The organism is Phenylobacterium sp. (assembly GCF_030651185.1).
Lineage (GTDB): Bacteria > Pseudomonadota > Alphaproteobacteria > Caulobacterales > Caulobacteraceae > Phenylobacterium.
In genome coordinates, this window is the sequence record NZ_JAUSCJ010000011.1 from 51,738 (window position 1) to 105,798 (window position 54,061).

60 protein-coding genes (2 of these 60 only partly in view) are annotated in these 54,061 nt (G+C 69.1%); 28 read left to right on the top strand and 32 right to left on the bottom strand.

Translation table 11 applies throughout. The features are described from left to right. On the bottom strand, nt 1–924 hold the 5' portion of the coding sequence (locus Q7J39_RS03210; protein ID WP_304820352.1) for a GTP-binding protein. The gene continues 150 nt to the left of window position 1, outside the view; only the first 924 of its 1,074 coding nucleotides appear in the window; the start codon lies at nt 922–924; its stop codon lies off the left edge, out of view. Between the two features lie 119 nt (nt 925–1,043). On the opposite strand from Q7J39_RS03210, the gene dmeF reads away from it, so the two are divergent. From dmeF to proB, 8 genes are all read left to right on the top strand, one after another. Beyond that, on the top strand, nt 1,044–1,967 hold the full coding sequence (gene dmeF, locus Q7J39_RS03215; RefSeq protein WP_304820354.1) for a CDF family Co(II)/Ni(II) efflux transporter DmeF: 924 nt from the start codon (nt 1,044–1,046) through the stop codon (nt 1,965–1,967). Nucleotides 1,968–2,045: 78 nt separating this feature from the next. Continuing rightward, nucleotides 2,046–3,335 carry a serine hydrolase gene (locus Q7J39_RS03220; protein ID WP_304820356.1) on the top strand — a complete coding sequence of 430 codons (1,290 nt, stop codon included), beginning with the start codon at nt 2,046–2,048 and terminating at the stop codon, nt 3,333–3,335. A gap of 115 nt (nt 3,336–3,450) precedes the next feature. Further along, complete coding sequence (gene rplU, locus Q7J39_RS03225; protein WP_304820358.1) at nt 3,451–4,008, top strand: 50S ribosomal protein L21; 558 nt, start codon at nt 3,451–3,453, stop codon at nt 4,006–4,008. Between the two features lie 32 nt (nt 4,009–4,040). After that, nucleotides 4,041–4,310, top strand: a complete 270-nt coding sequence (gene rpmA / locus Q7J39_RS03230; RefSeq protein WP_304820360.1) for a 50S ribosomal protein L27 — start codon at nt 4,041–4,043, stop codon at nt 4,308–4,310. Nucleotides 4,311–4,449: 139 nt separating this feature from the next. Next, a complete protein-coding gene (locus tag Q7J39_RS03235; RefSeq protein ID WP_304820362.1) occupies nt 4,450–4,980 on the top strand; it encodes a GNAT family N-acetyltransferase in 531 nt (176 codons plus the stop codon). A gap of 53 nt (nt 4,981–5,033) precedes the next feature. Further along, on the top strand, nt 5,034–5,603 hold the full coding sequence (locus Q7J39_RS03240; protein ID WP_304820364.1) for a biotin transporter BioY: 570 nt from the start codon (nt 5,034–5,036) through the stop codon (nt 5,601–5,603). Further along, nucleotides 5,600–6,646 carry a GTPase ObgE gene (gene obgE / locus Q7J39_RS03245; RefSeq protein ID WP_304820365.1) on the top strand — a complete coding sequence of 349 codons (1,047 nt, stop codon included), beginning with the start codon at nt 5,600–5,602 and terminating at the stop codon, nt 6,644–6,646. The genes Q7J39_RS03240 and obgE overlap by 4 nt, the downstream gene beginning before the upstream one ends. Then, nucleotides 6,643–7,782, top strand: coding sequence for a glutamate 5-kinase (gene proB / locus Q7J39_RS03250; protein WP_304820368.1), 1,140 nt, complete (start codon nt 6,643–6,645; stop codon nt 7,780–7,782). Before obgE ends, proB begins: the two co-directional genes overlap by 4 nt. On the opposite strand, the gene Q7J39_RS03255 is transcribed toward proB, so the two are convergent. Beyond that, nucleotides 7,779–10,205 (bottom strand): ATP-binding protein, encoded by a 2,427-nt coding sequence (locus Q7J39_RS03255; RefSeq protein ID WP_304820370.1) that lies wholly within the window; start codon nt 10,203–10,205, stop codon nt 7,779–7,781. The genes proB and Q7J39_RS03255 overlap by 4 nt on opposite strands. Before the next feature lie 140 nt (nt 10,206–10,345). Between Q7J39_RS03255 and Q7J39_RS03260 the strand changes: the two genes are divergently transcribed. From Q7J39_RS03260 to Q7J39_RS03300, 9 genes are all read left to right on the top strand, one after another. Next, nucleotides 10,346–11,926, top strand: a complete 1,581-nt coding sequence (locus Q7J39_RS03260; protein WP_304820372.1) for an aldehyde dehydrogenase family protein — start codon at nt 10,346–10,348, stop codon at nt 11,924–11,926. A 15-nt stretch (nt 11,927–11,941) separates the two neighbouring features. Then, nucleotides 11,942–12,601 carry a nicotinate-nucleotide adenylyltransferase gene (locus Q7J39_RS03265; protein ID WP_304820374.1) on the top strand — a complete coding sequence of 220 codons (660 nt, stop codon included), beginning with the start codon at nt 11,942–11,944 and terminating at the stop codon, nt 12,599–12,601. Nucleotides 12,602–12,675: 74 nt separating this feature from the next. Further along, a complete protein-coding gene (gene rsfS, locus Q7J39_RS03270; RefSeq protein WP_304820686.1) occupies nt 12,676–13,089 on the top strand; it encodes a ribosome silencing factor in 414 nt (137 codons plus the stop codon). Beyond that, entirely contained in the window at nt 13,086–13,550 is a 465-nt protein-coding gene (gene rlmH / locus Q7J39_RS03275) for a 23S rRNA (pseudouridine(1915)-N(3))-methyltransferase RlmH (protein ID WP_304820376.1), read from the top strand. Before rsfS ends, rlmH begins: the two co-directional genes overlap by 4 nt. A 7-nt stretch (nt 13,551–13,557) precedes the next feature. Continuing rightward, nucleotides 13,558–14,427: a murein hydrolase activator EnvC gene (locus tag Q7J39_RS03280; RefSeq protein ID WP_304820378.1), complete on the top strand. Its 870-nt coding sequence runs from the start codon at nt 13,558–13,560 to the stop codon at nt 14,425–14,427. Nucleotides 14,428–14,519: 92 nt separating this feature from the next. Continuing rightward, nucleotides 14,520–15,905, top strand: a complete 1,386-nt coding sequence (locus tag Q7J39_RS03285; RefSeq protein WP_304820380.1) for a S41 family peptidase — start codon at nt 14,520–14,522, stop codon at nt 15,903–15,905. 97 nt (nt 15,906–16,002) lie between these two features. Beyond that, nucleotides 16,003–17,160: a divergent polysaccharide deacetylase family protein gene (locus Q7J39_RS03290; protein ID WP_370689982.1), complete on the top strand. Its 1,158-nt coding sequence runs from the start codon at nt 16,003–16,005 to the stop codon at nt 17,158–17,160. 10 nt (nt 17,161–17,170) lie between these two features. Continuing rightward, nucleotides 17,171–17,662 carry an RNA pyrophosphohydrolase gene (locus tag Q7J39_RS03295; protein WP_304820384.1) on the top strand — a complete coding sequence of 164 codons (492 nt, stop codon included), beginning with the start codon at nt 17,171–17,173 and terminating at the stop codon, nt 17,660–17,662. Then, entirely contained in the window at nt 17,662–18,435 is a 774-nt protein-coding gene (locus Q7J39_RS03300) for an alpha/beta fold hydrolase (RefSeq protein ID WP_304820386.1), read from the top strand. Before Q7J39_RS03295 ends, Q7J39_RS03300 begins: the two co-directional genes overlap by 1 nt. Before the next feature lie 51 nt (nt 18,436–18,486). On the opposite strand, the gene sugE is transcribed toward Q7J39_RS03300, so the two are convergent. From sugE to Q7J39_RS03350, 10 genes are all read right to left on the bottom strand, one after another. Further along, a complete protein-coding gene (gene sugE, locus Q7J39_RS03305; RefSeq protein ID WP_304820388.1) occupies nt 18,487–18,813 on the bottom strand; it encodes a quaternary ammonium compound efflux SMR transporter SugE in 327 nt (108 codons plus the stop codon). 95 nt (nt 18,814–18,908) lie between these two features. Next, nucleotides 18,909–19,565: a hypothetical protein gene (locus Q7J39_RS03310; RefSeq protein WP_304820390.1), complete on the bottom strand. Its 657-nt coding sequence runs from the start codon at nt 19,563–19,565 to the stop codon at nt 18,909–18,911. 93 nt (nt 19,566–19,658) lie between these two features. Further along, nucleotides 19,659–19,925, bottom strand: a complete 267-nt coding sequence (locus Q7J39_RS03315; protein WP_304820392.1) for an ATP synthase F1 subunit epsilon — start codon at nt 19,923–19,925, stop codon at nt 19,659–19,661. Nucleotides 19,926–19,930: 5 nt separating this feature from the next. Further along, the gene (gene atpD / locus Q7J39_RS03320) at nt 19,931–21,526 is read right to left on the bottom strand and encodes a F0F1 ATP synthase subunit beta (RefSeq protein WP_304820394.1); all 1,596 of its coding nucleotides are present in this window, start codon (nt 21,524–21,526) and stop codon (nt 19,931–19,933) included. Nucleotides 21,527–21,631: 105 nt separating this feature from the next. After that, entirely contained in the window at nt 21,632–22,501 is an 870-nt protein-coding gene (locus tag Q7J39_RS03325; protein ID WP_304820396.1) for a F0F1 ATP synthase subunit gamma, read from the bottom strand. Between the two features lie 8 nt (nt 22,502–22,509). Further along, entirely contained in the window at nt 22,510–23,139 is a 630-nt protein-coding gene (locus tag Q7J39_RS03330; RefSeq protein ID WP_304820398.1) for a pseudaminic acid biosynthesis-associated methylase, read from the bottom strand. A gap of 11 nt (nt 23,140–23,150) precedes the next feature. Beyond that, a complete protein-coding gene (gene atpA, locus Q7J39_RS03335; RefSeq protein WP_304820400.1) occupies nt 23,151–24,686 on the bottom strand; it encodes a F0F1 ATP synthase subunit alpha in 1,536 nt (511 codons plus the stop codon). Nucleotides 24,687–24,692: 6 nt separating this feature from the next. Continuing rightward, nucleotides 24,693–25,247 (bottom strand): F0F1 ATP synthase subunit delta, encoded by a 555-nt coding sequence (locus tag Q7J39_RS03340; protein WP_304820401.1) that lies wholly within the window; start codon nt 25,245–25,247, stop codon nt 24,693–24,695. 195 nt (nt 25,248–25,442) lie between these two features. Beyond that, the gene (locus Q7J39_RS03345) at nt 25,443–25,739 is read right to left on the bottom strand and encodes a PaaI family thioesterase (RefSeq protein ID WP_304820403.1); all 297 of its coding nucleotides are present in this window, start codon (nt 25,737–25,739) and stop codon (nt 25,443–25,445) included. A gap of 162 nt (nt 25,740–25,901) precedes the next feature. Then, complete coding sequence (locus Q7J39_RS03350) at nt 25,902–26,240, bottom strand: hypothetical protein (RefSeq protein ID WP_304820405.1); 339 nt, start codon at nt 26,238–26,240, stop codon at nt 25,902–25,904. A 363-nt stretch (nt 26,241–26,603) separates the two neighbouring features. Between Q7J39_RS03350 and Q7J39_RS03355 the strand changes: the two genes are divergently transcribed. Then, on the top strand, nt 26,604–28,547 hold the full coding sequence (locus tag Q7J39_RS03355; RefSeq protein ID WP_304820407.1) for a transglycosylase domain-containing protein: 1,944 nt from the start codon (nt 26,604–26,606) through the stop codon (nt 28,545–28,547). Between the two features lie 43 nt (nt 28,548–28,590). Here Q7J39_RS03355 and Q7J39_RS03360 read toward each other — a convergent pair whose 3' ends face one another. The 3 genes from Q7J39_RS03360 to Q7J39_RS03370 all read right to left on the bottom strand — a co-directional run bounded on the left by Q7J39_RS03360 (nt 28,591) and on the right by Q7J39_RS03370 (nt 31,500). After that, nucleotides 28,591–29,328: a M48 family metallopeptidase gene (locus tag Q7J39_RS03360; protein WP_304820409.1), complete on the bottom strand. Its 738-nt coding sequence runs from the start codon at nt 29,326–29,328 to the stop codon at nt 28,591–28,593. 40 nt (nt 29,329–29,368) lie between these two features. Then, on the bottom strand, nt 29,369–30,649 hold the full coding sequence (locus Q7J39_RS03365) for a polyhydroxyalkanoate depolymerase (RefSeq protein WP_304820411.1): 1,281 nt from the start codon (nt 30,647–30,649) through the stop codon (nt 29,369–29,371). A 263-nt stretch (nt 30,650–30,912) separates the two neighbouring features. Then, nucleotides 30,913–31,500: an SCO family protein gene (locus Q7J39_RS03370; RefSeq protein ID WP_304820413.1), complete on the bottom strand. Its 588-nt coding sequence runs from the start codon at nt 31,498–31,500 to the stop codon at nt 30,913–30,915. A 54-nt stretch (nt 31,501–31,554) separates the two neighbouring features. On the opposite strand from Q7J39_RS03370, the gene Q7J39_RS03375 reads away from it, so the two are divergent. Together Q7J39_RS03375 and Q7J39_RS03380 are read left to right on the top strand one after the other, a co-directional pair. After that, entirely contained in the window at nt 31,555–32,934 is a 1,380-nt protein-coding gene (locus Q7J39_RS03375; RefSeq protein ID WP_304820415.1) for an ActS/PrrB/RegB family redox-sensitive histidine kinase, read from the top strand. A 92-nt stretch (nt 32,935–33,026) separates the two neighbouring features. Next, a complete protein-coding gene (locus Q7J39_RS03380; protein ID WP_304820417.1) occupies nt 33,027–33,584 on the top strand; it encodes an ActR/PrrA/RegA family redox response regulator transcription factor in 558 nt (185 codons plus the stop codon). A gap of 55 nt (nt 33,585–33,639) precedes the next feature. On the opposite strand, the gene mmcB is transcribed toward Q7J39_RS03380, so the two are convergent. The 4 genes from mmcB to Q7J39_RS03400 form a co-directional block, all read right to left on the bottom strand. Beyond that, nucleotides 33,640–34,104, bottom strand: a complete 465-nt coding sequence (mmcB, locus tag Q7J39_RS03385) for a DNA repair putative endonuclease MmcB (RefSeq protein ID WP_304820420.1) — start codon at nt 34,102–34,104, stop codon at nt 33,640–33,642. 39 nt (nt 34,105–34,143) lie between these two features. Further along, nucleotides 34,144–34,671, bottom strand: a complete 528-nt coding sequence (locus Q7J39_RS03390; protein ID WP_304820422.1) for a lipocalin family protein — start codon at nt 34,669–34,671, stop codon at nt 34,144–34,146. A 202-nt stretch (nt 34,672–34,873) separates the two neighbouring features. Next, nucleotides 34,874–35,584, bottom strand: coding sequence for a class I SAM-dependent methyltransferase (locus Q7J39_RS03395; protein WP_304820424.1), 711 nt, complete (start codon nt 35,582–35,584; stop codon nt 34,874–34,876). Nucleotide 35,585: 1 nt separating this feature from the next. Then, on the bottom strand, nt 35,586–37,400 hold the full coding sequence (locus Q7J39_RS03400) for a DUF885 family protein (protein ID WP_304820427.1): 1,815 nt from the start codon (nt 37,398–37,400) through the stop codon (nt 35,586–35,588). Between the two features lie 288 nt (nt 37,401–37,688). Between Q7J39_RS03400 and rnk the strand changes: the two genes are divergently transcribed. Then, nucleotides 37,689–38,069: a nucleoside diphosphate kinase regulator gene (gene rnk, locus Q7J39_RS03405; protein ID WP_304820429.1), complete on the top strand. Its 381-nt coding sequence runs from the start codon at nt 37,689–37,691 to the stop codon at nt 38,067–38,069. Nucleotides 38,070–38,086: 17 nt separating this feature from the next. On the opposite strand, the gene Q7J39_RS03410 is transcribed toward rnk, so the two are convergent. The 6 genes from Q7J39_RS03410 to Q7J39_RS03435 form a co-directional block, all read right to left on the bottom strand. Further along, nucleotides 38,087–39,499, bottom strand: a complete 1,413-nt coding sequence (locus Q7J39_RS03410) for a hypothetical protein (RefSeq protein ID WP_304820431.1) — start codon at nt 39,497–39,499, stop codon at nt 38,087–38,089. After that, nucleotides 39,496–40,266: a DNA-binding domain-containing protein gene (locus tag Q7J39_RS03415; protein ID WP_304820433.1), complete on the bottom strand. Its 771-nt coding sequence runs from the start codon at nt 40,264–40,266 to the stop codon at nt 39,496–39,498. Before Q7J39_RS03415 ends, Q7J39_RS03410 begins: the two co-directional genes overlap by 4 nt. Next, complete coding sequence (locus Q7J39_RS03420; RefSeq protein ID WP_370689990.1) at nt 40,263–41,087, bottom strand: DUF692 family multinuclear iron-containing protein; 825 nt, start codon at nt 41,085–41,087, stop codon at nt 40,263–40,265. Before Q7J39_RS03420 ends, Q7J39_RS03415 begins: the two co-directional genes overlap by 4 nt. Nucleotides 41,088–41,147: 60 nt before the next feature. Then, nucleotides 41,148–41,411 carry a DUF2282 domain-containing protein gene (locus Q7J39_RS03425; protein WP_304820437.1) on the bottom strand — a complete coding sequence of 88 codons (264 nt, stop codon included), beginning with the start codon at nt 41,409–41,411 and terminating at the stop codon, nt 41,148–41,150. A gap of 119 nt (nt 41,412–41,530) precedes the next feature. After that, nucleotides 41,531–41,791, bottom strand: coding sequence for a DUF2282 domain-containing protein (locus Q7J39_RS03430; RefSeq protein WP_304820439.1), 261 nt, complete (start codon nt 41,789–41,791; stop codon nt 41,531–41,533). 192 nt (nt 41,792–41,983) lie between these two features. Continuing rightward, nucleotides 41,984–42,196, bottom strand: coding sequence for a DUF4287 domain-containing protein (locus Q7J39_RS03435; RefSeq protein ID WP_304820441.1), 213 nt, complete (start codon nt 42,194–42,196; stop codon nt 41,984–41,986). Between the two features lie 118 nt (nt 42,197–42,314). On the opposite strand from Q7J39_RS03435, the gene Q7J39_RS03440 reads away from it, so the two are divergent. Beyond that, nucleotides 42,315–42,635 (top strand): BrnT family toxin, encoded by a 321-nt coding sequence (locus Q7J39_RS03440; RefSeq protein ID WP_304820443.1) that lies wholly within the window; start codon nt 42,315–42,317, stop codon nt 42,633–42,635. Further along, a complete protein-coding gene (locus Q7J39_RS03445; protein ID WP_304820445.1) occupies nt 42,616–42,933 on the top strand; it encodes a BrnA antitoxin family protein in 318 nt (105 codons plus the stop codon). Before Q7J39_RS03440 ends, Q7J39_RS03445 begins: the two co-directional genes overlap by 20 nt. Before the next feature lie 206 nt (nt 42,934–43,139). Here Q7J39_RS03445 and Q7J39_RS03450 read toward each other — a convergent pair whose 3' ends face one another. The 4 genes from Q7J39_RS03450 to Q7J39_RS03465 form a co-directional block, all read right to left on the bottom strand. Beyond that, nucleotides 43,140–43,619, bottom strand: a complete 480-nt coding sequence (locus Q7J39_RS03450; RefSeq protein ID WP_304820447.1) for a VOC family protein — start codon at nt 43,617–43,619, stop codon at nt 43,140–43,142. A 285-nt stretch (nt 43,620–43,904) separates the two neighbouring features. Next, the gene (locus Q7J39_RS03455) at nt 43,905–45,035 is read right to left on the bottom strand and encodes a ferritin-like domain-containing protein (protein WP_304820449.1); all 1,131 of its coding nucleotides are present in this window, start codon (nt 45,033–45,035) and stop codon (nt 43,905–43,907) included. A gap of 259 nt (nt 45,036–45,294) precedes the next feature. After that, the gene (locus Q7J39_RS03460) at nt 45,295–45,702 is read right to left on the bottom strand and encodes a metallopeptidase family protein (protein WP_304820452.1); all 408 of its coding nucleotides are present in this window, start codon (nt 45,700–45,702) and stop codon (nt 45,295–45,297) included. Beyond that, entirely contained in the window at nt 45,695–46,264 is a 570-nt protein-coding gene (locus tag Q7J39_RS03465) for a hypothetical protein (RefSeq protein ID WP_304820455.1), read from the bottom strand. Before Q7J39_RS03465 ends, Q7J39_RS03460 begins: the two co-directional genes overlap by 8 nt. A gap of 201 nt (nt 46,265–46,465) precedes the next feature. On the opposite strand from Q7J39_RS03465, the gene Q7J39_RS03470 reads away from it, so the two are divergent. The 4 genes from Q7J39_RS03470 to Q7J39_RS03485 all read left to right on the top strand — a co-directional run bounded on the left by Q7J39_RS03470 (nt 46,466) and on the right by Q7J39_RS03485 (nt 51,675). Then, on the top strand, nt 46,466–48,784 hold the full coding sequence (locus tag Q7J39_RS03470; protein ID WP_304820457.1) for an ATP-binding protein: 2,319 nt from the start codon (nt 46,466–46,468) through the stop codon (nt 48,782–48,784). A 54-nt stretch (nt 48,785–48,838) separates the two neighbouring features. Further along, on the top strand, nt 48,839–49,825 hold the full coding sequence (locus Q7J39_RS03475) for a nitronate monooxygenase family protein (RefSeq protein WP_304820459.1): 987 nt from the start codon (nt 48,839–48,841) through the stop codon (nt 49,823–49,825). A 76-nt stretch (nt 49,826–49,901) separates the two neighbouring features. Then, nucleotides 49,902–50,627: a carbon-nitrogen hydrolase family protein gene (locus Q7J39_RS03480; RefSeq protein ID WP_304820461.1), complete on the top strand. Its 726-nt coding sequence runs from the start codon at nt 49,902–49,904 to the stop codon at nt 50,625–50,627. A 226-nt stretch (nt 50,628–50,853) separates the two neighbouring features. Continuing rightward, the gene (locus Q7J39_RS03485; protein ID WP_304820463.1) at nt 50,854–51,675 is read left to right on the top strand and encodes a class I SAM-dependent methyltransferase; all 822 of its coding nucleotides are present in this window, start codon (nt 50,854–50,856) and stop codon (nt 51,673–51,675) included. Nucleotides 51,676–51,685: 10 nt separating this feature from the next. On the opposite strand, the gene Q7J39_RS03490 is transcribed toward Q7J39_RS03485, so the two are convergent. Both Q7J39_RS03490 and Q7J39_RS03495 read right to left on the bottom strand, forming a co-directional pair. Beyond that, nucleotides 51,686–51,889, bottom strand: a complete 204-nt coding sequence (locus tag Q7J39_RS03490; RefSeq protein ID WP_304820465.1) for a hypothetical protein — start codon at nt 51,887–51,889, stop codon at nt 51,686–51,688. 17 nt (nt 51,890–51,906) lie between these two features. Further along, nucleotides 51,907–52,761: a hypothetical protein gene (locus tag Q7J39_RS03495; RefSeq protein WP_304820468.1), complete on the bottom strand. Its 855-nt coding sequence runs from the start codon at nt 52,759–52,761 to the stop codon at nt 51,907–51,909. 318 nt (nt 52,762–53,079) lie between these two features. Between Q7J39_RS03495 and Q7J39_RS03500 the strand changes: the two genes are divergently transcribed. Further along, nucleotides 53,080–53,673, top strand: a complete 594-nt coding sequence (locus Q7J39_RS03500; protein WP_304820470.1) for a sigma-70 family RNA polymerase sigma factor — start codon at nt 53,080–53,082, stop codon at nt 53,671–53,673. Nucleotides 53,674–53,913: 240 nt separating this feature from the next. On the opposite strand, the gene Q7J39_RS03505 is transcribed toward Q7J39_RS03500, so the two are convergent. Next, nucleotides 53,914–54,061 carry the end of a 2Fe-2S iron-sulfur cluster-binding protein gene (locus Q7J39_RS03505; RefSeq protein ID WP_304820472.1) on the bottom strand. Its footprint extends 173 nt past the window's final position, so only the last 148 of its 321 coding nucleotides appear in the window; its start codon lies off the right edge, out of view — the gene reads right to left on this strand; its stop codon occupies nt 53,914–53,916.

A 54,061-nucleotide genomic window follows, 5' to 3' on the forward strand; every position in this document is an offset into this window, starting at 1 on the left:
CCGGCGCTCGTCGCCCGCCACGTCCAGGATACCCTTGGCCCTCAGGATGTCGGGGCCCTGGTCGGCCAGCAGCTGGTTCAGCCAGTTGGTGACCCTCTGGCCGTGGATCGGCTTGCGCAGGGTCAGCGAGATCCCGCGGATACCGGCTGCGGCCGCATGGTCTTCGTGCGGATGAGCATGGCCGTGATCGTGGTGAGAATGGTCGTGATCGTGATGATCGTGATCATGGTCGCAATCCTCGTCATGCACATGGCCGTCTTCGCCGTGCGCGGGGTTCAGGAACTCAGGCAGGATTTCGGTGATGCGGGCCAGGTCGAAGCCGCCGCGGCCCAGGATGGCGTCCAGCGGCACGTTGGAGCGCTGCGCCCGGTGGATGGGGGCCAGCGGATTGATCCGCCGGATGGCGGCCTCCACGGCCTTCAATTCTTCCGGCGTCACCAGGTCGGTCTTGTTCAGCACGATCTGGTCGGCGAAGGCGATCTGCTCGACGGCCTCCTTGGAATCGGCCAGGCGCAGAGGCAGGTGCTTGGCGTCCACCACGGTGGTGACGCTGTCCAGCTGGGTCTTGGCCTTCACGTCGTCATCCACGAAGAAGGTCTGGGCCACCGGACCAGGATCGGCCAGGCCGGTGGTCTCCACGATGATGGCGTCGAAGCCGCCCTTGCGCTTCATCAGGCCCGAAAGCACCCGGATCAGGTCGCCGCGCACCGTGCAGCAGACGCAGCCGTTGTTCATCTCGAACACTTCCTCGTCGGCGCCGACGATCAGGTCGTTGTCGATGCCCACCTCGCCGAACTCGTTGACGATCACGGCGTAGCGCTTGCCGTGGTCCTCGGTGAGGATGCGGTTGAGCAGGGTGGTCTTGCCGGCGCCGAGGTAGCCGGTGAGGACGGTGACGGGGGTCTTGGCGTTCATGGGGCTCATCTAGTCATTGTCGGCGCGGGATGGAACAGGCGGCGCGCACGCGATCGCTTGACCTGAGCGAAGTGTTATAGAATAACACCCCTCCGCTCCCGCCCCCCGCACTCTATATATAGGCGCCCGTGACCACCGCCGAACCCCCCGCTTCTGAGCCGATGGACGCCTTCCGGGGCGACCGGATCTATCTGGGCGCCGATCACGCCCGCAATGAGCGGCGGACCTGGCTGGTGGCGGCCATCTGCCTGGCCACCCTGGCGGCTCAGATCACCGGTGGGCTGGCCTTCCACTCCATGGCGCTTGTCGCCAACGGGCTGCACATGGCCGCCCATGTCGCCGCCCTGCTGGTGGCCGCCGGCGCCTACGCCGTGGCCCGGACCTACGCCGCCGATCCGCGGTTTTCCTTCGGCACGGGCAAGCTGGGCTATCTGGCCGGCTTCGCCAACGCCGCAGTCCTGGGCGTCACCGCCCTGCTGATCGCCATCGAGAGCGTGGAGCGCCTGCTGGCGCCCGAGGATGTGGCCTATGACGGCGCCCTACCGCTGGCCGCCGTCGCCCTGGCGGTGAACCTGGTCTGCGTCTGGCTGCTGAAGCCCGGCCAGAGCCACGCCCACGATCGAGATGGCGACCTGAACCTTTCGGCGGCCCACCTGCACCTGGCCGGCGACGCGGTGATTTCGGCCCTGGCCATCGCCGGCCTCGCCGCCGGCCGCTATCTGGGCTGGAGCTGGACCGATCCCGTGGCCGCCCTGGCGGGGGCGGGCCTGCTGGCCCACTTCGCCTGGCGGTTGCTCAGCCGCACCGGCGCAGTGCTGTTGGACGTCAATCCCAGCCCAGAGCTCACCGCCGAGATCCGCGGCCGCCTGGAGGGCGAGGGCGAGCGGGTGCTGGACCTGCACCTCTGGCGGCTCGGCCCCGGCCACCACGCCGCCATCATCGTCATCGCCGCGTCCGATCCGCAGGCGCCCCAGGCCTATCGCGCCCGCCTGGCGGGCCTGGCGGGCCTAAGTCACGTAACTGTGGAAGTCCGCGACCACACGACGGCTTGACCGGAGTCCGCGGATCAGCCTTTTCAAGGTCTGATGAATCAAGGGCTTGAGCAGCTACGGGCTTGGGGCCGGTCGGGCGTGGACGGCGTGTCCGACCTCGGCGTCAACCTGCTCGTCACGACCCTGCGGACCCTGACCTGGCTCGAGGACCGCACGGCGTCCTGGCCCCAGGCCCGGCGCGACCTTCTCTTCGACACCCGGATGTTCTGGGCGACCCGCTGGCGCCCGGCCTCCGCCCTGGCCGTCCTGGGGGGGCTGACCCTCCTGGGCGGGGCCTATGTGGTCACCAAGACCCCGGCCAAGGCCCCGCCGCCCACCATCCTGGCCGCCGGAACCGGCGCGCCGCGGCCCCACATCGCCCCGCGCCCCAAGCCAGGCCCGCCACCCCAAGCCCTGCAGAAGCGGCTGGACGAGCTGGCCGCCAGCTACCGCGAGCCCGTGGGCATCGCCGTGGCCGACACCAGCGAAGGCTGGATGGCCCAGGTGGCCGGCGACGACGCCTTCCCGCAGCAGAGCGTCTCCAAGCTGTGGGTGGCCATGACCACCATGGACGCCCTCGACCAGGGCAAGCTCAGCCTGGACCAGGGGGTGCTCCTGGGCCCGCAGGACCGCAGCGTCTTCTTCCAGCCCATCTCCCACAAGATCGGCGCCACAGGCTACGCCACCACCCTGCGCGACCTGGTGCGCCGGGCCCTGATCGAGAGCGACAACGCCGCCAACGACAAGCTGCTGGCCGAGGTGGGCGGCGTCGACGCCGTGGCCGACATGCTGGCGCGCAAGAACCTGACCGGCATCCGCATGGGCGCCGACGAGAAGAACCTGCAGGCCAAGATCGCCGGCCTGACCTGGAGCCCGGAGATGGGCATCGGCGGCAATTTCAAGGACGCCCGGGCCCGCCTGCCCGATTCCGTCCGTGACGCCGCCATGCACGCCTATCTCGAAAATCCGCTGGACGGCGCGACCCCGGCGGGTCTCGCCACCGCCCTGGTGGCCCTGAAACGCGGCGAGCTGCTGTCGCAGGAATCCACCGACGCCTTCCTGGCCACCATGTCGGAGGCCCGCACCGGCCCGCGGCGCCTGAAGGGCGGCCTGCCCTCGGGCTGGTCCATCGCCCACAAGACCGGCACCGGCCAGGACTGGCGGGGCGGCTCCATCGGCATCAACGACGTCGCCTTGCTCACCGCCCCCGACGGGCGCTCCTATGCGGTGGTCGTTTTGATGAAGCGCACCACCAAGCCGGTCCCCGCACGCCTGGCCTTCATGCAGCAGGTCTCCAAGGCCGTGGTGACCAGCTGGGAGAGCGAACGCGACGACGCCCGCAAGACGCTCGCCAGCCTCCGTCCGGGAGACTCTTCCGGAGGTCGCTGAATCCACAGCGGCTTCCGTTGACTTGGCGGGGGTCGTCTGTATAAGTCCGCGCCTTCGCACGCAGGACCTTCCCGCGGGCGTGATCCTTTTTTGCTAAAGTCTCAAGGCGTCAACGATGTACGCGGTGATCAAAACCGGCGGTAAGCAGTACCGGGTTCAGGCGGGCGACCTTCTCGTCGTCGAAAAGCTTGAAGGTGAGCCGGGCGCCAATGTGGCGTTCGGCGACGTCCTGATGCTGGGCGACGGTGAGACCATCACCCTCGGAGCTCCGATCGTGGAAGGCGCCACCGTCAGCGCCACCCTGATCGAGACCCGCAAGGGTCTGAAGGTGAAGATCTTCAAGAAGCGCCGTCGTCAGGGCTATCGCCGCACCCGCGGCCATCGCCAGCACGAGAGCGTCCTGCGCGTCACCTCGGTGGCCGGCGCCGGCAAGACCGAGAACTGGGACGGCGTGGTGGACATGACCACCAAGGCTGTCCTCAACGCTCGCGCCCGCAACCTGAAGCTGGAAGAAGCCGCGACCGCCAAGGCCGCGCTCTCCGCCGAAAAGGCCGCTGCGCCCGCCGCCAAGAAGGCCGCCGCCCCCAAGGCGACTGCGCCCAAGGCTGAAGCCACCGAGAAGAAGGCTGCTGCGCCGAAGAAGGCCGCCGCCAAGAAGCCCGACGCCGAATAAGCGTCGGATCAAGACAAGTTTAGGAGACCACAATGGCTCACAAGAAATCAGGCGGTTCATCCCGCAACGGCCGCGACTCGGCCGGCCGTCGTCTCGGCGTGAAGAAGTTCGGTGGCGAGTCCGTCATCGGCGGCAACATCATCATCCGTCAGCGCGGCACCAAGTTCTTCGCGGGCGTGAATGTCGGCATGGGCCGTGACCATACCCTCTTCGCCACCGCCGACGGCGCTGTGCAGTTCGTCACCAAGCGCGACGACCGCACCTATGTGAACGTGGTGGCTGCCGAGACCAACGCCAGCTAGGCGGAACCTCTCTTCTCCGGTTCCGCCCCGACGATCAGTCAGGCGGACCGGACAGAATCCCGAAAAGCGGGAGTCCGGAACGCCGGGCTCCCGCTTTTTCTGTTTCAGGGGTCCCGCCAGAGGACCCGGGAGGTTCAAGATGTGCTCCATCCAGATCGAACCCGTCATCGAGACGCAGCGGCTGCGCCTGCGGCGCCCCCGGATGACCGACGCCGCGCGCATGGCCAAGCTGCTCAATGATCGCGACTTGGCCCGCATGACCCATTCCATCCCCCATCCCTACGGGCTGGAGGACGCCCAGAACTATCTGGAACAGGCCGACGACGCCGACCCGGATAGCCGCGCCCTGTTCGTCATTGATCACCCCGAGCAGGGGCCGATCGGGGTGGTGGGCTTCGACAGCGAGCACGGCCGCAGCGAGATGGGCTATTGGATCGGCCGCCCCTTCTGGGGCTGCGGGTTCGCCACCGAGGCGGCCAAGGGCGCCCTGGTCTGGGCCAACAAGACGTGGAAGCGGCGCTACGTCCTGGCGCGTCACTTCTCCGACAACCCCGCCTCGGCCTCGGTGCTCTGCAAGACCGGCTTCCTCTACACCGGGGAGGTCCGGCTTTCGCCCTCGGCCGCCCGCGGCGAAGCCGTTCCCTCGCGGATGATGGTCTGGCTGGCGTGAGTTTGCGGCGCTCGCGTGGTATGGCGGGCGCCGAACCTCTCTGGATTATGGAATTGACCACCGCCGCCACCTTCAAAGCGCCTCTGGACGCCCTGCTCGCAGGGCGCGCCTTGGCGTGGCGGGTCGGCGCCGTCCTGGCGGGAAGCTGGCTGCTGGCCGCCGCCTCCTGGGCGGAGGTTCCGATGTATCCGGTCCCCATGACCCTGCAGACCTACGCCCTGCTGGTGATCGCCGGGCTCTCAGGCCTGCGCCTGTCGCTTGAGATCGTCTTTGTCTGGCTGGCCCAGGCGGCCATGGGCCTGCCCGTGCTGGCCGGCGGGGCCAGCGGACTCGAGGCCCTGGTGGGTCCCACCGGCGGCTATCTGCTGGGATTCCTGGCCGCCGCCGGCCTGGTGGGCTGGCTCGCCGCGCGGACCGGCCGCGCCTGGCTGCCGCTGACCGCCAGCTTCCTCCTGGCCCACGCCGTCATCCTGCTGCTGGGCTTCGCCTGGCTCGCCTCCGGCCTGGGGGCCAAGGCCGCCTTCGTCGGCGGCGTCGCGCCCTTCCTCGTGGGCGCTTTCTTGAAAACCCTATTGGCCGTCGCGACCGTCAAGCTCGCGGGCGACCGGATTCTGACCCGATGAAATTCCTCGACCAGTGCAAGGTCTTTGTCCGCTCCGGCAACGGGGGCGGCGGCGCCGTTTCCTTCCGGCGCGAGAAATATATCGAATACGGCGGCCCCGACGGCGGTGACGGCGGCCGCGGCGGCGACGTCTGGATCGAGGCCATGGACGGCCTCAACACCCTGATCGACTTCCGCTACAGCCAGCACTTCAAGGCTGACACCGGCACCCACGGCATGGGCCGCAACCGCCACGGCGCGGCGGGCGAGGACATCGTCATGAAGGTCCCGGTCGGCACCCAGGTGCTGGAGGAGGACAAGGAAACCCTGATCGTCGACATGGACACGCCGGGCCAGCGCTTCCTGCTGGCCAAGGGCGGCAACGGCGGCTGGGGCAATGACCGCTTCAAGAGCTCGATCAACCAGGCCCCCTACCACGCCAACCCTGGCCAGGAGGGTGAGGAGCGCTGGATCTGGCTGCGGCTGAAGCTGATCGCCGATGTCGGCCTGGCGGGCCTGCCCAATGCCGGCAAGTCCACCTTCCTGGCCGCCGCCAGCGCCGCCAAGCCGAAGATCGCCGACTATCCCTTCACCACCATCCACCCCAATCTCGGAATCGTGGACCTGTCCCCCAGCGAGCGCTTCGTCCTGGCCGACATCCCCGGCCTGATCGAGGGCGCGTCGGACGGCGCCGGGCTCGGCACCCGCTTCCTGGGCCACGTGGAGCGCACCGCGGTGCTGATCCACCTGATCGACTCCACCCAGACCGACGTGGTCGAGGCCTGGAAGACCGTGCGCCACGAGCTCGAAGCCTATGGCGAGGAGCTGGGCGACAAGACCGAGATCATCGCGCTCAACAAGATCGACGCCCTGGACGAGAGCACCGTGGCGATGCAGCGCGAGGCGCTGGAGGAGGCCGCCGGCGTGCCGGTCCGCATCGTCTCCGCCGTGGCTGGGACCGGCGTGGTGGAAATCCTGCGCGAGGCCTACGCCCTGGTGCGTGACCGCAAAGCCGCCGCCGCCGTCGGCAAGGGCGGCGAGGACGAAGTGGGCTGGAAGCCGTGAGCGGGATCGAGCGCGCCCGCAGGGTTGTCGTCAAGGTCGGCTCGGCCCTGCTGGTGGGCGAGGACGGCACGGCCGACACCCTGTGGCTGGCCGCCTTCGCCGCCGATGTCGCCCGCCTGCGGGCCCGGGGGCAGCAGGTCCTGGTGGTCTCCTCCGGCGCCGTGGCCCTTGGTCGCCGCCGCCTGATGCTGGCCAAGCGATCCCTGACCCTGCCCGAGAAACAGGCCGCCGCCGCCGCCGGTCAGTCGGCCCTGATGCGCGCGTGGGAAGAGGCGCTGGAGCCCCACGACATCCACGCCGCCCAGGTGTTGCTGACCCGCGACGACACCGAGGTCCGCCACCGCTGGCTCAATGCGCGCGCCACCGTCGAGACCCTCCTGGACCTCGGCGTGATCCCGGTCGTCAACGAGAACGACACCGTGGTCACCGAGGAGATCCGCTACGGCGACAACGACCGCCTGGCCGCCCGCGTGGCCCAGATGATCGGCGCCGACGTCCTGGTCCTGCTGTCGGACATCGACGGCCTCTACACCGCCGACCCGCGCAGCAATCCCGACGCCCGGCGGCTGGACCGCATCACCCACCTGACGCCCGAGATCGAGGCGATGGCCGGCGGCGCCAACGCCAGCGCCGGGGTCGGGACCGGCGGCATGGCCACCAAGATCGCCGCGGCCCGCATGGCCCAGTCGGCCGGCTGCGCCACCGTCATCACCCTCGGCCGCCGCCCCTCGCCCCTGGCGGCCCTGGAGGCCGGCGAGCCCGCCACCGTCATCGAGCCCGCCATCAGCGCCAAGGCCGCCTACAAGGCCTGGATCGCCGGGACCCTGGCGCCGGCCGGGACCTTGGTGGTGGACGATGGCGCGGCGCGCGCGCTCTCCACTGGCAAGAGCCTGCTGGCCGCCGGCATCCGCGCCGTCGAGGGTCGCTTCGAAAAGGGCGACGCGGTCATCGTCCGCGATCAGGCCGGGCGCGAAATCGGCCGCGGCCTGACCCGCTATGACAGCGCCGACGCCGTCACCATCCTGGGCTTGAAGTCCGACGCCATCGAGGGGGCGCTGGGCTATACGTCGGGCCCGGTGATCCACGCCGACGACCTGGCCCTGGGCCACGCCCCGGCTGAGGTTACGGCGATCTAGACCGCTTCGGCGCGCGCTTCGGGCAGGGCCTCGGCGCCGGCCAGGGCCTCGCCGATGGTCTCGTACAGCACACCGACCTCGATGGGCTTTGCCACATAGGCGGTCATGCCCGCGGCCATGTATTCGGCGATCTGGTGGCTCATGGCGTTGGCCGACAGCGCGATGATCGGGATCGGCGCCATGCCCTGCGCGGCTTCGGCCTGGCGGATGGCGAGCGACGCGGCCACCCCGCCCATCTCCGGCATCTGGATGTCCATCAGGATCACGTCGAAATCGGCGGTCGCCCAGGTGGAGACCGCCTGCAGGCCATCGCCCACCACCGTCAGCTCGACGTCCAGCGGGGCCAGCAGGGCGGCCAGAACCTTTTGGTTGGTGGGGTTGTCCTCCGCCGCCAGGATGCGCAGCCGCCGGCCCTGGGGCAGGCTGATCTCGCCGGGCGCCACGCTGACGGGAGCGCGGGCGGTCTCGCTGATCCGCGGCAGGGGCAGGCTGACCCGGAACTCCGAGCCCTTGCCCGGCACGCTCGCGACCTCGATGGCGCCGCCCATCAGCTCCACCAGCTCGCGGCTGATGGCCAGGCCCAGGCCGGTGCCGCCGAACCGGCGCTCGTTGGAGTCGTCCACCTGGGTGAACTTGGAGAACAGCTTCGGCAGGGCCTCGGCCGACATGCCGATGCCGCTGTCGCGAACGATGAAGTCCAGCCCCTCCGGCCTGGTGGTCACCTCGAGGGATACCGCCCCCACATCGGTGAACTTCACGGCGTTGGAGAGCAGGTTCGACAGGATCTGACGGATACGATCGGCGTCGCCGAGCCAGACCCCGGTGGCGTCCAGGTCGACGGTGGCCTCCAGGTCCAGGCGCTTGGCGGCCGCCGCGCCCGTGAAGGTGGAGACCGTCCGGGTGGCCAGGGTCTCGATGTCGAACTCGACGGGCGCCAGGTCCAGCTTGCCGGCTTCGATCTTGGAGATGTCCAGCACATCGTTCAGCACCTGCAGCAGGCCGGCGCCGGAATCGCGGATGATGTGCAGCCGCTCCCGCTGGTCGGGGGCGAGCGCCTCACGCTCCATCACCTGGACCATGCCCAGCACCCCGTTCAGCGGCGTGCGGATCTCGTGGCTCATATTGGCCAGGAACTGGGACTTCATCTTGTTGGCGCTCTCGGCCGCCTCCTTGGCGACCTGACTGCGCACCAGCACGTCCTCCATCTCGCGCCGCTCCAGGGCGTTGCGGCGGAAGACGCCCAGGGCCTGGGCCAGTCGGCCGATCTCGTCGGCGCGGAACTCGAAGGGGATCTCACTCTCCAGGTCGCCGGCCGCCACGTCCCCCATGGCCTGGGTGATCCGGGCCATCGGGCGCACCACCCGGCCGATGATGAAGGCGGCAGATAGCAGGCCGAAGGCGCAGGCGACCACCATCAGGGCGATGGAAAGCTGCACCTGGCGCTCGGCGGCCCTCACCTGAAGTGCGGCGTGCTCGGCGGTGAGGTCGAAGCTGGCGGCGACGACGTCCGTCAGGCTCTGCAGGCTGTCCATCATGGCGCGGTTGAGCGCCTCGGCGTCGACCGGCGTCCCGGTGTCGAGCGAGGAGAGCGCGGCGGCCCGGTCGGCCCGGAACGCCACGAAATAGCGGCGCTCGGCCGTGGCGATGGCGCTCTTCAGGCGCGGCGGATTGAAGGTCAGGTTCGCCTGGGCGGTGATCATCCTGTGCGCCGCGTCCACGGCCCCGGTGAGCTTGGCCATCGCCTCGCGTTCGGCGCCGGTCAGCGGGCGGCCGCGGCCCAGCGCCTCGCCCACCAGCATCGCATCCAGGCCGGCGGTCTCGCGCGCCAGCCAGGCGAGCTGTTTGACGGTCATCATCCGGGCGATGAACGGGTCAGCCTGAATGGCCTCGTTGGAAAGCTGGCCGGAGAGTTCTCCCAGCGTATCCACCAGGTTGGAATCGGCGGTGAGCCAGGCCTGGCGCAGGGCTTCGGATCGATTGGCGTCGGCGGTCGCCAACGCCTTGTCCGTCACCTGGCGCATGTGATGGAAGGTCGCCTGCCGGGCGGCGATCTCATCCACCAGGCGGCGCACGGCAGGACCTTCGGCCCCCACCATGTCCAGCCGCGTCGGATTCAGGTGGGCCAGGGCCGACTTGATCGCCGCATCGGTGCTCACCCGGCTGTCGTTCAGGCCTCGAAAGGCCTCAGCGGTCGGGACCCCGGGTTTGGTCAGGGCGATCGAAACGGCGCCCCGCTCCAGGCGCAGCCCCTGCATGGCGTGGAACAGGTCGCGGGAGATCTCGGCGGCCAACAGCACGCGCTGGGCGGCCTGCTGGCGCTCATAGGCGCGCAGGGCCATCACCCCGCAGGTGATCACCAGGGAGGCCACCATCACCCCGGCGATGACCTGGAGCAAGGCGCCCAGACTGAGGATTCTCTTCATGACGCCCACGGTCCCCCCCCTCGCCGGGAGCGTAGGTGGCAGACTGGTAACGCGGGCTTAATCGGCGAGACATTCTGTCGCGCCATCGCGGTGAATTGCCGCCCTCGGGAAAGGTGCTTACTAAGGCTCATCTTGAGCATATGGCGGGCGACGTGGGCGACGTGGGCGATGCGGCGGGCAGAGGCGGGGCGGAGGCGGGCAGCGGCCGGCTGACCACGCTCGCGCCCTCCATGGCCATCCCCCATGGCGGCGACCGCGTGGCCTATGTGTCCCAGGCGCTCGCGGACGCCTTCCAGGCCGGCGACCGGCTGCTGGTGGTGCAGGATAGCGGCGACCTGCTGCACGTTCCCGCCGCTGTCCAGGCCCTGGCCGACGCCGCCGTCGGCAAGGCGCATGCCGCCTTCCAGGCGATGGGCGCGGTGAGCGACGCCGCCATCACCGCCTTCTTCGACGCCTTCGCCGCCCGGCTCGCCGACGACAAGGTCTGGGCCGCCATCGGCGCCGCCAACGCCGCCGATGTCGCCAAGGCACAAGCCCGTGGCCGCTCCACAACCCGGCTGACGGTCAGCCCGGCCATGCGCGCCGACATGATTTCCGGTTTGCAGGCCTGGCGCGACACCCCCGGAGCCCGCGGCAGAATCCTGGAGACGACCATCCATGACGGCTGGAGTGTCGACCAGGTCATGGCGCCCCTGGGCGTCGTGGGCTTCGTCTTCGAGGGCCGCCCCAATGTCTTCGCCGACGCCACCGGCGTCCTGCGCACCGGCAACACCGTGGTCTTCCGCATCGGCTCCGACGCCCTGGGCACGGCGCGGGCCATCGTCGAGCACGCCCTGGATCCGGCCCTGGCCGCCGCGGGACTCCCCAAGGGCGCCGCGGCCCTGGTGGATAGCGCCGAGCATGCCGCCGGCTGGGCCATGTTCTCCGACAAGCGCCTGGCCCTGGCCGTGGCGCGCGGCTCCGGCCCCGCCGTGGCCCAGCTCGGGGCCATCGCCCGCCAGGCCGGGACCCCGGTGAGCCTGCACGGCACGGGCGGCGCCTGGATGGTGGCCGACGCCGCAGCCGACGCCGCTCGCTTCGAGGCGGCCGCCTATCACTCCCTCGACCGCAAGGTCTGCAACACGCTCAACGTCTGCTGCATCGTCCGCGAGCGCGCCGAGGACCTGGTCCCGGTGTTCCTGGCCGCACTGCAAGCCGCCGGCGAGCGCCGCAAGGGCGCCAAGCTGCACGTGGTCGAAGGCTCCGAACGCTACATCCCCGCCGCCTGGCGCGACGCCCGTGTCACCGTCGCCCGCGCCGAGGGCGACCGCGAGGAACCCCTGGTGGAGCGCCTCGCCGAGGCCGACCTGGGGCGGGAGTGGGAGTGGGAGGAGACACCGGAGGTCTCCCTGATGGTCGTGGAGGACGCCGCCCAGGCCGTCGCCCTGTTCAACCGCTACAGCCCCCGCTTCGCCGCCAGCCTGATCTCGCAGGACGCGCAGGCCCACGAACGCTTCTACGCCGCCATCGACGCCCCCTTCACCGGTGATGGCTTCACCCGCTGGGTGGACGGCCAATACGCCCTGAACCGCCCCGAGCTCGGCCTCTCCAACTGGGAGCACGGCCGCCTGTTCGCGCGCGGCGGGGTCCTGGCCGGGGACGGGGTCTTCACCGTCCGCGCCCGGGTCCGCCAGACCGACCTCAACCTCGACCGCAATCCCGACACGGCGAAGCGGTTTTGATCCAGAGCAGTGACCATGTGGTTCGCGGGACCCGCCCGGCGCGTCCCTGAGGCCGGCCGGCCCGCGACCCTGCGCCTGGGCTTCACGCTCACGCGGGGTATGCGGGTGGGGCTCTATGGCGGCTCGTTCAATCCGGTCCACGCCGGCCACGCCCACGTGGCCGAGACCGCCCGCAAGCGGCTGCGGCTGGACCGGGTCATCTGGCTGGTCTCACCGCAGAACCCCCTGAAATCCTCCAAGGAAACCGCCAGCCTGGCGCAGCGGATGGCCGGCGTCCGCAAGGTGGCCCGAGGCCGGGCGATGATCGTGTCCGACGCAGAGACCGCCATCGGCTCGACCTACACCATCGACACGCTCAGGGTCTTGAAGGCCCGTTTCCCGGGGGTGAAATTCGTCTGGATCATGGGCGCCGACAGCCTGGCCAGTTTCCACCGCTGGCGCGGCTGGACGCAGATCATGGGCGGCGCCCCCGTCGCCGTGGTCTCGCGGCCCTGGATCTCGCTGAGAAGCCGCTTCTCGCCGGCCGCCCAGCGCTTCAGCCATGCGCGGCGGCCCGCCAGCCAGGGTCCGATCCTGGCCGGGACCCAGCCGCCCCGCTGGGTGTTCCTCACCGGGCCGCTGAACTTCCTCTCCTCCAGCGCCATGCGGGCCAGGATGGGCGGATCAAGATCGTGATGTCAGGCAGACTGCCCCTTTCCGCGCAATCGTGATATGAGGCCTTTTAGCGAGGCAAAAAAGGAGCTACCCCGCTGAGCCCTGACCCTGCGCCGAGTGCGCACGAAACCCCGGTTTCCGCCGAGGTTTCCACCGATCCCCAGAGTCGCATCGCCGCTTTGGAAGACCTGATCCTGGCGCGTCTTGATGACGATAAAGCCCAGGATGTCGTGTTCATCGACCTGAAGGGTAAGAGCGCTGTGGCTGACGGCCTGATCGTCGCCTCTGGCCGTTCGCACCGCCATGTCGGCGCCATGGCCGACCACCTGCTGCGCGCCCTCAAGGACGAGGGCTACGGCAAGGTGCGCGTCGAGGGCATGCCGCACTGCGACTGGGTGCTGATCGACACCGGAGACGTGATCATCCACCTGTTCCGTCCCGAGGTCCGGTCCTTCTACAACATCGAGAAGATCTGGTCGGTGGACTCGGCCCACATCGCCTTCACTTGAAGCTGACGATCCTGGCGGTCGGGCGTCTGGCCCGTTCCCCCGAGGTCGAGCTGGTGAAGCTCTATGTGGACCGCGCCACCGCGGCCGGCCGCGCCCTAGGGCTCGGCCCCGTCGAGGTGGTGGAGGTCGAGGCCAAGAAGCCCGGCAAGCTCGCCGAGGCCGATGTTCTGCGCCCGCATCTCACCGACGCCCACGTCATCGCCTGTGATGAACGGGGCGCCGCGCGGGCGTCCCGCGACTTCGCCGCCGAGATCGCCAGGCTGCGCGATCAGGGCGTGCGGCGGCTGGTGTTCCTGATCGGCGGCGCCGACGGCCTCGATCCGGCCCTGGCCGCGTCTGCGAATGGCAAGCTGGCCTTCGGGCCCCAGACATGGCCCCATGCCCTGGCCCGCGCCATGCTGGCCGAACAGGTCTATCGGGCGGTCACCATCCTGGCCGGCGGGCCGTATCACAGAGACTGACGCGCCCTTGCTGACCCTCCACCCCGCCCTTGTGATCGGCGCCTTCGCAAGCCTGGCGGTGGGCGTCGTCGCCGTGGCGGCGGCCAGCGAGCGTGACAAGCTGCAGAGCCTCAACGTCCGCGAGACCGTGCTCACCGCCGAGCAGGGCCGCAACCTCAACCGCCTGGCCCGGCTGCTGACCGTGCTGGAACAGTTCCGGCGCGATCCGCCGCCCGCCCTGCTGGTCAGCCCCGACGATGCGGTGTCCGCCGTCCGCGCCGCCATCCTGGTCAAGGCCATCACTCCGGAACTGCAGCGCCGGGCGCGGCTCTACGCCGCGGAGGCCGGCGAGATCGCCCGCCAGCGCCGGTTGGCCGCGGTCGCCAGCGAAGCCCTGTTCACCGCCGACAGCCAGCTCGCCGAGGCCCGCCTGATCCAGCCGCCCAGTCAGCGGGACCAGAACCCCCTGCAGGACGAAAACGGCGAGGTCAGCCCGCCCAGGGCTCTGATGGCGCCCGCCGATGGCGCCATCACCCAGCGCTTCGGACAGGCCGTGCCCGGCGGCGGCAAGGCCAACGGCCTGACCATCCAGACCGCCTCCGGGGCGAAAGTGGCGGCGCCGGACGGCGGACTTGTCCAATATGTGGGCCCCGTGAAGGGGTGGGGCGTGATCTTGATCTTAAGATTGGCCGGTGGATACCATCTGGTGTTGGCTGGCCTGGACCGGGCGAACGTCAGCGTCGGACAATCCGTCGCGGCGGGTGCGCCTGTCGGATGGATGGCCGATGGGCGACAGTCGCCCCCCGAGCTCTATCTTGAGATCCGGGAACGCGGCGCGCCGGTCGACCCGGGGCGCTGGATGAAGGACGGAAGCGGCTTGAGACCGACCGTCGGCTAAAACAAGACTTTGGAACCTGATGGGGTTCTAGTGGGGACGTGAAGCGGTTAAGCGGCTCAATTCCGCCGCAAGGGAGCCCTAGGGCCTAGTCTATGCGCAAGTATCTGTTGATCGGTGTTTCGGCCTTCGTCCTCGGGGCGGGCTCCATGGCCTATGTGAGCCAGCAGGCGCTTGCCTCGGCCGAGCCGAGGGCCAAGACCTATAAGATGCTCGAGCTGTTTGGCGACGTGCTGGACACCGTGGAGCGTCAGTACGTCACCGAGGTCGACGACAAGAAACTCATCGAGGCGGCCATCGACGGCATGCTGACCTCGCTGGATCCTCACTCCGGCTATCTGAACCCCGAGAGCTTCGACGACATGCGCGATCAGACGCGCGGGGAGTACGGCGGCCTGGGCATTGAGGTCACCAGTGAGGACGGCGTGGTCAAGGTGATCTCGCCCATGGACGGCACGCCCGCCTTCAAGGCCGGGGTCAAGGCCGGCGACTTCATCACCGCCGTCAACGGCGAGAGCGTTCTGGGCCTGTCGGTAAACGACGCGGTCAAGCAGATGCGCGGCAAGCCCGGCGAGCCGGTCACCCTGACCATCGCCCGCGAAAAGACCGATCCCTTTGACGTGAAGCTGATCCGCGAGGTGATCAAACCCAAGTCGGCCACCGCCAAGCTTGAGGGCGACTACGGCTATCTGCGGGTCTCGACCTTCAACGAGAAGACCACCGACGAGGCCGAGGCGGCCATCGCCGACCTGCGGGCCAAGAATCCCAAGATGAAGGGTCTGATCCTCGACCTGCGCAACAATCCTGGCGGCCTGCTCGACCAGGCCGTCGGCATCTCGGACCTGTTCCTGGAGGGCGGCGAGATCGTCTCCCAGCGCGGCCGCGACCCGCGCGACGTCGAGCGCTATAACGCCCGGACCGGCGACGCCACCGGCGGCCTGCCGATGGTGGTGCTGATCAATTCCGGCTCGGCGTCGGCCGCCGAGATCGTCGCCGGCGCCCTGCAGGACCGCAAGCGCGCGGAACTGGTGGGCCTCACCAGCTTCGGAAAGGGCTCGGTCCAGACCGTGATCCCCCTGCGCGGCGGCATGGACGGCGCGCTGAAGCTCACCACGGCGCGCTACTACACCCCGGCCGGCCGCTCCATCCAGAAGACCGGCATCCAGCCGGACCTTGAGGTGGCCGAGACCCGCGACGAGGCCCAGGCCATCGCCAACCGCGCCTTCCAGTTCAGCGAGGCCTCCTTCCGCAACGCCCTCAACGCCGAGGAGGGCAAGACCCGGGTCGGCGCCCACGAGCCGGCCGAGGCGCCCCCGGAGAGCTTCAACACCACCACCGGCGACTTCCAGCTGGCCCGGGCCAAGGACGTCCTGCGCTACGGCTCGGTGGCGGCCACCCCCAAGCTGCCCAAGCCCGTCGCCAAGATGGCCGAGGTTGTCTCCAAACTGCCCAAGCTCGAGCCCAAGCCGGTCGCCAAGTAGGGGAAGGCGCCGCCGGGCTGCGGCGCGGCGAAAAGTAGCCCTTCATTAACCATGATCGCGCAGGCTCCGGGCTGAAGCCTTGCGCGTGGTCATGTCTATGTTTTCCAAGAAAAAGCTCGTCACCGTAGCCTCCGCGCCCAGCGTGGGGATCAACGCGCAGGCGATGTTCGCCAAGGCCATCGCCAACCCCTATGTGGGCGCCGGCGGGGCGGCCTTCCTGTTCATGTCCTCGGCTCTGATCCTGATCACCCTGATGGGCGATCCCAAGGCCGGCTCTCCGGTGGTGCGGATCAGCCTGGCCAAGGTGGCCGCCATGGCGGCGCCCCCTGGCTGGCGGGAAGCCCTGACCGCCGATCATCCGGGCGGCACGACCCTTTCCACCGACATCTTCCGCCTGTCGGAAAACCCGCTCGGCCCCGGCGCGGCCTTCGGCCAGGCGGTGATCACCGTCCCCGGCGGCCAAGCCTTCCACGCCGCCGATCCCCTGCCCCCCGCGCCGATCGCGGGCCTCACGGCGCAAGGCTCCGGCGGCCTGCTGCCGATCATCGGTCAGGGGGGCAAGACGCCCGCCGAGGCCTATGCCCGGCCCTTCGTGAGCAACGGCCGGCCCAAGGTGGGGCTGGTGATCGGCGGCCTCGGCCTCAACGCCACCGCCACCCGCCAGGCCATCGAGAACCTGCCGCCCGAGATCACCCTGTCCTTCGTGCCCTATTCCGACGGCCTGCAGGGCTGGATCGATCTGGCGCGCCAGAACGGCCATGAGGTGTTGCTGGAGGCGCCCATGGAGCCCGTCGACTATCCCGACAACGATCCCGGCCCCTACACCCTGATGGCCCAGGCCCCGGGCCAGGAGACGGTGAAGAAGCTGGAGTGGCTGCTCAGCCGCGCCACCGGCTATTTCGGGGTCACCAACTATCTCGGGTCCCGCTTCGTCGGCTCCGACGGCGCCATGACCGCCTTCACCGGAGCCCTGCGGGGGCGCGGCCTGGCCTTCATCGACGACGGCTCAGCCGCCCGCCGTGGCGGTGGTCTGCCGCGGGCCTCGGCCGACCGCATCGTCGACGACCAGCTCTCGGTCGAGGCCATCGATCAGCAGCTGCTGTCCCTGGAAGCCGGCGCCCTGCAGCGCGGCCAGGCCCTGGGATCGGGCTTCGCATACCCTGTGACGCTGACACAGGTGGCGCAGTGGGCCCAAAGCGTGGAATCTAGGGGCTACCAACTTGCGCCGGCCTCGGCGCTGACCACACGCAGGTAGCTTCGCGCCTATGGACGACCTCACCGCCTATCGCCCCAATGTGGGGGTGGTGCTCTTCCACCCGGACGGCCGCGTCTGGCTGGGGCGGCGGGTGAACACGCCGGAACCCTATAACTGGCAGTTCCCGCAGGGCGGAGTCGATGCCGGCGAGGACCTCTATGCCGCCGCCAGGCGCGAGCTGGGGGAGGAGACCGGGGCGGTCTCCACCACCCTGCTTGGCCGCACCGACGGCTGGATGGCCTACGACTTCCCCCCGGGGCACAACGGCAGCAAGATCGCCAAGGGTTGGAAGGGCCAGCGCCAGGTGTGGTTCGCCTTGCGGTTCGACGGCGAGGACGCCGAATTCAACCTCTCCGGCCACGGCCATCCTGAATTCGACGCCTGGCGCTGGGGCAAGCTGTCCGAGGCGCCGGGCCTGGTGGTGCCCTTCAAGAAGGCCAATTACGAGGCCGTCGTCACCGCCTTCCACGACTTCGCGGGCCTGCCTGGCCGCGCCGCCTGATGGCCGCGCCCATCGTCATGGTCCATGGCGCCTTCTGCGGCGGCTGGGCCTTCGAGGCCTTCCGCGCGCCCTTCGAGGCCGCCGGCCACATGGTCATCACCCCCGATCTGCGCGGCCACGCCGAGGATGATCGGCCCGGCGCCGTCGCCGGTCTGTCCATGACCGACTACGCCAAGGACATCGCCGCCCTGTGCGCCGGCCTGCCCGAGCCGCCGATCCTGATCGGGCACTCCCTCGGCGGGCTGGTGGCCCAGCTCGCCGCCAAGCGCGCGCCGCTCAAGGCCCTGATCCTGCTGGCGCCTTCGCCCCCCTGGGGGGTGTCGGGCTCCTCGATGGAGGAGGCGGTCACCGCCTTCGGCCTGATGATGGGGGCGGCCTTCACCCAGAGCATCAGCCCCGACCGCGGCCTGATGCGGGCCTACAGCCTCGACCGCATGCCCCAGGCGCAGCGGGAGGCCGCCGTCGCCCAGCTGCGCCCGGAGAGTGGGCGGGCCCTGTGGGAGGCCCTGAACTGGTGGCTGGACCCCTTCATGACCACCAGCGTCGGCACGGGCGACATCGGCGTCCCCTGCCTGGTGATCGTCGGGCAGCGCGACGTGGTCCACCCGCCGATGACCGCCCGCCAGACCGCCCAGCGGCTGGGCGCCGACTATCTGGAGATGGCCGGCATGAGCCACTGGCTGCTGGGGGAAACCGGCTGGCAGGCGGTGGCCACCGCCGCCTGGGACTGGCTGGAAGAGGGGGACGCCCGGGCCACTTCGGGCGCCGCGTGAAGTGGTTCTCGCCCCTGCGGCGAGGAAATGTAACCCATTGTTTTAATTAGGTTATGACTGTGTCGAACTGAAAAGTTTCAGCCCGAGGATACCCGCCACGATCAGGCCGACGCAGACCAGGCGCGCCACCGTCGCCGGCTCCTTGAACAGCACGATCCCCAGGATCACCGTCCCCACCGCCCCGATGCCGGTCCAGACCGCATAGGCCGTGCCGAGCGGCAGGGATTTCATGGCGAGGCCCAGCAGGGCCATGGACACCAGCAGGCTCGCCCCGGTGAACACCGTGGGCCAGAGCCGCGTAAAGCCATCGGTGTATTTCAGGCCGACGGCCCAGCCGATTTCACATAGACCGGCGGCGAACAGGATGAGCCACGGCATGGCTGACCTCCTATGACCGGGCCGTCCCGGAAACGAGAAAGGCGCTGGAGTCGTCTCCAGCGCCCGAACTCATAGGGGTGGGGCGCGCTCGAAGCCTAGAACTTGCGTTCCGAATAGAGCACTTCGCCCATGTCCCACTTGGCGTTGGCCGAGGAGCCGTCGGGCTTTTTCAGCTGCAGGAACACCAGGCCGATCGACTCGTGATCGGTGAAGTATTCCCAGGAATTGGTTATGCGCTTGTAGTCGGTGGCCGGCACGAAGTCGTTGCGCTGCTGGAGCAGTTCGGGCTGGTGCAGCAGCGAGAAGATGTTGAGGCCCACGATGATCGGCTTCTCGCCGTCCAGGGAGTAGTTCAGGGCGATCCGGCAGACATCCTTGTTGGAGCCCGGCGCGAAGACCGTCAGCGTGTAGGGCTTGACCTGCAGGGTCTGGGTATAGGTCCCGTCCCGCTTGTTGACCTTGAAGCCCATATCCTTGGTGGCGAGCTTGCTGATGTCGCCGCCGCGCACCAGGGGCACGCAGATGCGGTTGATCACGTCGATGATCTGGCCGATCTCACCGGTGGTGGGAACGGCGTAGACCTTCTCAGGCTCGGGCGCCGGCGCGGCGGCCGGATCGGCGGCGACCGGCGGGGCCGCGGGCGCCGTGACCTCGGCCGGCATCGCCGGAGGCGTGGCCGGTGGCGCGATCTGGGCGGCGGCGGAGCCGGCGACACTGGTGGCGGCGAGCAGAGAGATGATGGCGGTACGCATAGACGGGTCCCCTGACTTGAGATCTATCACACTCGAACTGGCCGTCCCTCGCAAGCCTCCTAGCGCGGGAATACGGCCAAGAGGAGGCGCTGCCTAAACAGCAGCCTCGACAGCCTGTTCGGCCAGGATGGTCAGCCCCTCGGGCGTCACGTCGGCGAACCCGCCCTCGACGTCGAAGGCCAGGACCCGGCCGCCGTCCATCACCTTCACGCGCCCGGACTTCAGGGTCGTCATGAAGGGCGCATGGCCGGCGAGCACACCAAAGTCGCCTTCGGTCCCGGGCGCGTCGACCTGGTCGACCTCGCCCGAGAACAGCTCACGCTCGGGCGAGACCAGGGAGAAATGCAGCTTGCCGGCCATGGCGCTTAGGCTTCCGACGCGAGTTGTTCGGCCTTGGCCACCGCGTCTTCGATGGTGCCGACGTTGTAGAAGGCGGCTTCCGGCAGGTGGTCGAACTCACCCTCCACCACCGCCTTGAAGGAGCGGATGGTGTCTTCCAGGCTGACGAAGATGCCCGGCATGTTGGTGAACTGCTCGGCCACGTGGAAGGGCTGGGACAGGAACTTGGCGATCTTGCGGGCGCGGGAGACCACCAGCTTGTCGTCTTCCGACAGCTCGTCCATGCCCAGGATGGCGATGATGTCCTTCAGGGCCTTGTAGGCCTGCAGGGTCTCCTGGACGCGACGGGCGACGTTGTAGTGCTCCTCGCCGATCACCAGCGGGTCCATGATCCGGCTGGTGGAGTCCAGCGGGTCCACGGCCGGGAAAATGGCCTGGGCGGCGATGTCGCGCGACAGCACGGTGGTGGCGTCAAGGTGGGCGAAGGAGGCGGCGGGCGCCGGGTCGGTCAGGTCGTCGGCGGGCACGTAGATGGCCTGGACCGAGGTGATCGAACCCTTGGAGGTCGAGGTGATGCGTTCCTGCAGGTTGCCCATCTCGGTGGCCAGGGTGGGCTGATAGCCCACGGCCGAGGGGATGCGGCCCAGCAGGGCGGACACTTCGGAGCCGGCCTGGGTGAAGCGGAAGATGTTGTCGATGAAGAGCAGCACGTCCTTGCCCTCTTCGTCGCGGAAGTACTCGGCCTGGGCCAGGCCGGTGAGGGCCACGCGGGCGCGGGCGCCGGGGGGCTCGTTCATCTGGCCATAGACCAGGGTGCACTTGGAGCCTTCGCCGCCGCCGGGCTTGTTGACGTTGCTCTCGATCATCTCGTGATAGAGGTCGTTGCCCTCGCGGGTGCGCTCACCCACCCCGGCCAGCACCGAGTAGCCGCCGTAGGCCTTGGCGATGTTGTTGATCAGCTCCTGCATGGTCACGGTCTTGCCCACGCCGGCGCCGCCGAACAGGCCGATCTTGCCGCCCTTGGTGTAGGGGCAGAGCAGGTCGATGACCTTGATGCCCGTGACCAGGATTTCCGCCGAGGTCGCCTGCTCGGCGAAGGACGGGGCTTCACGGTGGATCGGGGCGAAGAACTTGGAGTTGATCGGACCGGCTTCGTCGATGGGATCGCCGATGACGTTCATGATCCGGCCCAGGGTGGCCGGGCCGACCGGCACGGTGATCGCGCGGCCGGTGTCGAAGACCGGTTGGCCGCGGGTCAGGCCCTCGGAGGTGTCCATGGCGATGGTGCGGACGGTGTTCTCACCCAGGTGCTGGGCGACTTCCAGCACCAGGCGGAAGGGCTGGCCCGTCCGCTGGTCGGTGTTGGTGGTCTCCAGGGCGCCGAGGATCGGCGGCAGGTGGCCCTCGAACTCGACGTCGACGACGGCGCCGATGATCTGGACGATGCGGCCGGTGGCCACGCCGGCGGCGGGAGCCACCGACTTCGGCGTCGCGGTCTTCGCGGCGGCGGCCTTGGCCGGCGCCTTGACGGCGGTCTTGGTCGCAGCGGCGGCCTGGGGAGCCGCAGCCTTCGGGGCGGGAGCGGCCTTGGTGGCGGCCGGCTTCTTCGGGGTCGTAGCCATGGGTCGAACTCTTTCGGTCTAGAGCCTGTCGCGAGACAGGCTCGTTCTCATTTGTTTAGAGCGTGACGGTCGCCTGAACCGGGGTCCACTTCAGGCTGTCACGCCCTAGAGCGCTTCGGCGCCGGAGATGATCTCGATCAGCTCCTTGGTGATCTGCGCTTGGCGAGTACGGTTTTTCTTCAGGTTGAGGGCGGCGATCATGTCGCCCGCATTGCGGGTGGCGTTGTCCATCGCCGCCATCTGGGCGGCATAGAACCCGGCCTGGTTCTCGAGCAGGGCCGACAGCACCTGGACCGTGAGGTTCCGGGGCAGCAGGGTCTCGAGGATGGCTTCCTCGTCGGGCTCGTATTCATAGGCCGCGCCCTTGAGGTCGATCGTGGCGGCGGCGCCTTCGACCTGGGCGGGGATCAGTTGGGTCAGGGTCGGGGTCTGGACGACCACCGACTTGTAGCGGCTGAAGGCCAGGGTCACGACGTCCACCTGGCCGGCCTCGAACAGCTCGCTGATCTTGTCGGCCACCGGCTGGGCCGAGGCCAGGCCAGGCACGCCGGCCTCGAAGCTCGCCACGAAGCGGTCGGCGAACAGGCGACGAAGCTGGTCGCGCGCCTTCTTGCCCACCGTGAGGATCTTCACGTCCTTGCCTTCGGCCAGGAGCGCGTTGATCCGGTCGCGGGCCGCGCGAATGATCGAGGAATTGAAACCGCCGGCCAGGCCGCGGTCGGAACTGGTGACCACCACCAGGTGACGATCCTGACGGCCCGTGCCCACCAGCAGCTTGGGCGCGCCGTCACCGGACACGCCGGCCGCCAGGTTGGCGATCACCGTGGCCATGCGCTGGGCATAGGGCCGGGCGTTCTGAGCCGCTTCGGTCGCCCGGCGCATCTTCGCCGCGGCCACCATCTGCATCGCGCGGGTGATCTTCTGCGTGGATTGCACGCTTTTGATCTGGTCGCGCATTTCCTTGAGGCTAGCCATTTCTCGCCTCAGACCTTTCTAAACAACCACCAGGTGCTGTTATCCATCACGGTCATCCGTTTCCAGAAGAAGCCGTAATCGACCAGCACGAGGTCGGGAAACATATCCAGGTAGAGCCCGCCGAAGTCGTTCTTGAAGAGCAGGTCGGTTTCCCCGCGATAGGGAATGGCCTCCGGCTTCGGCGAAAAATACTCTGAACAAAAAACATACTTGGCGGCGACCCGGTGCACTTCCCGCATCGTCGCCTCGAGCAGGCTGGGATCCACGTGGATCAGGACCCCGGCCGTGAAGGCCAGGTCGACCGCCTTGTCGGCGAGCGGGATCGCGTGGCCGAAGCCCTCGATCACGCGCTCGGCCGGCAGGACGCCGTCCTCGACAAGCCGTTCCCGGGCCGAGGCGTTGGGCTCGATGGCCCAAAGCTCCATGTCCGAGATCGCCGCGATGCCCATGAGGTTGAGGCCCAGATTGGGGCCCACCTCGATGGCGCTTCCCGGCATGTCGCCGTCCATCTTCGACAGCACCTCCGCCCACACCCGCGCGCGTCCGCGGACGACGCCGGTCCCGGCGCCGCTGCGCTCGGTGTACCGGTCGCCGAACGCACCGGACCAGGCGCTCAGGGCTTTGGGCTCAGGGGCCATCAGCTCAAGTCTTAGGCGAAGGTCGCGACGAAGGCGGCCAGCGCGTCTTTCAGGGCCTGCTCGGTGTCACCCTTCAGTTCCTTGGACGTCCGGATGGTGTCGAGGATCTTCTGGTGCTTGGCGTGCATGTGGCTCAGCAGCTCGCTCTCGAAGCGGCCGACCTGGTTGGTCGGGATGGTGTCGAGGTAGCCACGGGTGCCGGCATAGATCACCGCGACCTGCTCTTCGACGGTCAGCGGCGAGTATTGCGGCTGCTTCAGGAGCTCGGTCAGACGCTCACCGCGGGCCAGCTGGCGCTGGGTGGTGACGTCCAGGTCGGAGCCGAACTTCGCGAAGGCGGCCAGTTCGCGGTACTGGGCGAGCTCGCTCTTGATCGGACCGGCGGCGGTCTTCATGGCCTTGATCTGGGCCGAGGATCCCACGCGGCTCACGCTGGCGCCGACGTTCACGGCCGGGCGGATGCCCTGGAAGAACAGGTCGGTTTCCAGGAAGATCTGGCCGTCGGTGATGGAGATCACGTTGGTCGGGATATAGGCCGAGATGTCGTTGGCCTGGGTCTCGATCAGCGGCAGGGCGGTCAGCGAGCCCGATCCATTATCCTCATTGAGCTTCGCAGCGCGCTCGAGGAGACGGGAGTGCAGATAGAACACGTCGCCCGGATAGGCTTCGCGGCCCGGCGGACGGCGCAGCAGCAGGGACATCTGACGATAGGCGACGGCCTGCTTGGAAAGGTCGTCATAGATGATGACGGCGTGCATGCCGTTGTCGCGGAACCATTCGCCCATGGCGCAACCGGAGAACGGGGCCAGGAACTGCAGGGGGGCGGGCTCGGAGGCGGTGGCGGCGACGACGATGGTGTAGTCGAGCGCGCCGCGCTCCTCGAGGGTCTTGACGATCTGGGCGACGGTGGAGCGCTTCTGACCGATGGCGACGTAGATGCAGTAGAGCTTGGCGCTCTCGTCATCCCCGGCGTTGATCGACTTCTGGTTCAGGATGGCGTCGATGGCCACGGCCGTCTTGCCGGTCTGGCGGTCGCCGATGATCAGTTCGCGCTGGCCGCGGCCGACCGGGATCAGGCTGTCGATGGCCTTCAGGCCGGTCTGCACGGGCTCGTGCACCGACTTGCGCGGGATGATGCCCGGGGCCTTCACGTCCACCCGGCGGCGCTCGGCCACGTTGGTGAGCGGGCCCTTGCCGTCGATCGGCTCGCCCAGCGGGTTGACGACGCGGCCCAGCAGGCCACGGCCCACCGGCACGTCCACGATTTCCGAGAGGCGGCGGACTTCGTCGCCTTCCGAGATGGCGCGGTCGTCGCCGAAGATAACGACCCCGACATTGTCGCGTTCGAGGTTCAGGGCCATGCCCTTCACCCCGGCTTTCGGGAACTCGACCATTTCGCCGGCCTGGACATTGTCCAGACCGAAGACGCGGGCGATGCCGTCACCGACGGACAACACCTGGCCGACGTCGGAAACGTCAGCCTCTTCGCCGAAATTGGCGATCTGCGACTTGAGGATGGCCGAAATTTCGGCGGCGCGGATATCCATGACTTCTTACGCTCTCTTCAGGGCGAACTTGAGGGAATCGAGCTTCGAACGAAGTGAAGCATCGAACAGTCGCGAGCCGACCCGCACCTTGATACCGCCCAGGATGGACGGATCGACACGGGTCTCGATTTCAGGGTCCTTACCCAGGGCGGTGCGCAGCGAGGCCGCGACGCCCTTGGCTTGGGCCGCGGTCAGGACGACCGCGGTGGTGACGGTGGCCGCGACAACGCCGCGGCTCTTGGCCGAGAGGGCCTCGAAGGCCGTGATCGCCGCCGGCAGCGCCGCGAGGCGGCCATTGGCGGCCATCAGGCCGAGGAACTTCTTGGTGGTGTTGTTGAACTTGGCCTTGGCCGCCAGGGCCGCGATCGCGCGGCCCTTGTCCTCGGCGCTGAAGGCCGGGGAGGCCAGCAGGGTGCGGAAATCCTTTGAGGCGGCGCGCATGATTTTGAGCGCCTTCAGGTCGGCCTCGACGGCCGCCAGGTTTCTGTCTTCGGTCGCGAGATCGAAGAGGGCCTGAGCATATCTGCCGCCCACATTCGAAGTCTTGGAATCGTCCGCCACTTATTTGTCCGCCCGTGCGTGTCGAAAGCCCCGAATAAGGTGTCCCTCACCGCGGCCTAAAGGCTTGAAAGCGCTTGGAAAAGCACATTGGCCGTCGGAGACTGAGGAACCCCCTGGCCCGAAGCCGCGCGCCTGATAGCACGCGACTTTGCAGGCAGCAACCAAACCAGACCCTATAGAACCGCTGGAAGCCATTTAAGCGGCCACCGGGACGGGCGCCTCACGGCGGAACACCGCCGAGCCGCTGGCCACGAGATCACCGTTCTGCGTGGTCAGGCGCGCGTGGGCGAAGACCAGGGTGCGGGTGGCCCGGTCGATCCAGGCCTCCGCCACCACGGGATCGCCGGCGGCGATGCTGCGTCCATAGTCGAGAGTCAGGGAGACAGGCTCGGCGCCCGCGCCCGCCGCGCCGGCCAGCAAGGGCTCCAGCAGGCAGGCCGCGGCGGCGGGACCGCCCGGGAAGGCGGCGTCTTGGCGAAGCGTGTCGGTCATGGGGCGTTCTCTTAAGCGGCCCGGCGCAAAAGAAAAGGGCGCCGGAGAATTCCGGCGCCCTGAAGTTCAGGCTCGACATGGATTTGGAGCGGCTGGGAGGCTGCGCCGCGAGCCGGGTCGGCCAGGAAGGGCGGGAACCCCGCCCCTCCCGGCCAATAGGGTTTAGCGGCCGGCCATCTGGGTTCCCGAGGCGGCCGAGGTGTTGCAGGCGCTGAGCTTGTCGGCGTCCAGGGTCTTGCCGCCGACGCCGAAGGAGGCGATCGCGCCGACATTCTTGGCCACGGCCTTGCAGGTCGAGGTGGCGAAGGTCTGCGAGGACGGGGCCGAGGCGACACAGGCGTCGGCCTCGCAAAGGAAGACGGCGCCGCCGGCGATGAACTTGGTCTTGGCGGCGACGGGGGCGGTCAGCTTGGCGGTGACCGGCTCGGCGGCGAAGGCGCCGCCGGCGAAGGAGAGAGTGATGACAGCCGCGCAGGCGGCGGAAAGGGTATGGAGCTTCATGGGAGCCCTCCAGCGTTTCGGGGAGAAAACAGATTCCGGACGGAACCTGGCCGTCCGAACCGTGAGTCGCCGCGGGTATCCCCACCCTTGGCGCGCTCCGAACTAAGCAACGCTAAGATAACACTGTTAAGATCGCCCGCAATCGCTTTTTTCGCAACGCCGGTATGCGTAATTGCAGAGGTAAACGCCGCACCATCCGTTCGCGGGGCGGTGACGGTCGCATGAAACCACGACCGCGGCGGGCAATCCGCGGCTTGGACCTGAAAGCGCCCCATTCACACCCCGTCAATCTTGTCGCGTGTTTGGTGCGGCTGAGCTATCAGTCGCCCCAAGCGGGACGACACTTTCAGGACCAAACACCCCATGGCCAATGCGCAGTCGCCCCGCCGGGCCCCTCGCACACCCGCCCAAGCCGTTCTCTACTGGAGCGCGGTGATCGGGGTCTGGGGCCTGATCTTCCTGGTGGCCTTCTTCGCGGTGTTCGCGGTCGACCTGCCCGACACCTCCAAGCTCTACGACGTCAAGCGTCAGCCCTCGATCTCCTATCTCGACCGGTCCGGCGCCCTGGTGGCGGTGCGCGGCAGCCAGTACGCGCCGCCCGTGGACCTGGAGAAGCTGCCGCCCTACGTCCCGAAAGCCTTCATCGCCATCGAGGACCGCTGGTTCTACTGGCACGTGGGGTTCAACCCCTGGGGCATCATCCGCTCCACACTCTATAATGTGAGCCATAAGGGCGGCCCCCTGCGCGGCGGCTCCACCATCACCCAGCAGCTGGCGCGCAACCTCTTCCTGACCGCCAACCAGACCTATCGCCGCAAGGCCCAGGAGCTGATCCTGGCCGTCTGGCTGGAAGCCAAGTTCTCCAAGAAGGAGATTCTCTCCCTCTATCTGAACCGGGTCTATTTCGGGGCCGGGGCCTATGGCATCGAGGCCGCCGCCCAGCGCTATTTCAACAAGCCCGCCTCCCAGCTCACCATCGGCGAGAGCGCCCTGCTGGCCGGGATGATGAAGGGGCCCTCGCGCTACTCCCCGGTCTCGGCCAGCGACCGCGCCGCCCGGCGGGCCACCATCGTGCTGGACGAAATGGTCCGCACCCGCGCCATCACGCCCGATGAGCGGGCGGAGGCCTTCAAGACCCCGGTCCGCGTCAATCCGGTGCTGGCCAACCAGCGCGCGCAGTACTTCACCGACTGGGTGGACGACCAGGTCCGCTCCCTGGTGGGGGAACCCACCGAGGATCTGGTGGTGGAGACCACCCTGGACCTTCCCATCCAGACCGCCGCCGAGCAGGCCCTGCGCCGCGGGGTCGTGGCCGCCAAGGGCCAGGGCGTCGGCCAGGGCGCGCTCGTCGCCATCGACGGCGAGGGCCGCATCCGCGCCTATGTCGGCGGCGCCTCCTATGCCGACAGCCAGTTCGACCGCGCCACCATGGCCCGGCGCCAGGCCGGTTCGTCCTTCAAGCCCTTCGTCTACCTCACCGCCATGGAACAGGGCCGCACCCCGGCCACCCCGGTGGTGGACGAGCCGGTGAAGATCGGAACCTGGGAGCCGCGGAACTATACCGGCCGCTTCCTGGGCCCGATGAGCCTGCAGACGGCGCTGGCCCAGTCCATCAACACCGTCGCCGCGCGGCTGGCCAACGAGGTCGGCACCGGCAATGTGGCGGCCACGGCGCGCCGCCTGGGGATCACCAGTCACATCCAGGTCGATCCCTCCATGGCCCTGGGCGCCGTCGAGGTCAGCCCCATGGAGATGGCCCAGGCCTACGCCCCCTTCTCCAACGGCGGCTTCCTGGCCAAGGGCTACGGCATCGAGCGGATCCGCACCGCCAGCGGCAAGGTCCTCTACGACCACGGCGTCGACAAGAGCGCCCGGCGCGCGGTGATCGGCTCGCCGGCCCTGCAGTACATGAACCAGATGATGCGCCAGGTGATCAGCGGCGGCACCGGGAGCAAGGCGCGGGTTCCGGGCTTCGACATCGCCGGCAAGACCGGCACCACCAGCGATTACCGCGACGCCTGGTTCGTCGGCTATACCGGCGGCTTCGTCACCGCCGTCTGGGTGGGCCGCGACGACAACACCGTGATGAAGGGCGTCACCGGCGGCGGCGCCCCGGCCGGAATCTGGCGCGACTTCATGACCGCCGCCCTGCCGCGCCTCAAGACCCAGCCGATCCCCGGCGGAACCCTGGCCCCGCCTCCGGTCCAGGCCCCGGCCAGCGACCCCATCGGCGACCTGCTCTCCGGCGACGGCCCCAAGGTCGAAGCCCCGGTGGAGAAGGCCCCGGCGGAAGACATTCCGTTCTAGAAACCGCCAGCCCTTCTCCCGCAAGAGGAGATGGAATTCGGAGCTAGGCCCCGAACGCGTGCAGCCTTGCGCCTTCGGCCCGCAGCCAGGCGCGGTGCGGGCGTTCGTCCCCCACCAGGGTCTTCACGTGGGCCCAGAAGCGAGGGCCATGATTGAGCTCCAGCAGGTGGGCGCACTCGTGGGCCACCACATAGTCGGCCACCTCGAAGGGGGCGAGGGCCAACCGCCAGCTGTAGCGGATCGAGGCCGGCTTGCCGATCATGCCCGGCCGGCAGGAGCCCCAGCGGCCGCGGGCGTCCATCACCGTGACGGCCGGCATCTTCGCGCCCAGGGCCGCACAATAGTGGGCGGTGCGGTCGGCGAAGACCGCCAGAGCCTGCTTCTTCAACATGCGGGTCACGGCGCGGGCATAGGTCTCGCCCTCGCCGCGGGCGGCGATGCGGGCGGGCTCGGTCTCGGTGGCCGGGAAATAGCGCACCGGATGGGGCGCGCTCTCCAGGCGGCAGGGCTGGCCGAACAGGCTGATGGTGACGCCGGGCGCGATCGACTGGCTCTGCGGCAGTTCGGCCAGCCGGTCGGCGATCCAGGCCGCCCGCTCGGTGGCGAAGGCCGCGGCCTCGCTCAGCCGGCGAACCGACGGCGCGGTGGCCACCACTTCCCGCTTGGTACGGTCCAGCCGCAGCGAGACGCGCCGCGCCCGGGTATGGACTTTCAGGCGCACGACGGCCCCGGCCACCTCCAGCCGGTCGCCGTCGGCCAGGGGGCGGCCGAACAGGGACATGGCCCCTATCTAGGCTGCTTTTCGCAAAGCGGGAGGGCCCTTAAGCGGCGTTGGCTGCGTCTCGGGACTTTTCGAAGCCGGCTTCCGACTTGCGGATGAAGGCGCGGACCCGGGGATAGATCTCCTCGCGGAACCGGCGGCCGTTGAAGACCCCGTAGTGGCCGACGTGCGGCTGGACGTAGTCTTCCTTGAATTCCTCCGGGAGGCCCGAACACAGGGTGTGGGCCGCCTGGGTCTGGCCGATGCCGGAGATGTCGTCGTTCTCGCCCTCGACGGTCAGCAGGCCGATGTCCTTGATCAGGGCCGGCTGCACGGCGCGGCCGCGGTGGGTCAGCTCGCCCTTGGGCAGCAGGTAGGACTGGAACACATAATCGACGGTCTGAAGGTAGAACTCCTCGGGCAGGTCCAGCACCGACAGGTACTCGTCGTAGAACTCCAGATGCTTGTCGGCGGCGTCGCCGTCGCCCTTCATCAGGTCTTCCAGATACTGCTTGTGGGCGTCCTGGTGCTTCTCGGCGTTCATCGACATGAAGCTGTAGAGCTGCACGAAGCCCGGATAGACGCGGCGGCCCAGGCCCGGATAGGGGGCCGGCACGGTGTCGATCATGTTGGACTTGAACCAGGCGAAGGGCTTTTCCTCCGCCAGCTTGTTGGTGACCGTCGGCGACAGCCGCGCATCGATCGGCGAGCCCATGAAGGTCATGGTGCCGGGGCGGCAGTCCTCATTGTCCTCGGCCATCAGCGCGGCGGCGGCCAGCACCGCGGGGCCCGGCTGGCAGACGGCGACGACGTGCGGGCGCGGGCCCAGCAGGCGCAGCATCTCGCGGACATGGTCGAGATAGTCGTGGAAATCGAAGCGGCCGGCGTGCAGCGGCACGTCGCGGGCGTTGGACCAGTCGGTGATGAACACCTCGTGGTCCTGCAGGAAGGCCTCCACCGTGCCGCGCAGCAGGGTGGCGTAGTGGCCCGACAGCGGGGCGACGATCAGCACCGCCGGCTGCAGCTCGCGGCGGCCGGCCTTGCGCATGTCGGCCATGTTGCGGCTGAAGTGGGTGAGCTTCACCCAGGGGCTGGACCAGACCTCGGTCTGGGTGACCCGCACGGGCTTGCCGTCGATCTCGACGGAATTGATGTTCCAGGCCGGGCGGCCGTAGCGGCGGGTCAGGTTGGCGAACAGGTCGGCGCCGGCGAACAGCCGTCGTCCCAGGTCGCTGTCCTTGGCCGGATTGAGCGGCGACGACCAGAAACCCCGAGCGGCCCGCGCGGCGAACCGCAGGGGCGAGGCGGCGTAGTAGCCGGCTTCATACATCGTATAGAGCATACGCAATGGTCCCGTTGTGCAATGCAGCATGCACGCTGAGGCTTAAGAGAGTCTACCCCTCTTGGGTTCCGCTATGCGGCGTGTGGACGCGGCAGAGCTTGGATGCTCCCCTCCTGGGGGAGCTGGCGCGAAGCGCCTGAGGGGGACTTTGACTCTATGTTTGTGGGCGGCAGGAGCCAACTACGTTGGTCCCCCTCCGTCCCACCGCTGCGCGGCGGTCCACCTCCCCCACATCGGCGCTCCGCGCCTGGGGGAGGATCTGCCTATTCCCGCATCGCCGCGCTGATCTGGGTGACCACCTCGTCGGGGCCGATGCCGAAGGGGATCACCCGGGCGAAGCGGCCCTTGGGGTTCATCAGATAGGCCGGGGTCGGGTGATCCATCAGGTAGTCGGTCCCGGTCCCCGCCTTGCGGTAGAAGGTCCGGTAGGCCTTGGCGGCCGCGGCCACCTGCTCAGGGGTTCCGGTCAGGCCGATGGTCCCCTTGGGGAAGGCGTCGTTGGAGAGATAGGTGGTCAGCTGGGCCGGGGTGTCGCGCTCGGGATCGACGCTGATGAACAGGAACTGGACGTCGCGGGCCTTGGGCCCGAGCCGTTCCTGGGCCTGGGCCATCTCCACCATCGTCGTGGGGCAGACATCGGGGCAGTAGGTGTAGCCGAAGAACACCACGCTCCACTTGCCCTTCAGAACCGCCTCGTCCACCGGCTTGCCGGTCTGGTCCACCAGCTGGAACGGCCCGCCCACCAGGGCGGTCTGCGGCGCCTTGAACGCGCCGGTCTTCCAGGCCACCGCGCCCAGCATGGCCAGGCTGAGGACGGCGCACACGATCACGATCAGGTTGCGGCGGGTCATGGGTGAACCTTTTGTCTCGTCACGGCGGGCGACTTGCAGGATGCTCCGTCCCCAATGGCGTCCGTCAAAACCACGACGCCGTCGGGACCGGCATCCGGCCTCGATAGGCAAAGCCCCGCCCAGGCGCAAGACGAGCTGGCCTGGGACATGCGCGGCGCCGGCCACGGCCGGCTGCGGATGCGCACCCTCGTCACCCTGCGTTGGACCATAATCCTCGGCGAGGTCGCCGTCCTGCTGATCGGCGGGTTGTTCCTGGGCTTCAAGGCGCCCTACGCCATCTGCTTTGGCCTGATCGGCGCGGCGGCCTGGATCAACCTGCTCACTGGGGTGGCGTCCCCAGGGCAGAGGATGATCGCCGACTGGGAGGCCACGGCCCAGCTCGGATTCGATGTCGCCCAGATCAGCGTCCTGCTGTTCCTGACCGGCGGAACGGCAAACCCCTTCATCTTGATGCTGATCGCCCCGGTCACCCTGGCGGCCGCCACCCTGCCGCTGAAGCCCTTTCTGATCCTGGGCGGCGCGGCGGTGGGGGCCTCCCTCGCCCTGGCCTTCTTCCACCTGCCCCTGCCCATGCGAGGTCCCAGCGTCAGCTTTTCGCTGATCTATATGCTCAGCTGTTCGGCGGCCAACGTGGCGGGAATCCTGGTGATCGCCAGCAGCGTCCGCCAGGCCGCCCAGGAGTCCGCCCGCATGGCGCTCGCCCTCGACGTCACCCAGACCGTGCTGTCGCGCGAGCAGCGGCTCTCGGCCCTGGGCGCCCTGGCCGCCGCCGCCGCCCACGAGCTGGGCACCCCGCTGGCCACCATCGCCATCGTCGCCAAGGAGATGGCCCGCGAGGCGCCCACCCCGCAGGTCAAGGAAGACGCCGACCTGCTGATCGCCCAGGCCGCCCGCTGCCGCGAGATCCTGCGCCGACTCACCGACGCCCCGGCCGAGGCCTCCGACGAGGTCCATGAGCGCATGAGCCTGCTGCAGCTGGTCCACGAGGTGATCGAGCCCCATGCCGGGGTGAAGGGGGTGCGGGTCGAGGCCATCGTCAGCGGCGCGGCCGGCGCCCAGTCCCCCGACATCTGGCGGATGCCCGAGGTGCTGCACGCCCTGACCTCCTTCGTGGAGAACGCCGTCGACTTCGCGACCTCCGAGGTGCTGATCACCGCCCGCTTCGACGCCCAGAACGTCTCCATGGAGGTCCGCGACGACGGGCCCGGCTTCGCGCCCGAGGTGCTGGCCAAGCTGGGGGAGCCCTATGTCACCACCCGTCCGGGGGCGGAGGGCTCGCGCACCGGCCATATCGGCATGGGCCTGGGCTTCTTCATCGCCAAGACCCTGCTGGAACGAACCGGCGCGGCGGTGACTTTCCAGAATGGCCGGCCGCGCGGCGCGGTGGTTTCCGCGCGCTGGTCGCGGGCCAAGATCGAGGCGCCCCTGGCCTGAACGAGGTTCGGATTGAACTTGCGTAGGCTGACGAACGCGACATGATGCCGCAGAGGGCGATACTGACGAACACGACTATCCGGGGTTGCCTAATGACCGATCTCTCCGCCGACATCGCCGCCCTTCCCGACAAGAGCTTGCTTGTCCTCGACGATGACGCCCCCCTGCGAACCCGGCTCGGCCGCGCCCTCGAACAGCGGGGCTTCGAGCCTGTGCTGGTGGGCAGCGTCGCCGAGGCCCTGGCCGCGGTGCGCACCTTCGCCCCGGCCTATGCCGTCCTCGACATGCGGCTGGAGGACGGCACCGGCCTGAAGGTGGTGGAGGCGGTGCGCGACGCCCGCCCCGACGCCAAGGTCATCATGCTCACCGGCTACGGCAACATCGCCACCGCCGTGGCCGCGGTGAAGTCAGGCGCCATCGACTATCTGTCGAAACCCGCCGACGCCGACGATGTGGCCCGCGCCCTGCTGGCCCGCAAGGACGAGAGCCCGCCGCCGCCGGACAACCCCATGAGCGCCGACCGCGTTCGCTGGGAACACATCCAGCGGGTCTACGAGCTCTGCGGCCACAATGTCTCGGAGACCGCACGGCGCCTCAACATGCACCGCCGCACCCTGCAGCGCATCCTGGCCAAACGCGCGCCGCGCTGACGCAGGACGTCATCCCGGCCGCAGCGAAGCGGAGAGCCGGGATGACGGTGTACGCTCAAGCCTCCAGCAGCGTGCCCACGCCGCCGGCCGCCCGTAGGGCGGCGAGGCGGGCGAAGGCGATGGTGAGCGCCTTGCGCCTGGCCCCCGCCAGGGGAACGCTGGGCGCCTCGCGCAGCACCGCGCCGCCGAAGCCGTCGCAGACCACCAGGCCCGGCTCCTCGGGCAGGATGTCGCGGGGAAACTCCGGGGCCACGGCGAAGGCGAAGGTGTCGCAATAGGGCATGTACTCATGCCACTTGCGGTCCACCCGGAAGTCCTCCAGTCCCGACTTCACCTCGATGATCAGGATGTGGCCCTTGCGCGACAGGGCCATCAGGTCGGCGCGCCGCCCATTGGGCAGGGTCACCTCGGCCAGGGGCGCATAGCCCAGGTCGATCAGCAGCCGCGCCGCGCCGCGCGTGACGGCGTTTGTGATCTGCGGCCGGGTGACGGTGACCAGGGTGGCGACGGTGACGTCCATGGCCAATTCTTGTTCCGGCTTCGTTCCGGACGCAAGGACCTAGTTGCGCGCGGGCTGCGGGAATTCCAGGCGGCTGACGTCGTAGCCCAGCTGCCGGACGCGGGCGACCGCCTGGGCCTTGGCCGAGGCGCTCAGCGTCGGGCGTTGGGACATCAGCCACATATAGTTGCCGTTCGGAGTGCCCAGGATCAGCCAGTCGGACTTGTGTTCCAGCACCCAGTATTCCTGGCTCAGCATGCCGCCGAAGAAGCTCATCTTGATGCGGGCGTTGGTCTTGGGATCGATGACCTTGGCCTTGGCCTTCCACTCGGTGGCCGGCTGGGTCAGCCCGCCCTTGTGGCAGGCCTGGACCACCGAATAGCCGTCGCCGGCCCGCACCCAGTCCGAGGTGCCGCCCTGACAATCCTTCTGGGTCTTGTTGGGCAGGCGGGCGACCTCGTACCAGCGGCCCGTCATCTTGGTCAGCTCGATGCGGTTGTCCGGCGGCGAGGGGGCCGCGAAGGCGGGGGCCGCCCCGAGCAGGGCGGCGGCGGCGGCGAAAAGGGTGGCCAAGGAACGCATGGTCATGATCGCTAACCGTTACCCGCCGATTGTGAAACTTCAAACGCCCCCGGCGCGAACCGGCGGCGCGGAATGTTCAACAGCACGAATTAGACCATTTCCCGGCAGCTAAACCATACAGAACGCTCGGTTTCCGCGACAAAACGCCCGGCGGCGGGCGCCGCGGCCCGGGGCGGCGTGCCGTTATCGGACGGGCGGCGGGGGCCCCTCAACCCTTGGTGGCCAGCACGTCGAACCGGTAGTGGGCGGTGAACCGGCCGGGATCGACGCGGAACGCCACGCCGTAGCCGTGCTCCTCCAGCACGCCGCGCAGATGATCGCGGCTCCACCAGGTCCCCAGGGCCTCCTGCCCCGCCGCGCGGCGCCGCTCGAACTCCGCCCAGCGCTCGGGCGTGTCGTAGAAGGCGCCCAGCCGGTCGACGTCGGGAATGTCGGTGAGGAACAGGGTCATCCCCCGCCCCGCGCAGGCCTCGATGTTGCTCAGCAGCGTCCGCAGCATCGCCTCGTCGAAATATTGCAGCCCCTGGTTCATCACCACCTTGTTGAGGCCCGGCGCGGGAAAGTCCCCCGGCCCGATCTCGTGGGCGCCGCGCGCCACATAGGTGATGTTGGCGCCGCCATAGTCGCGCCGGGCCACCGCGATCAGCTCGCGGGAATAGTCGATCCCCACCACGGCCGCGCAGGCCGCCGCCAGCCGCACGGTCACCAGGCCGTTGCCGCAGCAGAGGTCGGCCAGCACGTCGGAGGCCCGCAGGTCCAGGGCGTCCTCGATGGCGGCCACCAGCCGGTCCATCTGCGCGGCCTCGATGGGGCGGCCCCCCACCGTCCGCCCCACCTGGGCCAGGGGCTCGCCCGGCAGCGGCTCGCCGCCGTCCCAGTGGCCGCGCCAGTCGCGGTCGGTGGGCAGGGTGCCGGCCATCTCAGGCCTGGGCCTTCACCCAGCGGCGGACCCGGGTCTCCAGCACCGGCAGCGGCAGGCTGCCGGCCCCCAGCACCAGGTCGTGGAACCCGCGCGGGTCGTACTTGCCGCCCAGCGCCCCGCGCGCCTCCGCCCGCAGCGCCAGGATCCTGGCCTGCCCCACCATGTAGGAGGTCGCCTGGCCCGGCATGACGAAGTAGCGGCGGATCTCCGAGGCGATCTTGCCCACCGGCTGCGGCGAGTTGGCGGCGTAGAAGGCCGTGGCCTGTTCCTCGCTCCAGCCCTTGGCGTGGATTCCGGTGTCCACCACCAGCCGGATCGCCCGCCAGATCTCGCGCCCCAGCCGCCCGAAGTCGCTCACCGGGTCGGCATAGAACCCCATCTCCTTGGCCAGCCGCTCCACATAGAGCCCCCAGCCCTCGACATAGGCGCCGTAGGTATACTGGGTGCGGAACACCGGCAGGCCGGTCAGCTCGGCGGCCAGCGAGAGCTGCAGGTGATGCCCCGGCCAGCCCTCATGATAGGCCGTGCCCTCGATCTCATACAGCGGCGTGGCCCGCACATCGGCCAGGTGGACATAGAACACCCCGGGCCGCGAGCCGTCCGGCGCGCCCGTGGCATAGTGCGCCGCACCGCCCGGCTCCTCGCGGAACGCCTCCACCCGCTTGACCACCAGGTCGGCCTTCGGCAGCCGCCCGAACATCTCCGGCAGCCGGGCCTTCATCGCGGTCAGATAGCCCTGCGCCAAGGCCAGGTACTTGGCCCGGCCCGCCTCGTCGTTGCTCACATAGAACCGGTCATTGGTCCGCAGCTCGACGAAGAACGCTTCGAGCGTCCCTGAGAAGCCGATCTTGCCCTTCAGCACCTCCATCTCGCCCCGGATGCGCGCCACCTCCGACAGGCCCAGCGCATGGATCTGGTCGGCGGTCATGTCGGTGGTGGTCTGCTGGCGCAGCATGGCCTGGTAATAGGCCGCCCCGTCCGGCAGGGCGCCCGCCCCCTGCGGCGAGGCCGAGGCGTTCCCCCGGTCGGCCGCCAGCCAGGCGCCGACGCGGTCATAGGCGGGCTTCATCGACCCCGTCATGGCCGAGGCCGCCCCGGTCACGAAGGCCTGCTCCTGGGCCGCATCGATCTTGCCCGCCGTCCGCAGCGACGCCGCCTTGGCCTTGGCGTCGGCGAACAGGGCGCAGTCGGCGCCGGCGCCGAAGGGCGCCCCCGTGGTCAGCCGCGTCACCTCGCTGGCCGCCTGGTCATAGGCGAACCGCGGCGCCCGCACCCCGGCCTTCGCCGCCGCCTGGGCCTTGGCCAGCTCCACCGCCATCGCCGGCCCGATGGCCGCGATCCGCGCCACATAGGCGGCCATGTCGGCGGCGCTATCGACGCGGTGGGCGTTGATCATGAAGTTGGGCAGGCCGGTGTGCAGGCCGTTGCGGTCGAACACATAGCCATGCCCCCGCCAGCGATAGGCCTCCTCGGCGCGGACCAGGGCCAGGAGCCAGATATCGAACGACGTCCGCGCATCTTCCCCGAGCTTGCCGGGATCGAACCGACGCTTCATCTCCGCGACGCTCCGCCGCCGCCAGTCCAGCCGGGCGGCCTGGGCGGCCTCACCCTGGTCGGTGAGCCTGTCATTGGCGGTCTTGCGCCCCAGCCGCGTCAGGCGCTCGGGGTCGAGGGCCAGTTCCTGCTCAAAGGCTTCGTCGAGATAGGCGGTCAGGGCGGCGTCGAGATCGCCGGCCGCCGCCGCCGCCCGCGCGGAGGAGGCCACCGCCGCGCCCGCGACCCCCAGTCCGAAGTCACGCCGTGAAAGCCGCATCGGAAACTCCCTGCCAAACCAAGGGCCGATCCTAGTCGGCTTGTCGGCTCCGCGACAACGGGCCCCGGCCCACGCAGGCGTGGTTTGACAGGCCGGGCGCCTGATGCCTGAATGGCCCGATGTTCTCCCGACCGTCCTTCCGGCGTTTTCGCCACCACGGCGGCAGCCTGCTCGCAGGCTCCTAGCCCCGGATTCCAACGGCTCGCCCGCGAGTTCGGGGCCTTTCTGAAAACCTGACCTTGCCGCCGACCCTGTCGGCCCGCGCCGCCGCGCGCCCGGAGACCTCCCATGCCGTCCAAGACCCCTGCCCGTCCGCCCATCCAGCTCAGCGAAACCGACGCCGACCGCCTGTTCCTGCTGCTCGACCGCGCCCCGGCCGACGGCGGGCGCCTGCGCGAGGAGCTGGAGCGCGCCCAGGTGCGAGCCAAGGTCCCCGACACCGTGGTGGCCATGAACTCGACGGTGGAATTCCTCGACGACGCCCACGGCGAGACCCGCACCGTCCAGCTGGTCTATCCGGGGCAGGCCGACATCGCCGTGGGCAAGGTCTCGGTCCTCAGCCCCGTGGGCGCCGGCCTGCTCGGCCTGAAGGCCGGCCAATCCATCCACTGGCCCGACCGCGACGGCCGCTTGCGCGCCCTCCGCGTCCTGAAGGTCAGCCGGGGGTAGGGGGCGACGGCGCGGGCCTAGCCGGGACGGCCGATCCTGGCGATCAGGGCGTCGAGGCCGGGGTCCGGGGTGTCGGAGGGACGTTCCCCATAGACGCCGGCCGGGAGAAGCGGGGCGCCGAACAGGCGCAGGGCCAGGGCCGCGTCATCGGGGACGGGCGCGCCCGCGTCGTCGGGGCGCCGGACAGAAATCAGCGCCAGGACATTGCGCACCGTGGAGAGGGCGGACTTGGCCGAGGTTCCCGGCAGGGGAACCGCCACCACCGAGCGCTTGGCTTCGGTGGTGCGGGTCAGCGCCCCCAGGGAGCCGATCAGCACCGTCTTGTCATAGGGCACGCGGACCGGGACCTCGATACGGGTCTTTTCGGTGTTGAGCAGGCTGGCGCCGCGGCCGCTGCTGGCCTCGCTCTGGGCGCTGATCTTGGAATATTCGAGCACCACCGTCAGATCGGCATGGTCGCGGCCGATGGCGTCCGGCGTGACATTGATGCTGATCCCGACCTCCCGCTCGATCGGGTCCTGATCGTCGCCGTGGGGCACGATCAGCACCGACCCGCCCTCGAGGAATTTCGAGGTCTTGCCCAGGCGCGCCAGCACCAGGGGGCTGGCCTCCAGGGACACCCGGCCCACATCGCGGGTGGCCAGGTTGAGGGAATAGGTCACCCCCGACAGGGTCACCGCCACATTGCCCGTCGTGCTGGAGCCGGAGTCGCCATAGCTGTAATTGACCAGGGAGCCGCCGAAATTGATCGACAGGCTGTCCAGCAGGCTGATGCCGCTGCCCAGCGCGGCGGTGCGCGCGTCGCGGATGATATAGGCCTCGATCACGATGTTCTGGTCGCTGTCGGCGCCTGAGGCCGCGGCGGGCGGCGGCGGGGCGGCCGGGGCGGGCCGCCAGTTGGACTCTCCGGAAAAGGCGCGGTCGAGGAAGGGGCTGCCCTGGCCCGCCGACACCGCGCCGGCATAGGCCTGCCGCGCCAGTTCGGGCCGCTGCGCGCGATAGGCCGCCAGGGCCAGCGGCAGGGCCAGGTCCCCCACCTTGCCGCGGCGATCGGCCGCCGTCGCCAGGTCCCCCAGGGCCTCGTCAAATTCTCCTAGCCGGTAGTGGGCCGCGGCCAGGCCCACCAGGGGCTCCCACAGGTCCGGCGCCAGGCGGGCCGCCGTGCGGAAGCCGCTCTTGGCCAGTTCAATGTCGCCGGAGGTGGCGCCCGGTTGCGCCAGCAGCCCCTGCGCGGTCCACATGTGGGCGCGGGCGTTGAGCGGATCGCGGCGGACGGCCTCGAAGCCCTGAGGCCCGGCTGGATCGCCCACCAGGGTCATGGCGTGGTCGAGACGGGCCGAGGCGCAGCCGGCCAGCAGGCCGCTGAGCCCCAGGATGGCGGCCACGCGCGCGCGCGGGAAGACGCCCTGCCGCCCCTGCAACTTGATCATGATATCCCGCCCCCAAACACGTCAGCTACGCCCGCCACGGGCCCGGTGTCCACGTCCGGCCGCGCCAGACCCTGGGCGAAGGCGAAGGCCAGGGCCGCCGGCAGATCGAACCCTTCGCTCGCCACCCGGGCGGCGGCCTCGCCGAGGCTGTGGCCACCCATCAGGGCCTGCAGGAAATCGCCCGCGCCCGGCGGCAGGACCCGCACCAGGACCTCCATCTGCGGGCGGCAGACCACCACATCCTCGCCGCGCCAGTCCGCCACCGGGACCCAGTCGGCGGCCAGGTTGTGTTCCCACAGGGTGGCGGCGGGAAAGGGTGACCGCAGCACGAAGACCGCGGCATGCAGGCGCAGGCGCACATCCTGCGCCCCCGGCCCGTTCAGCCATTGCAGATCCTCGACCCCGAGCGGCAGGGCGTCCTGCGCGTGATAGGCGCGCGTCACCGCGGCTTCGATCCGCGCCACATCGGCGAGATAGGGGATATCGGCGGCCGGCGGAAAGGCCGCGATGAAGTCGGGCAGCTCGTCCCCATAGGCCAGCAGGACGGGCCCGCGCGGCGGGCTGGCCTGGATAAATTCCCGCGCCATGGCGTGGAAATAGTCTTCCCCCACGATGCGCAGGGTGGCGGGAAAGGCGATGGCCAGGGAGGCCGCCAGCGAGGCCATGCGGTTGTTGCGGTGGATGTCCAGGCGCGGCTCAGGCGTCCCGACCAGCGGCCCCGCCCCGTGCAGGGCGGCCGAGAACGCCTCTTGCCGCGCCAGGTTCACGCCGCGTGCGACCGCAGGGGGGTCAGGATCGCCTCGGCCTTCGCGGCCTCCGCCAGCAGCTCGGGCCAGGCGGGCAGGTCGTTGTCCCATTCGATCAGGGTGGCGATGGGTCCGGCCCTGCCGATGACGCCCGAATAGAGCCCCCACACCGCTGCGCTCACCGCCGCGCCATGGCTGTCGATCAGCACCCCGTCGGCCCGGCGCGCATGGCCGGCCAGATGGATTTCCCCCACCGCGTCCAGGGGCAGGGCCGCCAGATACCGCGCCGGATCAAAGTCCAGGTTCACCGAGGAGACAAAGACGTTGTTGACGTCCAGCAGCAGGCCGCAGCCGGTGCGCCGCGCCACCTCGGCGAGGAAGTCGGGCTCCTCCAGGGCGCTGTCTTCAAAGCTCAGATAGAGGGAGGGATTCTCCAGCAGGATCGGGCGGCCCAGCACCGCCTGGGTGCGGTCCACATGCTCACAGACCCGCGCCAGGGTCTCGGCCGTATAGGCCAGGGGCAGCAGGTCGGCGAGGAACTCGCCCCCGTGGCGCGACCAGGCCAGGTGCTCGGAAACGCTCTGCGGGTCATAGCGCGCGCAGAGCGCCGCCAGTCGCTGCAGGTGGTCTTCGTCCAGGGGCTCGGCGCCGCCGATCGACAGGGCGACACCGTGCAGCGACAGCGGATAGTCTTCGCGCAGCCTCGACAACATGGCGTGCGGCGGCCCGCCCGCGCCCATGTAGTTCTCCGCATGCACCTCGAAGAAGCCGATCGCCTGGGGCGCGGCATTGATCGCGGCGAAATGCTGCGGCTTGAACGAGGCGCCGGCGCGCGGCGGCAGACGCGTCATCGCGCCGCTACCGGCTGCGGGTCGGCCTGCCCGGCCCCGGAGTTCGGAGCGTCACTTGCCCTTTGGCGGCGTGGTCTTGCCGCCTTCCTTTTCGCAGGTGCCCTTGGCGACGTATTTCCATTCGCTGGGGCTGTTGTCGGCCTTGGCCTGACCGGCGCAGGAATGAACCCCGTTGGCGTCGGCGCAATCGTTATGACCGGCCTTGGCGATGCCGTAGCACTTCTCCTTGTCGCCCGCGGCATGGGCGGGGACCGCCAGCAGGGCGAGGGTGGCGCTCAGCGCGGTGGCGAGCAGGGCGGTGGAGGGGCGGGTCATGGCGTTCTCAGGCTGAAACTGGGCTGTCGTTGGGTCGTCCCGGCGCCGACCACTTTCCTGGGCGTCGGCGCGTTTCGCAACATCTTTTGAAGTCTGCGCAAGGCGTTCCTATCGGCGCATCATTTGGTCGCGGTGAGCTTGCCGCCTTCCTTCTCGCAGGCGCCCTTGGCGACGTATTTCCACTCGGTGGTGAGATTATCTTTCTTGGCCTGACCGGCGCAGGCGTGAACCCCGTTGGCGTCGGCGCAATCGTTCTGCCCGGCCTTGGCGATGCCGAAGCACTTCTCCTTGCCGGCCGGCGCGGCGCTGGCCGGCAAGGCCAGCAGGGCGAAGGTGGCGGACAAGGCGGTCGCCAGGATCAGATTGGAGGCGGTGGTCATCACAGGTCCCTATGCAAGGCGCCGACTGTGGGCCGCAGGTATGACCAGGGTCTGAAGCTGGGCCGCCCAGGGCCACGTCGTCTGACCGTAGGGCCGCGGCACTTTTGGCTGAGCAAGGCGCGCGTCGCGGCGAGCCTGCCGGACCACCCCGTCAATCCCCCCGGCTCAGACCGCCCGCCGCGCAGGAACCCGCTAGCCGCCCGGCTCTGCCAAGGTGTGCGCCACGATGGCGTTGGCATGCCCATGACCCATCCCATGCTCGGTCTTCAACATGGCGACGAGTTCCATATGCTTGGCCGGCAGCCGCGCGCGGACCAACGCCTTCCACTCGGCGATCGGCCGCCCGTAGGTCTTCTCGATGGAGGGGAAGTAGGACGCGGGGCCCTTGATCTTCTCGTCAGGCATGGGGGTTCTCCGGGTTGCTCCTCGGAGGACGAAGGAAGAGCGGGACATCCGACAAGGACGGCCCCTCGACTTTTGAGTTCAGGGCAGGCGGCTTATGTAATTACAAATCTATAATTATATGGAAGCCATTACCAGCGTCCGATTTGAATTGGACGAGGCTGAAAACCTCTCAAATCAGCGCAAGCATGACGGTGTGAGCTTCGAGGAAGCCCGGCAGGTATTTCAGGATCCGCTGCACATCTCGGTGCAGGACCGCATCGAGGGTGGCGAACAACGGTGGCAAACCGTTGGGGCGGCCCAGGGCGTCGTGATCCTCCTGGTGGCGCACACGGTCAGCGGGGAAGACGCCGACGGCGGGTCGGTCGAGATCATCCGCATCATTTCAGCGCGGCGAGCCACGCCGCGAGAGAGGCGACGCTATGAAAACGAAACTGGTTAGCCACACCCCCGAAACCCTGCCGGCGCTCACCGACGCGCAGCGCGAGCACCTGGCCGAGCTGGCGGCGTTGCCTGACGAGTCGATCGGCACCAGCGACATTCCCGAGCTGTCAGACGAGGCGTGGAGCGCGGGCGTCCGTGGGCGCTTCTACCGGCCCGTAAAGCAGCAGATCACCGCCCGCGTGGACGCCGACGTGCTGGATTGGCTCAAGTCGCAGGGCAGGGGGTATCAGGGCCGCCTGAACGCCATTCTGCGGCGGGAAATGCTGGCCTCGCTTAAGCAGGCGCGGCGGGCGTGAACAAGGGCGCTATGCCGGCTGCCAGGAAGGCGAGGCGTATCGCCTACAAGTAGAGGTTCCCGACTTCAGAGACGGGGTTAGCGGACGTCGGCTTTCCTCCCTCCCGCGGGGCGCCCGGGCCACGCCACTGCCGACTGTGATCGCCCCGAAGGTCTCGTAAACGTCCGCAATGGGTCGCTTTTCACGCCTTGGGTAAGGCTCGCCCCCTACCCCCGTCTTGCCGCCTCGATCCTCGCCACGTCGATCTTCTGCATGGTCATCATGGCGTCGAACACCCGCTTGGCCACCGCCGGGTCGGGGTCGGAGACACCCTCGGTGAGCACGCGCGGGGTGATCTGCCAGGAGAAGCCCCAGCGGTCCTTACACCAGCCGCACTCGCTCTCCTCCCCGCCATTGCCGACGATGGCGTCCCAGTACTTGTCGGTCTCGGCCTGACCTTCAGTCTCCACCACAAAGGAAACCGCCTCGTTGGCCTTGAAGGCCGGGCCGCCGTTGAGGCCCAGGAACGACTGGCCCAGGACGGTGAACGCCACCGTCAGCTCCTGGCCGGCCTTGCCGTCAGGAAAGTCGCTGGGCGCCGTCGCGGCGGGTCCGACATGGCTGTCGGGGAACAGGCCAGCGTAGAATTCCGCCGCCTTGCGGGCCTCGCCGTGGTCGAACCACAGGCAGGTGGTGAACTTGGCCATCGTCGTTCTCCTTAGGTTGTCTGATCCAAGGACGAACGAGGCGCGGGGTTCCCGACACGCCCAGGGTCCCATCCCGGCGCAGGCCGGGCCCCAAATCCCCCTATGGCCTCGGTCCAGCGTTCGTGTGGTTCGTGTGGTTCGCGGTTCCAAGTCTTGCGGCCGCGACGCCGACGAGGCGGATCAAGCTGGTCCACGAACCACACGAACCACACGAACAGTGCCCCCGACGAAAAACGCCCGCCGGGGGGACCGGCGGGCGTTTCGCGTTCGGCGTCGGAGAGAAACCTACTCCGCGGCGATGGAGATCGACTGGGCGATGCGGTCCTTGAAGTTGATCTCCTGCAGGTAGGCGATGCCCTGCTCGGCGATGTCGTCGCCGACCATGCGGTCGCCCTCGGCCTTCAGCTCCTCCAGGTCCACATAGATGGCGTAGAAGGCGCGCGTCCGCTCGGTGATGATGCCGGCGTTCAGCAGGGTCTTCACCAGCACGCGGAAGATGTTGGACTGCTCCTTCATGCTCTCGCGGCGGGTCTCGTCGTTCATGTTGGCGGCCATCTCGGCGATGACGCGGTCCGGATCGAGGCCGAACTCCTCATAGAGGTCGCGCTGCTGGGTGGGGGCCACCAGGTTGAACAGCAGGGTCTGGAAGCAGTGGGCCGCCCAGGTCTCGATGATCTCGTGCTCGGCTTCCGACAGGTGCGGGATGGTGCGGTCGGCCCAGATCTTCCCGAACTTGTGGTGGAAGGCCTCGTCGGTCATCACCAGCTGCATCAGCTTCTTGCCGAGCGGGTCATTGATATTGTTGAAGAAGGTGGCGAAGGCGCCCATGGCCAGGCCCTCCACCAGCATCTGCATGCCGATGATCTTCTTGTAGACCTCGGGGCTGCCGATGATGTCGATCAGCAGGGCCTTCAGCGTGGGGCCGGCTTCCACCGGGCGGCCCCAGCGGGCCTTGATGTACTTGGCGAAGGCCGTCACGTGGCGGGCCTCTTCGCGGGTCTGGTTGGCGGCGTATTCCTGCGCCCCCTGGTCCAGCAGCACGTGGCACAGGCTGGCCGACAGGTTCAGCGCGCCCTGCTCGCCGTGCAGGATCGAGGAGAACGACCGCAGCGCCGACTGGTTGGCGAACCGCACGCGGGTCTTCCAGTCGCTGAGGTGGTTGGAGACGTAGTCGGTGGACAGCGAGATGATCATGTCCTCCGGCAGGAGCATCTCGTTTTCCATGTCGAAGGGCTCGTCGAAGTCGATGTACTTCTTGTCGAGCGGATCCCAGAAATGGTCGTGGGTGGCCGAGATGATCTTGTCGAAGGCGGTGGACCGATTGCCGTAGCGGTCGAGGTCCAGCATGGCCTCGAAGTCGTCGGGGGCCACGGCCTCGTAGATGATGTCCTTGGTGATGTTGCCGTCGGCGGCCATGGGGGTCGTCTCCTGCGGTGGCGCGCACGCTGGCGGCCACGGTTTCCTCTTGGAGCGACGATCACCCGCAAACCTTGCGGAGTCAATAAAGTTGACGGGGCCGTCACTTTCCAAACTTACGTCATCCCGACCGAAGCGAAGCGTAGAGCCGGGACCGCGAAGCGGCGGCGCGAAGCAGCCACCCAGGAGCAGCCATCAATCCCCCTGGGTCCCGGGTCTCCCCTGCGGGTCGCCCGGGATGACGGTGGTAAGGTGGGGCTTACTCCGCCTCGATGGCGTCGATGTCGTCGTCGGACAGGCCGAAGTGGTGGCCGATCTCGTGGACCAGGACGTGGGTGACCAGTTGCGCCAGCGTCACGTCGCCGCGGTCGACCCACTCATCGAGGATCGGCCGGCGGTAGAGGAAGATCATCGAGGCCTGCGGCGAGGGGTCGAACACCGTGCGCCGGCCGATGTCGACGCCCTGGTACAGACCCGTCAGCTCGAAGGCGTCCTCGATGCCCAGTTCATCGAGCACATCCTTCTCCGCGAAGTCGTCGACCCGGAAGATCACGTCCCCGGTCATCTTGCGGAAGTCGGCCGGCAGGGCGGCGAAGGCGGCCTCGGCGAGCGCCGCCAGGTCGTCGAGGGAGGGGGCCAGGCCGCTGGCGTCGGGGGCGTCACTCATCAGGCATGATGATATGCGGCGCCTCGGGGGGCCGTGTCTCGAACAGACCGATATCCAGCGGCTGCTGCGGCTTGACCGGCCGCATCGGGGTGCGGGCGAGCGCGCTGAGGGCCTGATAGTCCAGGGGTTCGCTGGCCTTGCGCCGGGCGGCCCGCGCCTGGGGTCCCTCGGCCGCCTTGGCCGCTGACCCCAGCCGCCAGTAGCTCACCTGCAGCCGCCAGACGGTGCGGGGCGGGGCCTTGGGGGCGGGCCAGCGGCGGCCGTCCTTCATCGCCGGCTGCACCGGGGGCGGCGGGCGCCCGTCGATCACCTCGGCCAGCCGGCAGAAGCGGTCCTCGGCGGTCAGGACCACGACCCGGCCCGGCCGGTCGTCCTCCACCCGGCCGGCATGGGCCTCCAGCGCCGCCTCGCGGCTGGCATAGGGCGGCCCCACCGGCTCGGTGACGAAGACCACGGCCTGGCCGGCGGCGGCCACGGCCTCGCGTTCGCGCGCCGCCCGGGCAAGCGGCGCCTGCAGGGCGGCGTCCACATGGGCGGCCACCGGATAGAGGATCGCGGTCATGCCTCGATTATCGCCGAAGTGGGCGTGAGCGCCTAGGGTGTGAGCGCCTGAAGTGGCCGCCGGTTCAGGCGCCCGTCACGCCCTAACTCTAGGTTTTAGAGCCTTTTTATCCGGTTCGGATGAGTTCATCCGAACCGGAAAGGCTCTATGTTCGATCCTGATGATTCGGCACAGAAAAGGCCTGACGCCCCGGGCGACGCGATGAGCGAGCTGGACCTGATCCTGGCCGCCGCCGCCGGCGCCGTGCTGCTGGCCATCTGCGCCACCCTCTGGGCCCTGGCCCAGCGTCGCCAGTCCGACGACAAACTGGACGCCCTGCGCAGCCGGATCACTGTGCTGGAGGCCGGCGCCGAGGCCGCCATGGCCTCGGCCGAGGCCTTCGACAGCGCCCTGCTCGCCGTCGAGGACGGCCACGCCCTGCTGGCGTCGGGCGAGGAAAGCCTGGCCGCCTGCATTTCCGCCCTCGGCCTCAGCGACGGCGATCCCCAGCACGTTGTGGCCGCCCTGATGCGCGCCGACCCCGACCATGCCCGGCGGCTGCGCGCCCTGTTCGAGCGCGGCGAGGCCTGCGCCTTCGAGGTCCAGGGCCCGCACGGCGTCGTCGCCGTCGAGGGCCGGGCCGCCGGCGCCCTGGCCTGGCTGCGGCTCTCGGCCGTGGTGGGGGAGGACGTCGGCCTGCCGACCGCCCCGCGCTTCGCCGCCTTCCTGGACACGCGGTCCACGCCGGCCTGGGTCGCCGCCGCCGACGGGAGCCCGGTCTGGGTCAACGCCGCCTGGCTGGCCGCCGTCGACGCCGCCAGCCTGGACGACGCCGCCGCCAAGGGCCTCTCCTTCGACAAGGCCGCCGATGCGCTGGCCGCCGAGGCCGCCAACCTGGGCCAGAAGCGCGAGGCCCTGCGGTGGTCGTCCTTCGCCGGCCGCCGCCGCGCCTTCCAGATCACCGCCCAGCCCCTGGAGGGTGGCGGCGTCGGGGTCTGGACCGAGGACGTCAGCGAGCTGGAGGAACTGCGCGAGGCCCTGAAGCGCCACGTCGAGGCCCACGACGAGACCCTCAACCACATCGCCGACGCGGTCGCCATCTTCTCCAAGACCAAGCGGCTGATCTTCCACAACACCGCCTTCGCCGACCTCTGGGGCCTGGAGCCCGCCTGGCTGGCCGAGCGCCCGACCCATTCGGAGATCCTCGACCGCCTGCGCCAGCGCCGTCGCCTGCCCGAGACCGCCGACTACACCAAGTGGAAGGCCAGCGAACTCGACCGCTACGAGGCCATCGACGCCAGTCCCGACGACATGTGGTCGATCCCCGACGGCCGCACCCTGAAGGTCGGCCGCCAGGTCCACCCCCTGGGCGGCATCGTCCTGCTGTTCTCCGACATCACCGGCGAGCTGCGCCTGAAGGCCCAGTACAACGCCCTGATCCAGGTGCAGCAGGCCACCCTCGACAAGCTCAACGACGCCGTGGCGGTGTTCGGGGCCGACGGCCGCCTGCGCCTGCACAACGAGGCCTTCGAACGCTTCTGGAACATCACCCCGCAACAGCTTGACCAGGCCCACGACTTCGAGGGCGTGGTCGAGCTCTGCATTCCGCGCCTGCACGACATGGGCTTCTGGCGCGAGCTCAAGGGCCGGGTGGCCGACACCGACCCCGCCGCCCGCGCGCCCATCTCCGGCGAGGTGAAGACCAGCGACAGCCGCATCGTGGTCTATCAGTCGCGCCCCCTGCCCGACGGCGCCACCCTGATCGCCTTCGGGGATGTCACCGACGCCCGCAAGCTGGAGAGCGCGCTCGCCGACCGCTCCGCGGCCCTGGCCGAAACCGAGCGGCTGAAGCGCGACTTCGTCGGCAACGTCTCCTATGAGCTGCGCACCCCGCTCACCACCATCATCGGCTATTCCGAACTGCTGGAGCGCTCGGGCGAGAACCTGTCGGAACGCGGCCGGGGCCATGCGGCGGCCGTGCGCAGCGCCGCCACCCAGCTGGCCCGCTCCATCGACGACGTCCTGGACATGGCCCAGATCGACGCCGACGAGATGGCGCTGGATTTGGAGGACGTCCACGTCGCCCAGCTGCTGAACGACGCCGCCGCCCGGCGCGCCGACGAGGCCGCCGCCGCCCAGGTCACCGTCAAGGTGGAGTATCCCGACGACATCGGCCTGATCCGCGGCGACATCAAGCGCCTGGCCCAGACCCTCGACCACCTCACCGAGAACGCCATCCGCCAGACCCCGCCGGGGGGAACGGTCACCATCTCGGCCCGCCGGGCGCTGGGCGAGATCCAGCTGCAGGTCACCGACACCGGCCGCGGCATCCCCTTCCACGTCCAGGCGCACATCTTCGACCGCTTCATCGGCCGCGAGCGGGGCGGTCCGGGCCTGGGCCTGGCGCTGGTGAAGTCCCTCGTCGAACTGCACGGCGGCTGGGTGGCCCTGGAGAGCGAACCCGGCGCCGGCGCCACCTTCACCTGCCACCTCCCCGAGGAAGCCCAGGGCGCGGCGGGCCATCCCGAGCTTGGGTTCTGAAAACCTCCTGCTAGTCTGGCGCCAACCAGACCAACACATTGCAGGGGACGAGACATGATCAAGACCAGGATCACGGAGATGTTCGGCGTCGAGACGCCGATCGTCATGGGCGGCATGACCGGCGTCGGCTACGCTCGCCTGGTGGCCGCCGTCGCCAATGCCGGGGCGCTGGGCTTCATCACCGCCCACCATTCCAGCAACAAGCAGGAGTTGCTCGAGGAAATCGAGCTGTGCCGCAGCCTGACCGACAAGCCGTTCGGGGTGAACCTCACCCTGCTGCCGTCGCTGAACAAGATTCCCTACGACGAGTACCGCGAGGCCATCATCGAGAGCGGCATCAAGATCGTCGAGACCGCCGGCCGCAATCCCACCGACCACCTGCCCGCCTTCAAGGAGGCCGGGGTGAAGGTGATCCACAAGTGCACCTCGGTCCGCCACGCGGTGACCGCCGCGCGCCACGGGGTGGACATCGTCTCCATCGACGGCTTCGAGTGCGCCGGTCACCCCGGCGAGGACGACGTCGGCCTGATCGTGCTGCTGCCGGCCACGGTGGACGCGCTGGGCGACGTGCCGGTGATCGCCTCGGGCGGCATGGCCGACGGCCGCAGCCTGGCCGCGGCCCTGATGCTGGGCGCCGACGGGGTCAACATGGGCACCCGCTTCATGGCCACCCAGGAGTGCGCCATCCATGAGAACGTGAAGAAGAAGATCGTCGAGAACACCGAGCGCGACACCCTGCTCACCAACCGCACCCTGCGCAACACCAGCCGCGTGGCCCGCAACGCGGTGTCGGAAGAGGTCGTGGCGATCCAGCAGGATAGCACCAAGACCATCGAGGACGTCCGCCACCTGGTGGCCGGCGTTCGCGGCCGCACCAACGTCATGGGCGCGGGCGACACCGACGGCGGCATCTGGACCGTCGGCCAGAGCCAGGGCCTGATCCACGACATCCCCACCTGCCAGGAGATGGTCGCCAACATCATGCGTCAGGCCGAACAGGTGCTCACCCGGAACGCCCAGCGCATGGTGGTGAGCGCTTAGACCCCAACGTCATCCCGGACGGCCGAGAGGCCGATCCGGGACCGCTGCGGCCGGGATGACGATGATGGATTGACCTATGCCCCGCATCGCCGCCGCCCAGACCCCGGAGTTCCGCGAGGACGTCGACGCGGCGCTCACCTATGCGCTCGCCGTCATCGCCGACGCCCAGGCCCAGGGCGCTGAGCTGCTGGTCTTCCCGGAAGGCTACCTGCAGGGCTACCTCACCGACGAGCCGCGCGCGCGCCGCCACGCCCTGAACCTGAGCTCCCCGGAGTTCGCGGCCATCCTCGTCCGCCTCCCGACCGCCGGACCGACGATCGTGCTGGGCCTCATCGAGGAAGAGCACGGCCACCTCTTCAATACCGCCGTCGTGCTCCGCCACGGAAAGCTAGTGGGCCGCTACCGCAAGACCCACCTGCTGGCCGGCGAGACCTGCTTCACCCCCGGGACCGACACCCCCGCCTTCGAGGCTGGCGGCGTCCGGTTCGGCGTCAACATCTGCTACGACACCAACTTCCCGGGCGCCGCCCAGGCCGTGGCCGACACCGGCGGCGCCCTCCTCGTCTGCGCCGCCAACAACATGATGAAGCGCCCCACCGCCGAGCACTGGCGCGACCGCCACAACCCCGCCCGCGCCGACCGCTGCCGCGAGACCGGTCTCTGGCTGATCTCCTCCGACGTCACCGGTGAACGCGAGGGGCGGATCGCCTGGGGCCCCACGGCGGTGCTGAACCCCGAGGGCGAGGTCGTCGCCCAACTGCCGCTGGACCAGCCGGGGTTGCTGGTGTTCGAGATGCCGTAACTCAGCCTTCCTTCTCCCCTTGCGGGAGAAGGTGGCCGGTCGGAGACCGGTCGGATGAGGGGTCACGCTCCCCTCTCCGCTAGTCTTAAAACGCCCCAACCCGAGAGGCCTATCGACCCCTCATCCGACCCTGCTCCGCAGGGCCACCTTCTCCCGCAAGGGGAGAAGGACCAGTATCCCAGGACCCGCCACGAACCCGATCCCCGCAAACACCCAGGAGCCGCCCATGACCGCCCCGCCCAACTGGAGCCAGGCCGCCGGCAACGCCTGGGTCGAGCTCCAGGACCTGATGGACGGCCTCTACCAGCCCATCGCCGAAACCCTCATCACCACGGCCTTCCCGGGCGAGGGCGGCGCGGTGCTGGACATCGGCTGCGGCGCCGGGACCACCACCCTGCAGATGGCGCGGCGCCTCGGTCCCCTGGGCCGCGCCGCCGGCGTCGACATCTCCGCCCCCCTGCTGGAGGCGGCCCGCGCCGGGGCCGAGGCGCAGGGGATCGCCAACGCCACCTTCCTGCAGGGCGACGCCCAGACCCTCGACCTGGGGACCGCGGCCTACGAGGCCGCCATCTCCCGCTTCGGGGTCATGTTCTTCGCCGACTTCGACTCAGCCTTCGCCAACCTGCGCCGCGCCCTGAAACCGGGCGGCAGGCTCGCCTTCGCCTGCTGGCGCAGTCCCGCCGACAATCCCCTGGCCAGCGCCCCCCTCGAGGCCGCCGCCCCCTTCCTGCCGCCGATCCCGCAGGCCGACCCCGACGCGCCGGGCCGCTGGGCCTTCGCCGACCCCGACCGCGTGCGCGGAATCCTGACGCGCAGCGGCTGGCGCGACATCGAGATCGCGCCTCTCGACGTCCCCACCCCCATCGCCCTGGACGACCTGATGCGGCTCACCTTCCGCCTGGGCGCCCTGCCGCCCCTGCTGCAACAGGCCGACGCCGCGACCCGCGAAAAGGTCCACGCGGCGGTGGCCGAGCGCCTGGCGTCCTATGAGGTTGAGGGTGTTGTGCCGATGACCGCCGCCTGCTGGCGGGTGACGGCGCGGGGCTAAGACCGGCTTGTCAGGCCGCTTCGAACGCCTGCACGAGCCGAACCTTCCAGTCCTGGTGCTCCCTCATGCCCTCGGCGGCAAGCACGGCGGTGGCGAACGCCTCAGCGTCGATCTCCGGCATGTCGACAATCCGTTGGGCGTCGTCGGGGCCGAGGCAAAAACCCCACTCGACGCAGATTTTCTCAAGAAGTAGGTCGCGCGCTTCGGGTGGCATGGCGGCACAATCCGGCATCAAGCTCTTGCGTTCAACGCTTCATAGGCCTTGGCCGGCAGCGCATCCGCCCGCGCCACCTTCTCCGCCCCGCGCGCCCAGCGGCCCTCCTCACGGGCCCAGGCCAGCATCTTGGCGAACTCAGGATCGCGCCTCTGCCAGGCCATCAGCGTCACGTAGTGCGGCATGCCCGGCGCCTGGGCGACCTGGCGCAGGGAGGCCCCGGTGGTCATCTCGGTGAGGATATGATCGAAAAGGGCGGGACTCAGGCGCGACGGCTTGGCGCTGCGGCGCATCTGGCCGCCGCGCTGCGCCAGCCGCAGGGCCTTGGCGAAGTCCGGCCGCAGCCGCTTCCACCGCCGGATATCCACCTTGCCCGGCAGGCCCTTGGCCGCTTCGATCCTCGCCATCGTCTCGCCCGCGTTCACGCGCTGGATGATCTCGTCGGCGATGGCCTCGTCATAGAATTCCCATTTGCGAAGCCGCATCCGCGCGGCCAGGGCCACCGCCTCCGCCAGCGCGGCCACGAACTCGGGCCCCTCGGACTTCCAGCGGTTCAGGCGCCTGCGGTTGGGCCACTCCGGCCGCCGCACCAGGTCGCGCACCGCGCGCCCGCGCTTCACCTCCATCAGGAAGGCCTCGGCCCGCGCAGGATCGAACACCGGCCCCGCCGTGGCGCTGACCTTCATGCCGTAGCGCCATTGCCGCGCGGAGATCATCTGCCGCGCGAAGAGGGGATCCTTCAGCGTCCAGCGATAGACGGTCATCCGGCTCGGCCACCCCGGCCGCTGCGCCAACTGGTGCAGCCGATAGCCCTTCTCCACCGCCTCGCAGATGCGGACCATCACCTCCTTGCGCGGATAGGCGGCGACCATGGGCGCAGGATATCAACGGAATGCGAAAAGAACAAAATAAGAACGATATTTCTTTGCCCGCCCACCCTGTGTCATCCCGGTTTCCGCGCCAGCGGAAGACCGGGACCCAGACGCACCGATCTTTCCGGAGGGCCCCGCGCGTCTGGGTCCCGGACAACGCTTCGCGTTTCCGGGATGACAGCAGTGGGCGCCCTCTCCGCCCCCCTCCCCACGGTGAAGATTCTTTTCGGAATGGCGGAGCTTTCTCGCAACGGCTGCGTTTGGTTTTCACGGGGGTTGGTGACGGCCCCCTCCGAGATGATTTCCAGAGGGCCTTTCATGACCGCGACCACGACCGCCGCCGACAAGGATTTCATGGGCGAACTGACCGCCCTCATTCCCCACATGCGGGCCTTTGCGCACTCCCTGTGCCGCAACGCCGTGGAAGCCGACGACCTGGCCCAGGACGCCCTGCTGCGCGCCTGGAACAACCGGGCCAGCTACCAGCCGGGCACCAACATGAAGGCCTGGACCTTCATGATCCTGCGCAACCAGTTCTATTCCGACAAGCGCCGTTCGTGGCGCTCGACCCAGCTCGATCCGGAAACCGCCGAACGCACCCTGGTGGCGGTCTCCAACCCCATCGCCACCCTGGAACTCGACGAGGTCCGCCGGGCCTTGGCCATGCTTCCCGACGACCAGCGCGAGGCCCTGATCCTGATCGGCGCCGGCGGCCTGTCCTATGAGGAAGTCGCCGACATCTGCGGCAGCGCCATCGGCACCATCAAGAGCCGCGTCAGCCGCGCCCGCGACCGCCTGGCCCTGATCCTGGCCGAAGGCTCCTATGACGAGGACGAGATCCTGCCGTCCTCGGCCATGGCCACCCTGATGAACACCCTGGACCGCCTGTCGGCGCCCCGCATGGCCGCTTAGCTAAAGAACCCCCTCCCGGAGCCCTCGTAGCTCCGGGACACACGAAGAAGCCGCCCCTGTCCTCACAGCGGCGGCTTTTTTCTGCGTCATTCAATAGGTGTCATCCCGGTTTCCGCGGCACGCGGAAGACCGGGACCACAAAGCACCGATATCTCCGGCATGCCCCTCGCATATGGGTCCCGGACAAGCGCTGACGCGCTTTCCGGGATGACACATCGAGGGACGCGCGGACGACGAGGTTTAGTGCTGGCTTTCCGGCATGCGGACCACCAGGCCGTCCAGCTCGTCGCTGACCTTGATCTGGCAGGAGAGGCGGCTGTTGGGCTCCACGTTCTCGGCGAAGTCGAGCATGGATTCCTCCATGGCCGACTTGGTGCCGGTCTTGGAG

Bases quoted from the DNA above. Each gene is read 5' to 3' on its own strand.
- Q7J39_RS03495 (WP_304820468.1), bottom strand. From the start codon at position 52,761: ATGGTCGCCGCCTATCCGCGCAAGGAGGTGATGGTCCGCATCTGCGAG.
- rpmA (WP_304820360.1), top strand. From the start codon at position 4,041: ATGGCTCACAAGAAATCAGGCGGTTCATCCCGCAACGGCCGCGACTCG.
- Q7J39_RS03300 (WP_304820386.1), top strand. From the start codon at position 17,662: ATGGCCGCGCCCATCGTCATGGTCCATGGCGCCTTCTGCGGCGGCTGG.
- Q7J39_RS03500 (WP_304820470.1), top strand. From the start codon at position 53,080: ATGACCGCGACCACGACCGCCGCCGACAAGGATTTCATGGGCGAACTG.
- Q7J39_RS03460 (WP_304820452.1), bottom strand. From the start codon at position 45,702: ATGAGTGACGCCCCCGACGCCAGCGGCCTGGCCCCCTCCCTCGACGAC.
- Q7J39_RS03380 (WP_304820417.1), top strand. From the start codon at position 33,027: ATGACCGATCTCTCCGCCGACATCGCCGCCCTTCCCGACAAGAGCTTG.
- Q7J39_RS03345 (WP_304820403.1), bottom strand. From the start codon at position 25,739: ATGACCGACACGCTTCGCCAAGACGCCGCCTTCCCGGGCGGTCCCGCC.
- Q7J39_RS03355 (WP_304820407.1), top strand. From the start codon at position 26,604: ATGGCCAATGCGCAGTCGCCCCGCCGGGCCCCTCGCACACCCGCCCAA.
- Q7J39_RS03375 (WP_304820415.1), top strand. From the start codon at position 31,555: ATGGCGTCCGTCAAAACCACGACGCCGTCGGGACCGGCATCCGGCCTC.
- Q7J39_RS03310 (WP_304820390.1), bottom strand. From the start codon at position 19,565: ATGCGTACCGCCATCATCTCTCTGCTCGCCGCCACCAGTGTCGCCGGC.
- Q7J39_RS03235 (WP_304820362.1), top strand. From the start codon at position 4,450: ATGTGCTCCATCCAGATCGAACCCGTCATCGAGACGCAGCGGCTGCGC.
- Q7J39_RS03315 (WP_304820392.1), bottom strand. From the start codon at position 19,925: ATGGCCGGCAAGCTGCATTTCTCCCTGGTCTCGCCCGAGCGTGAGCTG.
- rnk (WP_304820429.1), top strand. From the start codon at position 37,689: ATGCCGTCCAAGACCCCTGCCCGTCCGCCCATCCAGCTCAGCGAAACC.
- Q7J39_RS03465 (WP_304820455.1), bottom strand. From the start codon at position 46,264: ATGACCGCGATCCTCTATCCGGTGGCCGCCCATGTGGACGCCGCCCTG.
- Q7J39_RS03360 (WP_304820409.1), bottom strand. From the start codon at position 29,328: ATGTCCCTGTTCGGCCGCCCCCTGGCCGACGGCGACCGGCTGGAGGTG.
- Q7J39_RS03480 (WP_304820461.1), top strand. From the start codon at position 49,902: ATGCCCCGCATCGCCGCCGCCCAGACCCCGGAGTTCCGCGAGGACGTC.
- Q7J39_RS03260 (WP_304820372.1), top strand. From the start codon at position 10,346: ATGGCGGGCGACGTGGGCGACGTGGGCGATGCGGCGGGCAGAGGCGGG.
- atpA (WP_304820400.1), bottom strand. From the start codon at position 24,686: ATGGATATCCGCGCCGCCGAAATTTCGGCCATCCTCAAGTCGCAGATC.
- Q7J39_RS03430 (WP_304820439.1), bottom strand. From the start codon at position 41,791: ATGACCACCGCCTCCAATCTGATCCTGGCGACCGCCTTGTCCGCCACC.
- Q7J39_RS03350 (WP_304820405.1), bottom strand. From the start codon at position 26,240: ATGAAGCTCCATACCCTTTCCGCCGCCTGCGCGGCTGTCATCACTCTC.
- Q7J39_RS03410 (WP_304820431.1), bottom strand. From the start codon at position 39,499: ATGATCAAGTTGCAGGGGCGGCAGGGCGTCTTCCCGCGCGCGCGCGTG.
- Q7J39_RS03425 (WP_304820437.1), bottom strand. From the start codon at position 41,411: ATGACCCGCCCCTCCACCGCCCTGCTCGCCACCGCGCTGAGCGCCACC.
- Q7J39_RS03455 (WP_304820449.1), bottom strand. From the start codon at position 45,035: ATGGCCGCCGACGGCAACATCACCAAGGACATCATCTACGAGGCCGTG.
- rplU (WP_304820358.1), top strand. From the start codon at position 3,451: ATGTACGCGGTGATCAAAACCGGCGGTAAGCAGTACCGGGTTCAGGCG.
- Q7J39_RS03325 (WP_304820396.1), bottom strand. From the start codon at position 22,501: ATGGCTAGCCTCAAGGAAATGCGCGACCAGATCAAAAGCGTGCAATCC.
- Q7J39_RS03470 (WP_304820457.1), top strand. From the start codon at position 46,466: ATGAGCGAGCTGGACCTGATCCTGGCCGCCGCCGCCGGCGCCGTGCTG.
- Q7J39_RS03330 (WP_304820398.1), bottom strand. From the start codon at position 23,139: ATGGCCCCTGAGCCCAAAGCCCTGAGCGCCTGGTCCGGTGCGTTCGGC.
- atpD (WP_304820394.1), bottom strand. From the start codon at position 21,526: ATGGCTACGACCCCGAAGAAGCCGGCCGCCACCAAGGCCGCTCCCGCC.
- Q7J39_RS03475 (WP_304820459.1), top strand. From the start codon at position 48,839: ATGATCAAGACCAGGATCACGGAGATGTTCGGCGTCGAGACGCCGATC.
- sugE (WP_304820388.1), bottom strand. From the start codon at position 18,813: ATGCCGTGGCTCATCCTGTTCGCCGCCGGTCTATGTGAAATCGGCTGG.
- Q7J39_RS03485 (WP_304820463.1), top strand. From the start codon at position 50,854: ATGACCGCCCCGCCCAACTGGAGCCAGGCCGCCGGCAACGCCTGGGTC.
- Q7J39_RS03265 (WP_304820374.1), top strand. From the start codon at position 11,942: ATGTGGTTCGCGGGACCCGCCCGGCGCGTCCCTGAGGCCGGCCGGCCC.
- Q7J39_RS03255 (WP_304820370.1), bottom strand. From the start codon at position 10,205: ATGAAGAGAATCCTCAGTCTGGGCGCCTTGCTCCAGGTCATCGCCGGG.
- Q7J39_RS03440 (WP_304820443.1), top strand. From the start codon at position 42,315: ATGGAAGCCATTACCAGCGTCCGATTTGAATTGGACGAGGCTGAAAAC.
- Q7J39_RS03365 (WP_304820411.1), bottom strand. From the start codon at position 30,649: ATGCTCTATACGATGTATGAAGCCGGCTACTACGCCGCCTCGCCCCTG.
- Q7J39_RS03370 (WP_304820413.1), bottom strand. From the start codon at position 31,500: ATGACCCGCCGCAACCTGATCGTGATCGTGTGCGCCGTCCTCAGCCTG.
- Q7J39_RS03445 (WP_304820445.1), top strand. From the start codon at position 42,616: ATGAAAACGAAACTGGTTAGCCACACCCCCGAAACCCTGCCGGCGCTC.
- Q7J39_RS03395 (WP_304820424.1), bottom strand. From the start codon at position 35,584: ATGGCCGGCACCCTGCCCACCGACCGCGACTGGCGCGGCCACTGGGAC.
- Q7J39_RS03400 (WP_304820427.1), bottom strand. From the start codon at position 37,400: ATGCGGCTTTCACGGCGTGACTTCGGACTGGGGGTCGCGGGCGCGGCG.
- Q7J39_RS03435 (WP_304820441.1), bottom strand. From the start codon at position 42,196: ATGCCTGACGAGAAGATCAAGGGCCCCGCGTCCTACTTCCCCTCCATC.
- Q7J39_RS03390 (WP_304820422.1), bottom strand. From the start codon at position 34,671: ATGACCATGCGTTCCTTGGCCACCCTTTTCGCCGCCGCCGCCGCCCTG.
- Q7J39_RS03490 (WP_304820465.1), bottom strand. From the start codon at position 51,889: ATGCCACCCGAAGCGCGCGACCTACTTCTTGAGAAAATCTGCGTCGAG.
- Q7J39_RS03285 (WP_304820380.1), top strand. From the start codon at position 14,520: ATGCGCAAGTATCTGTTGATCGGTGTTTCGGCCTTCGTCCTCGGGGCG.
- mmcB (WP_304820420.1), bottom strand. From the start codon at position 34,104: ATGGACGTCACCGTCGCCACCCTGGTCACCGTCACCCGGCCGCAGATC.
- Q7J39_RS03295 (WP_304820384.1), top strand. From the start codon at position 17,171: ATGGACGACCTCACCGCCTATCGCCCCAATGTGGGGGTGGTGCTCTTC.
- Q7J39_RS03450 (WP_304820447.1), bottom strand. From the start codon at position 43,619: ATGGCCAAGTTCACCACCTGCCTGTGGTTCGACCACGGCGAGGCCCGC.
- obgE (WP_304820365.1), top strand. From the start codon at position 5,600: ATGAAATTCCTCGACCAGTGCAAGGTCTTTGTCCGCTCCGGCAACGGG.
- Q7J39_RS03290 (WP_370689982.1), top strand. From the start codon at position 16,003: ATGTTTTCCAAGAAAAAGCTCGTCACCGTAGCCTCCGCGCCCAGCGTG.